This is a genomic window from Enterococcus xiangfangensis, assembly GCF_005405365.1.
Classification (GTDB): domain Bacteria; phylum Bacillota; class Bacilli; order Lactobacillales; family Enterococcaceae; genus Enterococcus_A; species Enterococcus_A xiangfangensis.
In genome coordinates this window covers 173,014-230,684 of record NZ_BJDX01000004.1, presented here as the reverse complement: position 1 = coordinate 230,684, position 57,671 = coordinate 173,014, and the positions used below count along the sequence as shown (strand labels likewise).

The window sequence follows — 57,671 nt, the reverse complement described above, 5'->3', positions numbered from 1 at the left end:
AACACCAAAAGCAAAAAGTGGATTAAGCATGTATTATTACCTCCTTAGAAATTATCTATAAAAAAATTAACGTCGTACCTATTTTACCACAAGACAGAAAAAGCTTTGCTGATTAGCGATCAATCAGCCCAAAATTCTAAAATGAGGGAGTTTTATGAGTAGTTACATTTTTCCAATCAAAGCTGCAGTCCTTACTTTTCCATTGTTAGCATTAGTGATTACTGCACCGTTTTTAATCTATTATTACCGTAAGTATGGTCAATTAGGGAAGTTGAGAAGTGTCATTTTATATTCATTTGTTTTCTATTTATTGTGCGCTTATTATTTAGTCATTTTGCCATTACCGAGCATTTCTGAAGTCGCTCAGTTAACCGGTCCGCGGTATGAACTCGAATTGTTTCGACCATGGCAGCAATTTCTGGACCAAACGGTACTCCAGCTGAATGACCCAAGCTCCTATTTGCCAGCAATAAAACAAAGTATTTTTTTAGAACCAGTTTTTAATATTTTTTTGCTTTTTCCATTCGGTGTGTATTGCCGCTACTATTTCAAATTTTCTTTTGGTAAGACGATTCTAGTAAGCCTTTGTTTGTCTTTATTTTTTGAATTGACTCAATTAAGTGGATTGTATTTTATCTATCCTCGTTCGTATCGGCTATTTGACGTAAATGATCTATTACACAATACAGTAGGGGGGATGATCGGATTTATTTGCGCACCGTTATTCACCTTCTTCTTGCCTACAAGAAACGAGCTAGACTCAGAATCCTTAGTAAAAGGCCAGCGAGTCTCGCTTTTGCGGCGTTTCGTCGCGACGGCGATTGATTGGGTCGTGCTTGGTTTTTTCAGTACATTTTTAAGCATGTTTGTCGGATTTTTACCCACAAGTTTGCGAACATTGGTAAGTTATCCAATTGTCAGTTTTACTTTAGAGGTCATTGTTTATTTCATGATCTGTATGTATTTCTGGAATGGTCAGACGATTGGAAAAAAAATCGTCCGAATCAAAGTTGTCGAAAAAGATCGTCAGCATCTGCGTTTTAGCAGTTTAGTGAAACGTTATAGCGCATTTTATTTATTGCTTTACGGTCTGCTTCAAATTTTCCAGTTCACGATGACCCACTTAACAACGACAAATCACACGATTTTTATTGCATATGTTACATTAGGTTTTATTAGTTTAGGAATTTTGCTTTTATTTCTATTCAACTTATTGTATGCTCTCATAAGAAGAAAAAGCCGCCTATTCCATGATAAAGCAAGTCACACATATACGATCAGCACGTTAAAGAAAGAGGTATAATATGCGAAATTTTGAGTCATTCAATTTTCAGCCATTCATTCTTGAAGCTATCAAGGATAAAGGGTTTACTGAGCCGACAGCGGTTCAAGAAAAATTGATTCCGTTGATCAAAAAAGGGAGAAATGTTGTCGGTCAATCACAAACAGGATCAGGCAAAACACATACATTTTTATTCCCATTGATGAATAAGATCGATCCAACAAAAGATGAAGTACAAATAGTTATCACAGCGCCAAGTCGCGAATTATCAAGTCAAATCTATCAAGCAGCAATCCAAATCGCTAAATTTTCATCAGTCGAGATTCGAGTGACTAATTTTGTCGGCGGGACGGATAAACAACGTCAAGTAGATAAATTGAGCACGCATCAACCTCATGTTGTCATTGGAACACCAGGACGTATTTTAGATTTGATGAACGAACAAGCTTTAAAAGTTCATACGTCACAATATTTTGTTGTTGATGAGGCTGACATGACATTAGACATGGGCTTTTTGACGGAAGTCGATCAAATCGCAAGTCGTTTGCCGAAGCATTTGCAGATGCTGGTCTTTTCTGCAACGATTCCAGAAAAATTACGTCCTTTCTTATTGAAATATATGGAAAATCCCGTGATTGAAGAGATCAAATCGAAAGCAGTCATTTCTGACACGATTGAAAATTGGTTAATCTCAACAAAAGGACAAGATAAAAACCGTTTGATTTATCAATTGCTAACACTGGGGCAACCTTATTTAGCCATCGTGTTTGCTAATACAAAACAACACGTAGATGAGATCAGCGACTATCTAAAAGCACAAGGATTGAAAGTAGCTAAGATCCATGGCGACATTTCTCCGCGGGAACGCAAGCGCGTGATGCGTCAAGTTCAAAATTTAGAATTTCAATATGTAGTTGCGACTGATTTGGCTGCGCGAGGAATCGATATCGAAGGTGTTTCTCATGTAATTAATGCAGAGGTTCCACAAGATCTGGATTTCTTTATCCATCGGGTCGGCAGAACTGGACGGAACGGCTTGTCAGGAACAGCGATTACGCTTTACAGTCCAAGTGATGAAAATGATATTAGCTTAATTGAAAATGTAGGTATTCATTTCCAACCAAAAGAAATCAAGAATGATGAAATCATCGATACGTACGATCGGAATCGTCGTAAAAAACGAGAAAAATCAAAAGATGAACTGGACCCAACATTGATTGGTCTTGTAAAAAAATCGAAGAAAAAAATCAAACCAGGCTATAAAAAGAAAATCGATCGAGCAATCTCAGAATCGAATAAACAAAAACGCCGTCAAACGCGTCGACAAGCAGAACGCAGTGTGCGTAAAAATAAAAAACGTTCAAATTCATAAAATAATTTTTCAAAGTTCAGTCATTATTTTTGATCTCTGTACTTTCCAGATTATTGATTATTGTTAACTTTGGATTGAGAAATTTAGTGCAAAAAAGCCCTTATAGCTCTGTTACTCAGCTATAAGGGCTTTTTGCATTTGGACACAAAGGATCCCGTCTTCTTCAAAGGGAGCGGAGCTCACATGATAGCCTAATTTTTCATAAAATCTCTGCGCCTGGATCTCAGCCGAAAGAATTGAGGTATGGCAGCCTTCTTTTCGAGCGCGCTCTTCGATTTGAGTTAACAGTTTTTTTCCGAATCCTTGTGTGCGAAAATCAGGATGGACACATAGTCGATCTGGATTGAGAGTTTGTTCAGCGATTTTTTGATAACGAACTGTCGCAATGGGGAGGTTGCCTTCAAAAAAAACTAAATACTGGCGATCGGTTGTGTCCAGCTTATCAAATTCCAATTCGGGTAAGATAGTTTGTTCTAAAACAAAGATTTTATAACGCAAGTAAAAGGCTGCCGCCTGCAATTTAGGCGAAGCGCCAAAATATTCCTTCATCTTTTTCCTCATTTCCATAGGGTAATGGTATAATTTTAGCATATGAGTGTCGAAGGAGGCAGAAAGATTTATGAACTTATTAGATCAATTAGACTGGTCCTATTGGAAACGGTTGAATCCAAAAGAGAAGCGCACCTTGTTAAGCCAGCTATTGCTTCATTTTGTCAATCCATTAATGAAGATTTCAGATATTGAATTGAAAGATTTTCATTTATACGGCATCAAATGCCAAACTTTTCAATTAATGATCGATGATGAAGAATTTATTTTTATCCCTGGCAACAAAGATGCGATTTTAGGTTGGAATTTGGGAACGAAAGGACTGTCATTGTTAGAGACAGCACCAAATGCTCAAGAAATTACTATTCCGCAAGAGTTGCGCGGACAATATAATTTTTTCGATGTGGAATCATTAGGGGAATTGATCAATGATCAAACGACTAGTTTACGCAAAGTTCAAATTCCGCCGATGTTTGTTCAACGTCATGCATTGCCGGCAGGAACGAACTACTTAGGTATTTATAATGCGGTAACCGGCAGTTTTTCTGGTGAGGCGGATCAATTCTCTACTTATGAAGAAGAGATCAAAGCGGTTTTATCACCAAATTTAACACCAGAAGAAAGCATGACGTGGTCATTTCCGAAAAATATATTGAAAGAAGGCCGCTGGTATATTGAAATGGCCCCGCATTCAGATAATTACCATGTCTTTAGTCATGAAAAACATACTTACAGTAGTTTGCGAAAAAAAATCCGGAAGAAAAACTTTGATTTGTTGACCGAAGATCAGTGGGAATATGTTAATGGCGCTGGCAGCCGTCGGTTATTCCGCTGGGGCAATGATCTGAACATTACTGATCCTTACCGCGGCAAGAGCGTGAAAAAGTTGATGGAACAAGCAAATATGTTTGGATTGTTTTTTGATACATCGATGGAACGCTTTGAGATCACTGAAGATCCGGGAGTCTTGAAATTGACCAATAAAAAATACGATGTTGGAATTCCAATCGTTGATTTTCTTCCATTATCAAGTTATTACAGCAATAACATTACGATGCAGCACGAAACGGTTCTAGCACCAAGTGAATTTTTATACCGCAAAGCGATCTTGATCAAAATCTAGTTTGACTTTTGAGCGACTTTTTTCTATACTCTTAAAAGGATATGGTTTATTGTTTACGTTTCTACAGAAAGTGCACGTTTTGCTGAAAGTTGCATGTTGCGGAAAATAAATTGCTCCCACTATTTTTTGATTGAAAAATCAACGCTGCTCAGCGTTAACGAGCTGAAGAGGTAATGATCAAACTATCATTGCAATCAAGGTGGTACCGCGAGTTTTCGTCCTTGACTGCAGTGGTAGTTTTTATTTTTTGAGAAAAGAGGAAAATACATGAAAAAATTATCAAGCGCGGAAGTGCGCCAAATGTTTTTAGACTTTTTTAAAACGAAAGAACATATGATTGAGCCGAGTGCCTCATTAGTTCCTGTCAATGATCCAACATTACTTTGGATCAATTCAGGAGTTGCGACAATGAAAAAATATTTTGATGGCAGTGTCGTGCCAGAAAATCCACGAATCGCCAATGCTCAAAAGTCTATTCGAACAAACGACATCGAGAATGTCGGAAAAACTGCTCGTCATCACACGATGTTTGAAATGTTAGGCAATTTTTCAATTGGAGATTATTTTAAAGTTGAAGCAATCACATGGGCTTGGGAGTTTTTGACTTCGCCTGATTGGATCGGTTTTGATCCGGATAAATTGTATGTAACAGTTTATCCAGAAGATAAAGAAGCAAAACGTATTTGGTTAGAAGAAGTGGGAATTCCTGCAGATCACGTAGTTGAGATCGAAGATAATTTTTGGGATCTTGGCGCAGGTCCAAGTGGTCCGGATTCAGAAATCTTTTATGATCGCGGCGAGTCGTTCAATGATTTAGCAGAAGATGATCCTGAAAATTATCCTGGCGGAGAAAATGAACGTTATTTAGAAATTTGGAACCTTGTATTCTCTGAATTTAATCATACACCTCAAGATACGTACGAACCATTACCCCACCAAAACATTGATACTGGGATGGGACTTGAACGGATGGTGTCGATCATTCAAGACGCACCGACCAACTTCGAAACGGATCTATTTTTACCAATCATTGGAAAAGTAGAAGAATTAAGCGGGAAAAAATACGGGACAGATAAGCAATTAGATATCTCTTTCAAAGTCATTGCTGACCATATTCGTTCATTAGCTTTTGCAATCGGTGATGGGGCGTTGCCGTCAAACGAAGGACGCGGCTATGTATTACGTCGCCTATTACGACGTGCCGTGATGCATGGGAAGAAACTAGGGATTGATCAAGCTTTCTTATATAAATTGATTCCAGTCGTTGGCGAGATCATGGTAAGTTACTATCCTGAAGTGAACCAACAAGAAGCATTCATCGAAAAAGTTGTGCGGACGGAAGAAGAACGTTTCCATGAAACAATCAATGACGGTTTAAGTATGTTAAACAATGTGCTAGTCGAATTGAAAGCAAAAAATGAAACGACTTTAGATGGCAAAACGATCTTTAAGCTTTATGATACATTTGGTTTCCCAGTAGAGCTGACCGAAGAAGTTGCAGAAGATGAAGGCTTAAAAGTCGATCATGAAGGTTTTGAAGTAGAGATGCAGGCGCAAAAAGAACGTGCTCGTGCTGCTCGGACAACTGAGAAATCAATGGGTGTTCAAACAGCACTCTTAGGTGATATCAAGGTTAACAGCAAATTTGTCGGGTATGACCATCTCGAAAGCGAGAGCGAGCTTTTAGTTATTTTGCAAGAGAATGCAATCGTAGACACTGTAACAAAGGGTCAAGCTCAATTGATCTTTGCCGAAACACCGTTCTATGCTGAAATGGGCGGACAAATCGCTGATAAGGGTGACATCGTCGATCAAGACGGCAAAATCGTCGCGCATGTCACAGATGTCCAAAAAGCACCGAACGGTCAAGCTCTGCATACTGTGGAGGTACAATCTGCATTAACAGAAGGATCGACGTACTTTTTACAAGTTTATCAAGCTTTCCATAATAAAGTAATCAAAAATCATACTGCGACCCATGTATTGCACAAGGCATTAAAAGAAGTTTTAGGCGACCATGCGAACCAAGCCGGTTCATTAGTCACAGATGCACATTTGCGTTTTGATTTCACTCATTTTGGCCAAGTTACAGCTGCTGAATTGAAAGAAATGGAAAAGATTGTAAATCAAAAAATCTGGGAAGCAATCCCAGTCGTAACGATTGAAACAGACATCGATACAGCAAAGAATATGGGTGCGATGGCGTTGTTTGGCGAAAAATATGGTCACGATGTACGTGTAGTAAATATCGGTGACTGGTCAATCGAATTATGCGGAGGGACCCACGTCGCTAATACAGAAGATATCGGCTTATTCAAAATTGTTTCCGAATCAGGGATTGGTGCAGGCGTTCGCCGAATCGAAGCATTGACTGGAAAAGAAGCCTATGAAGCTTTCCGCGAAGAAGAAGAACAATTATTGCAAATCGCACAAATCGTAAAATCGCCACAAATCAAAGAAGTTGTTACAAAGACAGAACAATTGCAACAACAAGTTCGCGAACTGCAAAAAGAAACCGAACAACTAGCAACCAAATTAGCGAATCAACAAGCCGGTGATGTCTTTAAAGATGTAAAAGAGATCAACGGTACAACGGTGATCACGGCTCAAGTCAACGTTAAAGACATGAATCAGCTGCGTCAGTTGGCTGATCAATGGAAACAAAAAGAATTGTCAGATGTTTTAGTTCTTGGAACAGTTCAAGGTGAGAAAGTGAATCTTTTAGCCGCGATGAGTCCTACAGCGAATGCAAAAGGTCTGAAAGCTGGCGATTTGATTAAAGCAATCGCACCAAAAGTTGGCGGCGGCGGTGGCGGTCGTCCAGACATGGCACAAGCTGGCGGAAAAAATCCAGCGGGACTGTCTGAAGCATTAGCTGAAGCAGTTAACTGGTTGGCGTAATTTAATCAAGATTTTGTGACCCAAGAGGATCGTTTTATTTTTTTACGAAGTGTCCACAAGAACACGATTATTAACAGAGAGAGGATGGGACAAGAGGTTTGTCGCATCCTTTTTTTAAAGATTGAGAAAAATAGTTTTTAAGTAAGACAAGTTTAATTTTTTTGTGGGTTCTTTGAAAGGCTCATTACGAGTTCAAATAATTGAAATGAGAAAACACTGTTTTACTATCATGTTTTCTTTTAATACCTCGATGCTTTAGGTATAATCTTAACAAGGAGATATTTTGAGAAAAGAGGGGATCATTTGGGAATTATTGAGCAAATTATTTTTTTGATCTTTGTTATTAATGCTGTAGGTGCGATGGTCACCGTCTTTCGCAAACCGCGGAATATCACGACGATTTGGGCCTGGCTGTTAACGTTGATTTTTTTGCCAGTGATCGGATTTTTGATTTATGCTTTTTGCGGTCGCGGAATTGATGGAGAAACGATGTATCGCTTTGAGCAAGGCGATGCTGAGCGAGTAAAAGAAATCAACGAAATCATTCAAAAAGACAATCATCATGTGGAGCATAATGAACCGGATCAATTGTATCCAGCGGTTCAATCGTTAGTGAAGTATTTCAAAAATTTGGATGAGTCGCCATTAGCAATTCGAAATGAATTGGAATTTTTTTTGGATGGGACGGAAAAATTTGAGCGTTTGTTTGTTGATTTACGTCAAGCGCAAAAGACAATTCACGTAGAGTACTACGCTTTTTTCAATGATCGCATCGGCAATCGATTCATGCGTATCCTCGAAGAAAAAGCCGCACAAGGGGTCGAAGTTCGGATGATCTATGATCCATGGGGGGCACCCAAAACGAATAAAAAGTTTTTTGAAACGTTAATCAAAAATGGCGGACAAGTGACGCCATTTATTACTTCCAGAAATATTTTAGCTAAAACACGGTTGAATTATCATCTACATCGAAAAATCGTTGTAGTTGATGGTGCGATCAGTTGGACCGGTGGCTTCAATGTTGGTGATCAGTATCTTGGAGAATCTGAGCGTTTCGGCAGATGGCGGGATACCCATGGAAGAATCGAAGGAACGGCAAGTTTTACACTGCAAGAAATTTTTATTCGTGATTGGAACGCGTCAGTTACGAACAAGTCTGACAAAATGAGTTATTTGCCAGAATATTTTGTTTTGCCACAAAAACAAATCAAAAAAGGTGTGGCGATGCAAATTGTTGCTGATGGTCCAGATTCCAGTGAACAGATCATCAAAGACGGCTTTGTTCGGCTGATTTTAGCGGCTGAGAAAAGCGTCTGGATCCAAAGTCCTTATCTTGTTCCAGATGAGACGATGATTTCAGCTATCCTAATCGCGGTTCGCTCTGGGATCGACGTACGGATCATGATCCCTAATATGCCGGATCATCCGTTCATCTATCGGGCAACACAATATTATGCGAACTATTTGCATCAGCGCGGAGTCAAAATCTATCATTACGCCGATGGTTTTCTTCATGCTAAAACGATTGTGGTAGATGATGAGTTGGCAACATTTGGGTCAACCAATCAAGATATCCGCAGTTATGAATTAAACTTTGAAGTCAGCAGTTTCATTTATGATCCAGAAGTTGCGCAATTATTCCGTAAAATTTTCGAGGAAGACATGAAAGAGTGTATTCTGCTAACGGATGAAATAATCGCAGGTCAATCCCACTGGCTGACATTTAAACAGCACTTTTCACGGCTGCTGTCACCGGTCTTGTAATTTTTTACGCAATCCTTGGCGGGCTAAATTGTCCGCCCCTTTATTTTTTGCCTCAGGAATCCATTGGAGGACTAATAAAGGAAATTTAGGTGCCAATTCATTAAACTCTGATAAATATGGCAAGAAGAGCTTGTTTTTTGTTTGTCCTTGGTCTAAAATTTTTATTGCAGTTTTACTATCGGAATAAAGTAAAATAGACTGGTCATTCAAGTTATGGTCAATCAAATAATTCAACGCATACAAGATCACAGCTAGTTCTGCTTGGTGGTTATTTTTTTCGGGTAATGGAATTGCTAGTTGTTTTTGCTCATTAGAAATAAGCAGAATACCGCCGCCACTTTTTTCTAAATTTGTTGCGGCATCAGTGAAAACTTTTAACATAATAATCATCCTTTAGAATAGAGGTTTAGGAAATGAAAAGAAAACGCTATTTTTGGCAACCGGAGTTATCTATCAGTATTATTTATTGGTCTGCGACCTTTATTATTCTTTTTTATGGTCTAATTCTAACTTTAGAAAAAACACACCCTTATTTAAAAGGAAATATTTTCATTGGAGTATTTATCATATTTGCGTTAGTCGGCCTGCATCGCTATTTATTTTTAGAAAAATCTGGGATAAAAATCCGTTATTCTAGACTTTGGCGACGAGAGACCGTCTTGCGAGAGCATATCGATTATCTGGCGCTTTGCAAAGATGGAATCATCATTCAGCGTAAAGGGCTTAGCGGGACGTCCTTTCACTTTGCGATGACGAAAAAAAGAAAAGCGGCATTTGTCAAAGATTTTGCAACATTCTATCCTGAAATTCAAGTGAAAGAAATAAACGAAAAGATCAGCCGTAACTGATCTTTTCGTTTATTTCTTTTTAACATGAGCCGCTTGCATACCGCGAGCACCCTCTACAATTACAAATTCAACTTCGTCACCAGGGTCCAAAGTTTTAAATCCTTCTTCTTCAATAGCGGTGAAATGAACAAATACTTCTTGATTTTCTTCATAGGTAATAAAGCCGTATCCCTTTTTCTCATCGAACCATTTAACTATGCCACTATTCATAACGCAACACCCCTTTGCAATTGCTGGTTTTATTATACGTGATGGGGACAAAAAATGCGAATCAATAAGATTACCGATTTTAAGTGCTGTTTTTATTGAGAAAATTCGTTATAATAAAAATGAACGAATAAAAAACGTAGTTCTCTGAATAACGTTCGGGAAAGGGAGTTTTTATGAAAACAGATATCGAAATATCACAAGCAGCAACTTTAGCACCGATCACAGAGGTGGCTGAAAAAATCAATCTATCTTTTGATGATTTAGAACTGCATGGAAAATATAAAGCAAAAATTGAATTTGATGCTTTAGAACGGATGAAAAAGAATCCAGAAGGAAAATTGATCTTGATGACTTCAATCAATCCAACTCCAGCAGGCGAAGGCAAATCAACGGTGACAGTCGGATTAGGTGATGCACTGAATAAAATAGGTAAAAAGACCGTTATCGCTTTACGTGAACCTTCCTTAGGACCTGTTATGGGAATGAAAGGCGGAGCGACTGGCGGCGGTTATGCGCAAGTCTTGCCGATGGAAGATATTAATCTGCATTTTACAGGGGATATGCATGCCATCACGACAGCAAATAATGCTTTGGCTGCATTGCTAGATAATCATATCCATCAAGGAAACGAGTTGAATATCGATGCTCGCCGTATAATCTGGAAACGGGTTGTCGATTTAAATGATCGTGAACTTCGGCATATTGCAGTTGGGTTAGGCGGTCCAACGAATGGTGTTCCGCGTGAAGATGGGTTTGATATTACCGTTGCAAGTGAGATTATGGCGATTTTGTGCTTGGCAACAGGGATCGAAGATTTAAAGAATCGTTTAGCTAATATCGTTGTAGCCTATACATTCGAACGTGAACCAGTCACAGTCGGTGATTTAAAAATCGAGGGTGCCTTGACACTTATTTTGAAAGATGCGATCAAACCCAATTTAGTTCAAACAATTTATCAAACACCTGCATTCGTCCATGGTGGCCCCTTTGCCAATATTGCCCATGGTTGCAATAGTATTTTAGCGACCCGCGCTGCATTGCATTGCGGCGACTATGTTGTAACAGAAGCCGGCTTTGGTGCAGACCTTGGCGGAGAGAAATTTTTGGATATCAAAGTCCCTAATTTGGGTAAAGCTCCGGATGCCGTCGTGATTGTCGCAACGATTCGTGCATTAAAAATGCACGGTGGCGTAGCTAAAACAGAATTGAGTGCAGAAAATTTGGATGCTTTAAAAGAAGGATTTAGTAATTTAGCTAAACACATTCGGAATATGCGTAAATATGGTTTACCAGTGATCGTGGCGATCAATGAATTTATCAGTGACACAGAAAAAGAAATCCTATTGTTAAAAGAACTTTGTCAACAAGAAGAAGTGAGAGTCGAGTTAGCCAGCGTTTGGGAAAAAGGACCTGATGGTGGGATTGACTTAGCGAAAGCAGTTGTTGATCTAATCGCAACTGAAGACAGTAATTTCCGTTCAATCTTCAGCAGAGAACAAGATGATCTAACTGAAAAAATTGAAACAATCGTTAGTGAAATCTATGGCGGTAATGAAGTGATCTACAGTAAAAAAGCACAGCAACAATTAGCGACATTTAAAAAATATGGTTGGGATCGTTTACCGGTCTGCATGGCAAAAACACAATATTCATTATCAGATGATCCAAACAAATTAGGTGCACCCATCGATTTTGATGTGACAATCCGTGAATTTGTTCCAAAAATCGGTGCCGGATTTGTTGTGGCATTGACAGGTGATGTGATGACTATGCCTGGACTGCCGAAAAAACCTGCCGCATTGAACATGAATGTGGATGAACAAGGAAACGCGATCGGTTTATTCTAAATAATAAGCAAAAAGGATGTGACGAGATATTCGTCACATCCTTTTTTTGTACAGACTGAGCATATTTTTGCATATTTTATCATAATTACCTGTATTTATTTATAAAAAACCATTGACTTGTATGAAAGAAATCCGTATAATCTTCAAAAATGATAGAATTTTAATTGTTTTGTAATAATAATACAAGGAGATGTTAACATGAAGGTCGCGATTATCGGAGTAACTGGATACAGCGGTATTGAACTGGTCCGTATTCTTTTAAGGCATCCGAATGTGGAAATCAGTTCCATTCATAGTCATGCGCAAAAAGAGAAGGGAATCACTGATTATTTGCCGCACTTAAGCCGATTACTGGACCTTCCGCTAGAACCAGTCGACCCGAAACGCATCATGGAACAAGCTGATTTGGTTTTCTTAGCGACACCGTCTGGTATTTCAAAAGAAATTGCCCAAGTATTTATCAAAGCCGATTTTCCTGTTATTGATCTTTCAGGCGATTTCCGTTTGAAGGCAAAAGGACAATATGAGAAATGGTATAAAAATTCAAGTGCTCCATTTGAATATCTGCAAAAAGCTCATTATGGTCTAGCTGATTTTTATTCGAAACCAAGCTCAAAATTGATTGCTAATCCTGGATGCTACGCAACAGGAACCCTCTTGTCGCTAGCTCCCTTGGTTCAACAAGACATGATCGAAATGGATTCGATAATCGTAGATGCGAAATCTGGCTTATCAGGAGCAGGAAAAAAATTATCAGGCAGCACTCATTTTGTATCTAATAATGAAAACATGATGCTTTATAAGATGAACAGCCATCAACATATCCCAGAAATCATGCAACAGTTGCAAACCTGGAATAAGACTATTTCAGCGATTCAATTTTCAACTTCTTTGATTCCTGTGACACGCGGAATTTTTATTACGACTTATGCCAAAAGTAAAGAGCGGCTGACGCAGTCTCGATTATGGGAGATTTATCAGGCCTTCTATCAAGAGAAACCTTTTGTTCGTGTTCAAGCCCAAGCAGTTTATCCTGAATTGCGCCAAATTATCGGATCAAATTTTTGCGACATCGGCGTCGCCTACAATGAAATAACTAAGATTATCACTGTAGTCACGGTCTTGGATAATTTGGTTAAAGGAGCAGCTGGGCAAGCCGTTCAAAATCTAAATCATTTTGCAGGTTGGCCAGAAGAAACGGGTTTGGACCTAGTCCCAATTTATCCATAAAAAATCGGAGTGTGAAGAATATGCAAATTATAGATGGAACAATCGCCAGTCCAAAGGGGTTTTATGCAACTGGTTTACATGCAGGATTGAAAAAGGTAAAAAAAGATTTAGGTGTTATCTATTCAGAAATTCCCGCCAATGCAGCGGCAGTCTATACAACAAATCAAGTTAAAGCAGCACCGATTGCTGTTACGAAAGAAACATTGAAAAATCAAAAATTACAAGCCGTAGTAGTCAATTCAGGTGTCGCAAATGCTTGTACCGGAAAACTTGGACTGGAAAACGCAAAAAAGATGCAAGAGTTGGCGGCAGCTCATTTATCAGTAAAAAAAGAAACCGTTGCAATTGCTTCAACTGGAGTGATCGGAAAGCAATTACCAATGGCAGTCATTGAAGAGGGGATTAATAGAATCGATCTGCAAAAGCCAGTACCAATGGCATTTCATGAAGCAATTTTGACGACTGATACCAGTACGAAGGAAATCGTTGTGACAGAAAAAATCAACGGTCAGCTAGTGACAATGGCTGGTGTGGCAAAAGGTTCTGGGATGATCCACCCCAATATGGCGACGATGCTAGCCTTTATTACGACAGATGCTCATATCTCAAAACAACTTCTGCAAATGATTCTAACTGAAAAGACAGAGACGACATTCAACCAGATCACCGTGGATGGAGACACATCTACAAACGACATGGTGCTGGTTCTCGCAAATGGTTTAGCTGAAAATCCGATAATTGAAATAAACACCGAAGCATATGAAAAGTTTGTTGCGATGTTTCAATTAGTCAGTGAGACTTTGGCGAAGATGATCGCAAAAGATGGTGAGGGCGCCACAAAATTAATCGAAGCTCAAGTGATTGGGGCACACAGCGATCTAGAAGCCCGTTTAGTAGCAAAAAAAGTAGTGGGCTCTAGTTTAGTAAAAACGGCGATGTTTGGAGAAGATCCTAATTGGGGACGGATCATTTGTGCTGTAGGTTACGCCGGGTCACAAACGGATCCAGAAAAGATCGATATGTGGATCGGGGATCAGCAGTTATTAAAACAAAGTCAGCCGCAAGTTTTTGACGAAGAACTAATGAAAAAGACGCTGGAAAAAGCTACAGTCAGCATCACGGTCGATCTGAACATCGGAACGCAGAGTGGAAAAGCATGGGGGTGCGATCTAACCTACAAATATATCGAAGTGAATGCGTTGTATCATACGTAATAGGAGCGATAGTTATGGGAAAAATTGTTGTAAAGATCGGCGGTATTGCCAGTGATAATTTAACGAAAAGTTTTTTTGAGCAAATCAAACAATGGCATTTAGATGGAGATGAGGTCGTTATCGTCCATGGAGGCGGTCATTATATTACTGAAATGATGGAACGCTTGAATATCCCAGTTATGATAGAAGAGGGGCTGCGAGTCACTACTGAACAGACGCTGAAAATTGCTCAAATGGTTTTGATCGGTCAAGTCCAGCCTGCAATCACCACAGTATTTCAACAGCAAGGCTTTGCGGCAATCGGACTCAACGCTTCTTGCGACAAATTGATTCAAGGAGAAGTCCTTGATAAAAAGCGAGGCTATGTCGGTAAGATTACAAAAATCAATTCTGCTCCCATAGAAAATATTTTATATAAGCATTACATTCCGATTATTGCACCCTTAGGAATGACAGCTGAAGGGCAATGGTTAAATATTAACGCAGATGCTGCCGCTTGTAAAATTGCTGAAGCGCTCGGCGCCAAAGCATTGTACTTATTAACCGATGTACCCGGAGTCAAAAAAGCTGGAAAATGGCTTAAAGAACTTTCTAGCGCTGAAGTTGAGCAGTTAAAAATAGAGAATGTAATTACAGGCGGTATGCTTCCGAAACTAGCCAATGCTGTCAGTGCATTAGAAAACGGAGTTTCAGAAATCCACATTACTAATAAGATCGAGTATTCTGGAACGGTACTAAAAAAGGAGGAAACCTTTGTATGAGTTATTTATTTCCAAATTATGCACGAGATACTATCGATTTGATCGATGGCGCAGGTAGTTATGTCTATGATCAAAATCAGACCCGTTATTTAGATTTTACGAGCGGAATCGGCGTAAGTAATTTAGGACATAAAAATCCTAAAGTTTTGCAGGCTTTAGCTGAGCAAACAAATAAGATTTGGCACAGTTCCAATTTATATGCGAATAAATTGCAAGAACAAGTTGCTCAAAAACTAACGATGGGAAAAGATTATGCAACTTTTTTCTGCAATAGCGGGACTGAGGCCAATGAAGCAGCAATCAAATTAGCAAGAAAAGCAACAGGACGTCAAAAAATTTTAACTTTCAAGCAATCCTTTCACGGTCGTACTTACGGAGCTTTAAGTGCAACGGGGCAACCAGCATTGCAAGCAGGTTTTTATCCGATTGTCGCGGGTTTTGACTACTTGCCATATAATCAATTAGCACCTTTGAAGGGAAAATTAACTGATGATGTCGCTGCAGTGATGTTGGAGGTGATCCAAGGTGAAGGCGGGATTATTCCTGCAGAAAAAAACTGGCTGCAAGCCGTGGAGAAATTGTGCAAAGAAAATAATAGTTTATTGATCATCGATGAGATTCAAACGGGAGTAGGAAGAACAGGAACGTTTTTTGCCTTTGAAGCGTATCAGGTTGAGCCAGATATCATTACGACCGCTAAAGCATTGGCAAATGGTATTCCGGTCGGAGCAATGCTGGGGAAAGTTGAATTAGCTAAAGCCTTTGGACCGGGTTCTCATGGTACGACTTTTGGTGGGAATAATTTAGCGATGAGAGTCGCTGAAACGGTTATCACTGAAATCAATCAGCCAACCTTTCTCTCAGCGGTGGCAGCTAAAGGTAATTTTTTGAAACAAGAGTTGTCACAATTGATCGATCAGTCAGATAAAGTATGCGCGGTTCGCGGTGCAGGATTGATGATTGGTGTTGAACTTGATTCACCTGAGACACTGTACACAGTGATCCAAGGCTTAAAAAATCAGCAATTATTGGCACTCAAAGCAGGCAAAAAAGTTTTAAGATTACTGCCGCCTTTGACGATCAGCCAGCAAGAGCTGGAGCAAGGATTAAAAATCATCCGTCAAGTGATCCAGTAGGGGTTGCACCAAGTTTGGTGCAGCTTTTTTGCGATTAGCTGATCTTAGCCGCTTTTTTAAAGTCTCGGGCTTTCCATCGCGCTTTTTTTCACTTATACTGAAGTTATCACCTGAAGTGACCGTAAGAATGAATAGCGCTCAGCAATCTTTGGTGGATAGCGAAAGGATCATAGTAAAAATGTAAGGAGCCGGCTAATGGGAGAACGAGCAGATATCTTTTTAAGTACATTTAATCGAATCGAAAAAGAAATGAAGCGGCAATTAGGCAATCCGGTAAATATGAGTTTTAGTGAAGCAGTCAGACGATTATCAAAGCGGCGGGATAATTCGATCGGTGGAAATGAAAATGATCTGCTTCAATTAGCACAACTGCGCAATGCAATCGTCCACGATCAAGTAGCGGATGATTTTGTGATCGCCGAACCTAATGAATGGGCAGTTGAGCGAATCAAAAAGATCGAAGAAAATTTGTTGCGGCCAGAAAGAGTGCTACCGCGTTTTGGTAAAAAAGTGACGGGATTCGAGCGAACGTTGCCATTAGTGGACATAATGAAAATCATTACGGAAAAGCACTTCTCGCAGTTTCCTGTTTACGATGCAGGAAAATTTATGGGATTGATCACGCTGCGCACAATCGGATTTTATTTTGCCCAAGTCAGCTTAACAGGAACAATCAATCTTAAAGGTTTAGTAGCAGAAGACTTGCTATCAACAAATAGCAAGCGAGTGAATTTCAAATTTGTTTCAGCTGCGACAAAAGTTTCTGAAGCAAAGAAAATGTTTCAGATCGAAGGAACGTTAGAAGCAATCTTGATCACTAAAGATGGAAAATCTGACGGCAATTTATTGGGGATTATTCGACCGCGGGATATTTATGGTCAAGAAAAGGAGCAGTAAGGATTGTTAATTATTTATTTATTATTAAGTGCAGGAATCATCGGTTTAGACCAGTGGTTCAAATGGTGGATCGTCAATGAATACAATTTTGGTGACAGCCAGGAGATAATACCGAATGTGTTATCATTGACACACATTCGCAACACAGGCGGAGCGTTCAGTTTATTTGAAGGTCAGCGGACTTTTTTTATTCTGATTACGATTGCGGCAGTCATTGCGGTGGTTTTTTATTTAGTCAAACATTTACACGATAGTAAATGGCTAACGATCGGTTTGAGTTTTTTTCTAGCTGGGGCGTTGGGCAATTTCATTGATCGTTTTCGCTTGGGTTATGTGGTAGATATGTTTCAGTTAGACTTTATCAATTTTCCAATTTTCAATATTGCAGATATGGCTTTAGTCGCTGGCGTGATCATGCTATTTATTTATATTTTATTAGATGAGAGAGATAAAAAAAATGGATAATCAAATTGAAGTAATCATAAAAGACGAAACAGGCAGAATCGATAAAGTGTTGAATGACCGTTTAGCCGATCATTCGCGCTCACAACTCCAACAATGGATTAAAGAACAGCACGTTTCAATCGATGGCAAAGTCATCAAAGCAAATTATAAAGTACACGCTGGAGATAAAATTTTAATTGAAATTCCGGAACCGGAAGAATTAGATCTTGTCCCAGAAAATCTTGATTTGACGATCGTCTACGAAGATGACGATGTAGTCGTAGTCAATAAACCTCAAGGAATGGTGGTTCATCCATCTGCAGGACATCCGAAAGGAACGTTGGTCAATGGTTTATTGTACCAAATCAAAAACTTATCAACGATCAACGACGTTGTTCGTCCAGGGATCGTACATCGAATCGACAAAGACACTTCTGGTTTATTGATGGTAGCTAAAAATGATCAGGCGCATGAAGCATTAGCTAAACAATTAAAAGACAAAACTTCTTTACGAAAATATGTAGCACTAGTTCACGGAGAAATCCCTCATGAAAAAGGTCGAATCGAAGCTCCGATAGGTCGTTCAAAAACTAATCGCAAGATGCAGGCAGTAATAGAAGATGGAAAATCTGCCGTGACTCATTTTGAAGTTTTAAAACGGTTTGAAGGCTATACGTTGATTGAATTACAATTAGAGACTGGCCGAACGCATCAAATCAGAGTCCATATGCAATACATCGGTTACCCAGTAGCCGGCGATCCATTATATGGTCCAAAAAAGACATTAAAGGGAAATGGTCAATTTCTTCATGCCAAACTACTAGGCTTTGAACATCCGACGACTGGTGAAATGATGGTCTTTGAGGCACCGTTACCAGAAATTTTCAAAAAAACTTTGAAACAGTTAACAGAAAAAGATTGATTTCTTAATTAAGGAATAGTATAGTGACTGTAGCAAGAAATAATTGAATATGATCCTTTAAGAGTAGTCCCGTGAGGCTAAGAAGGAATTCGATAGTAGTTTGGACTAGGTGCGCCTAGGTGAACACTATCATTTTGACGAAGTTGCTAACATTCCTCCTACCTAATTACGGGTAGGAGTTTTTTTATTGCAAAAATAAGGAGGAGACAGGATGTATAAAAAAGAAGTAGTAGATGAGGTAACAATGAAGCGAGCGTTGACTCGGATAACGTATGAGATTATTGAACGAAACAAAGGTGTGCAAGATATCGTCTTGATTGGGATCAAAACTCGCGGGATCTTTATCGCACAGCGAATCGCAGAACGCTTAAAACAATTGGAACATAAAGAAGTGCCCGTTGGAGAATTAGACATCACCTTGTATCGCGATGACGTAAAAATCCAAGAAGCAGAACCAGAGATCCACTCTTCAGATATCCCCTTCTCGATTGAAGGAAAAGAAGTAATTTTAGTCGACGATGTCTTGTTCACCGGCAGAACGATTCGTGCAGCATTAGACGCTGTGATCGACTTAGGTCGTCCAAATCGCATTTCATTAGCGGTTCTAGTCGATCGCGGCCATCGCGAATTACCGATCCGCGCAGATTATGTCGGAAAGAATATTCCAACTGCACTGACTGAAGAAATCGTTGTTGAAATGGAAGAAAGCGACGGACAAGATCGAATCTTGATCCAAAAAGAAGACTAAAAAAATTGATAAATAGAAGCTGGAAAGAGGGAATTTCATGCAAGAGTTTCACAATGATGATGTTGTTTTAGATATTCACGATCGCCCAAGTGCTGGTCATTGGGTTGGATTAAGTATCCAACACTTGTTCACGATGTTTGGCGCAACGGTTTTGGTTCCAATCTTAGTCGGCATCAATCCGAGTATTGCGCTTGTAAGTTCTGGCTTAGGCACCTTGGTTTACTTAACGGTAACAAAAGGCAAGATTCCCGCTTATCTAGGTAGCAGTTTCGCTTTTATCGCGGCTATGAAATTATTGATGAAGAGTGACGGATACCCTGCAATTGCACAAGGCGCACTAACTTGCGGCTTAGTTTACTTGATCGTCTCCTTTGTTATTCGAAAAATTGGTTCTGGCTGGCTAGACAAAATCTTACCGCCAATCGTTGTAGGACCGGTCGTGATGGTCATCGGCTTAGGGTTAGCCAGTAACGCCGCGCAAAACGCAATGTATAACAATGGTGTATACAGCTTCAAATACGTGATAGTTGCTCTGATCACATTGGCTTTAACAATCTTTTTCAATATGTTTTTCACTGGCTTCTTAGGACTGATTCCAATCTTACTGGGCATCATCGGAGGCTATATCACAGCGATGATTTTCGGTATCATCGATTATCAGCCGATCATCGAAGCGAAGTGGCTAGCAATGCCCGCTTTCAACGTTCCTTTTATCAGCTATCAACCTAAGTTGTACATCAATGCGATTACCACAATGGCACCAATCGCTTTTGTCACAATGACTGAACATATCGGACACTTGATGGTATTAAATAAACTGACAAAACGAAATTTCTTTGAAGATCCCGGCTTAGATCGCACACTGATGGGTGACGGCCTGGCGCAAATCGTTGCCGGCTTCGTCGGGGGGCCTCCAGTAACAAGTTATGGTGAAAATATCGGTGTGCTTGCAATCACGCGCGTTCACAGTGTCTTTGTGATCGGTGGAGCGGCGATCTTCGCAGTATTGTTAGGTTTTGTCGGAAAACTCAGCGCGTTGATCTTAAGTATTCCTGGACCGGTGATCTCAGGCATCAGCTTCATTTTGTTCGGTGTTATTGCAGCCAGCGGTTTAAAAATCTTGATTGAAAATAAGATCGATTTTGACCGCAAGAAAAATTTACTGATTGCTTCGACTATTTTAGTCATCGGCATCGGTGGTTTAGTTTTTGAAGCCGGAACGTTTACGTTATCTGCGATGGCTCTAGCTACAGTTCTAGGAATTGTTTTGAATCTCATTTTGCCGGAACAAGCACGCAGCGAAAAGAAATAAGCATACACTTATTATAAAAAAATAAGCTAGTACAAATAAGGAGGAAATTTCATGATCATCCAGTCAGAGGAGATTAGTCTAAAACACTTATTGACAGTCGAAGCCTTGACCGATCAAGAGGTGATGGGACTGATTTTCCGAGCGCAGCAGTTCAAACAAGGCGCGCGTTGGGCACCTTATAAGGATCAATACTTTGTCACTAATCTTTTCTTTGAAAATAGTACCCGGACGCATAAAAGTTTTGAAGTTGCTGAAAAAAAACTTGGACTAGATGTGATTGATTTTGATGCTAAAACCAGTTCTGTCCAAAAAGGTGAGACGCTGTATGACACAGTCTTAACGATGTCCGCCTTAGGAGTTGATGTCGCAGTTATTCGACACAGTGATGAAAATTATTACGACGAGCTGATCCAAAGTAAAACGATTCAATGTTCGATTGTGAACGGCGGTGATGGCAGTGGTCAACACCCGACACAGTGCTTGTTAGACCTTATGACGATTCATCAGGAATTCAATCACTTCAACAATTTAAAAATTGCGATCGTCGGGGACATCACTCACTCGCGAGTTGCCAAATCAAATATGCAAATGTTAAAACGACTGGGGGCGGAAGTTTATTTTTCAGGACCGGAGGAATGGTACGATGAGAGTTTTGATGTTTATGGGACCTATCGACCGTTGGATGAACTAGTCCCACAAGTCGATGTCATGATGCTTTTAAGAGTCCAGCATGAACGCCATGATGGTCAAGAGAGTTTTTCAAAGGAAGACTATCATCAAAAATACGGCTTGACACTCGAACGGGGAAAGCAGTTGAAAGATAATGCAATCATTATGCACCCGGCACCAGTTAATCGCGATGTGGAAATTGCTGATAGTTTAGTCGAAAGCTTGCAATCACGCATCGTTTCACAAATGACAAATGGCGTTTATATTCGGATGGCCATTTTAGAAGCAATACTCAGAGGGAAATCGTAAAGGGGCAGATAAAATGAAAACATTGATTAAAAATGGAAAAATCGTGACAAAAGAAAATCAAACAACGACATGTGACCTTTGGTTGGAAGATGGTATCATCGCCGGCATTGGAAAAAATTTCTCAACCATAACGTTTGATCAAGAATATGATGCCAAAAATCAATTGATTACACCAGGTTTAGTTGATGTCCACGTTCACTTGCGAGAACCAGGATTCACTTATAAAGAGACGATCAAAGACGGATCAAAAGCTGCAGCACGCGGCGGCTACACGACTGTTTGCGCAATGCCTAATTTAGATCCAGTTCCGGATACGGTAGAAAAATTCAACGAGGTACAAGCACTTATTGAAAAAGAAGCTGTGGTGAAAGTTCATCAATACGCGCCAATCACTGAAACACTACGCAGCGAGAATCTGACCAATCAAAAAGGGCTGAAGGCTGCTGGAGCATTTGCTTTTACTAATGACGGAGTAGGAGTACAAACTGCCGGAACGATGTACTTAGCGATGAAAGAAGCTGCTGAAAATAAGATGGCACTGGTCGCTCATACCGAAGATGAGTCCTTATTATTTGGCGGCGTGATGCATAAAGGAAAAATCAGCGAGCAACTAGAACTTCCTGGGATTTTAAGCGCTACAGAATCGTCACAAATTGCAAGAGATTTGATTTTAGCTGAAGAAACAGGCGTTCACTATCATGTCTGTCACGTATCTACCAAAGAAAGTGTTCGAATCATTCGTGAGGCAAAAAAAGCTGGAGTTCATGTGACCGCTGAAGTATCACCGCATCATTTGATTTTGATCGATGAAAATATTACAGCAGATCATGGCTATTGGAAGATGAATCCGCCGTTACGAGGAACAGCGGATCGTGAAGCATTGATCGGAGGGTTGCTTGATGGGACGATCGATTGTATCGCGACTGATCATGCTCCACACGGGTTCGAAGAAAAAAATCAAAGTTTTTTGAAAGCACCTTTCGGGATCGTCGGCAGTGAGACAGCTTTCCAATTGATTTACACACACTTTGTTGAAACAGGACGCTTTACATTAGAACAAGTGATTGATTGGATGGCGGTCAAACCAGCAGAGATTTTCGGACTGACTGTGGGTACTTTGACTATCGGTCAACCGGCCGACATCGCAGTGTTTGATCTAAGTCACGAAGAAACGATTGATGATAAGAAATTTGCATCATTAGGAGTGAACACACCTTTTACTGGCTGGCCGGTCAAAGGTGCAACACTGATGACCTTTGTAGATGGTCAGTTGGTATACAACAAGGAGGACTAAAACGTTGAAAAGACTTTTAATTTTAGAAGATGGCACAGTATTTGAAGGCGAAGGATTTGGCGGCGAAGCGACTGTCGCCGGTGAAGTCGTCTTTACTACTAGTATGACAGGATATCAAGAAACGATCACCGATCAAAGTTTCAACGGGCAGATCATTACATTCACCTATCCAATGGTAGGAAACTATGGTGTGAACCGCGATGACTATGAATCCATCGCGCCGACTTGTAAAGGAGTAATCGTCAAGGAACACGCGCGGTTGGCCAGTAATTGGCGCAACCAAATGACGTTAGATGAATTTTTGAAACGAAAAGGGATTCCAGGAATTTCCGGGATCGATACACGCGCACTAACGAAAAAATTACGCAGTGCAGGAACGATGAAAGGCAGTATCGTTGATCCAGCCGATCAATTAGAGCACTCATTTGATCAACTAAAAGCAACGGTTTTACCAACCAATCAAGTCGCACAAGTATCTACCGTGACACCTTACCCAAGCCCTGGTGTGGGCCGCAATGTTGTTGTGATTGATTTTGGGTTGAAACACAGTATCTTACGAGAATTATCACGGCGGGAATGTAACTTGACTGTGATGCCTTACAACACGGATGCACAATCAATTTTAGATCTTTGTCCAGATGGCGTGATGTTGACGAATGGACCGGGAGATCCTAAAGATGTGCCGGAAGCGATTGAAATGATTCAACAAATCCAAGGAAAGGTTCCTATTTTTGGAATCTGTTTAGGACATCAACTTTTCGCCTTAGCTAACGGTGCCAATACGTATAAAATGAAATTCGGTCATCGAGGATTAAATCATCCAGTCCGTGAAATCGCAACTGGACGGATCGATTTCACTTCTCAAAATCACGGTTTTGCAGTCGATGAAAAAACGATTGATCCTGAAAAATTAATGATCACCCATATAGAAGTCAATGATGGGACAGTCGAAGGGGTCCGTCACCGCAATTATCCGGCATTTAGCGTACAATATCATCCTGATGCTGCGCCGGGACCACACGATGGGGTACACTTATTCGATGAGTTTATGGAAATGATGGATGCATGGAAGGAGCAAGCATAAATGCCAAAACGTACAGATATTAAAAAGATCATGGTTATCGGATCAGGTCCAATCGTGATCGGCCAAGCCGCAGAATTTGACTATGCCGGCACGCAAGCTTGCTTAGCGTTAAGAGAAGAAGGATACGAAGTTGTTTTAGTCAATTCAAATCCAGCGACGATCATGACCGACCAAGAAATCGCAGATACCGTTTATATTGAACCAATCACCTTAGAATTTGTTTCTCGTATTTTACGTAAAGAATTACCAGATGCGATCTTGCCGACACTTGGCGGACAAACAGGTTTGAATATGGCGATTGAATTAGCTGAATCTGGGATTCTGGATGAATTGAACATCGAATTGCTTGGAACAAAATTATCAGCGATCGATCAAGCAGAAGACCGGGATCTGTTCAAGCAATTGATGGAAGAATTGGAGCAACCAATCCCACAATCAGAGATCGTTAATACAGTTGAAGAAGCGGTGGCATTTGCGAATATCATCGGCTATCCAATCATCGTTCGACCAGCTTTCACTTTAGGCGGAACTGGCGGCGGAATGTGCGATAACGAAGAAGAATTGCGGACGATTGCGGAAAATGGCTTGAAACTTTCACCAGCGACACAATGTTTGATTGAAAAATCGATTGCCGGCTTTAAAGAGATCGAATATGAAGTGATGCGAGACTCAGCGGACAATGCCATTGTTGTATGTAATATGGAGAACTTCGATCCAGTCGGCATTCATACTGGGGATTCAATCGTTTTTGCGCCAAGCCAGACATTGTCTGATTATGAATATCAAATGTTGCGGGATGCGTCCTTATCGATCATCCGCGCATTGAAAATCGAGGGCGGCTGTAATGTTCAGTTAGCGCTGGATCCACATAGCTTCAATTATTATGTCATCGAAGTAAATCCGCGGGTCTCACGTTCCTCTGCCTTAGCAAGTAAAGCTACTGGGTATCCCATCGCAAAACTTGCTGCGAAAATTGCGGTAGGACTTACCTTAGACGAAATGAAAAATCCGGTAACAGAGACAACTTATGCAGAATTTGAACCAGCATTAGATTATGTGGTCGCAAAAATTCCGCGTTGGCCGTTTGACAAATTTGAAAGCGGCGAACGTGTTTTGGGAACTCAGATGAAAGCTACCGGTGAAGTGATGGCGATTGGGCGAAATATTGAAGAATCCTTGCTCAAAGCAGTTCGCTCATTAGAAATTGGGACTTACCACGCTGAATTACCGGAGTTAAGCGAAGTCACCGACGATGAATTGACCGAAAAAATGGTCAAAGCCCAAGACGATCGGTTATTCTACCTGACTGAAGCGATTCGACGAGGATATTCAATCCAAGAAATCAATAAATTGACTAAAGTCGATTTGTTTTTCTTAGATAAATTACTCCATATCGTGGAATTAGAAGCAGCATTGACACAAAATAAGAAGAACACAGCTATTTTGAAATTAGCCAAACAAAACGGTTTTTCTGATATAAAAATCGCACAACTTTGGGAGATGAACGCTAGCGAAGTTCGCGAGTTCCGAATCGCAGAAAAAATCGTACCGGTGTATAAAATGGTTGATACTTGTGCGGCAGAATTCGAATCACAAACACCTTATTTTTACAGCACGTATGAATTTGAAAATGAAAGCATTCGTTCTAAGAAAGAATCTGTCTTAGTCTTAGGTTCAGGACCGATTCGAATCGGCCAAGGGGTCGAATTTGACTATGCGACTGTCCACTCTGTTAAAGCAATCCAAGCCGCTGGTTATGAAGCAATCATCATGAATAGTAATCCAGAGACCGTTTCAACCGACTTCTCAGTCTCAGACAAGCTGTATTTTGAACCGCTGACGCTAGAAGATGTACTGAATGTGATCGAATTGGAACAACCGATGGGTGTCATCGTTCAATTTGGTGGCCAGACTGCAATTAACTTAGCCGAACCGCTAGTAAATAATGGTGTCAAAATTTTAGGAACTGCTATCGAAGATTTGGATCGAGCAGAAGATCGCGACCAATTCGAACAAGTTTTGCAAAGCCTATCAATTCCACAACCGCCTGGCGATACAGCAACAAGCGCAAAAGAAGCGGTAAAGATCGCCGAAAGAATTGGCTATCCCGTCTTAGTTCGCCCAAGTTATGTATTAGGCGGACGCGCAATGGAAATCGTTGAAAATCAGTCTGATTTAGAAGATTACATGGCCAATGCAGTCAAGGCCTCACCAGAACATCCGGTTTTAGTCGATCGCTACTTGGTCGGTAAAGAATGTGAAGTAGATGCGATCTGTGATGGCGAAACTGTTTTGATTCCAGGTATTATGGAACACATTGAACGAGCTGGGGTCCATTCTGGAGATTCGATGGCAGTCTATCCGCCGCAGACTTTCTCGGCTGAGTTAAAAGCGACAATTGAAGAATATACGCGCCGCTTGGCGTTGGGGATGAACTGCATCGGTATGATGAATATTCAATTTGTTATTCATGATAATGAAGTCTTCGTAATCGAAGTTAACCCGCGGGCAAGCCGTACAGTTCCATTCTTGAGTAAAATCACGAATATCCCGATGGCACAAATCGCGACAAAGGCAATTTTAGGACAAAGTTTGAAAGAAATAGGTTATCAAGATGGCCTGTATCCCGAAAGTGAAATGGTCCATGTTAAAGCACCTGTTTTCAGTTTCACTAAGCTGCAAAAAGTGGACACTTACTTAGGACCTGAAATGAAATCTACCGGCGAAGTCATGGGAACGGATCGCAATTTAGCGAAAGCACTGTACAAAGCATTCGCTGCAGCAGGACTTCATCTGCCAGAATTCGGGGCTGTCTTGTTCACGGTCGCAGACGAAACAAAAGAAGAGGCCTTAAACTTAGCTAAACGATTCAAAGAGGTCGGTTACAGTCTGATCGCTACAGCAGGAACCGCTGAATTTTTCGAAAAAAATGGTCTAAACTCGAAAAAAATTGCTAAAATTTCTGAAGCGGATGATCACAATGTCATCGATTTGATCCGCAACGGAGAAGCACAAGTTGTCATCAATACGATGGATAAAAACCGGCAAAATGTTTCAGAAGATGGGTTTATCATTCGACGCGAAGCAGTGGAACACGGCGTCCCATTATTTACATCGTTAGATACAGCAGATGCTATTTTGAGAGTAATGGAGTCACGGGCATTTTCAATCCAAAAAATTTAACTTTCACAGAGCAAAGGACACTTTGCTCTGTCGATTTATAGGGAGGCCGTTATGAAGCAGGAAATGATGACGATTGTTCGTCAACAAGAATTAGCACCGAAAATCTATGAATTGGTTTTATCAGGAGAGTTAGTCAAAGAAATACAGATGCCTGGACAGTTTTTGCATATTCGTGTGCCGAGAAGTGATCTATTATTGCGTCGCCCAATCAGTATTAATCAATACGATCAAGACACAGGAACTTGCACGATTATTTATCGAGTCGAAGGCGCTGGAACAAAATGTTTTTCTGAACTTTCACCAGGAAATCAGTTAGATGTTATGGGGCCATTAGGGCACGGCTTTGAAATTGATAAGCTGAATGCTGGTGACACTGCCTTTATTGTCGGTGGCGGAATCGGAGTACCGCCGCTTTATCAGCTTTCTAAAGACTTGAAAGCAAAAGGGGTAGAAGTCGTCCACTTTCTTGGTTTTGGAACACAAGAGGCGGTCTATTATGCCAATGAATTTCAAGCATTGGGAGAGACACATTTTTCAACTGATGATGGAACCTTTGGTGTTCAAGGAAATGTTGGAAATCTCTTGATGGCAAAAACTTCTCAACCTGACGCAGTTTTTGCTTGTGGAAATAACGGTCTGCTAAAAACAGTCGAACAGCTCTATTCTAAAGTAGAAAATGTTCAACTTTCAATCGAATCTCGAATGGCTTGTGGCATGGGAGCTTGTTATGCTTGTGTCTGTCATGTGCCGGGGGATGAAACAAAGAGTGTCAAAGTATGTGAAGACGGTCCCGTTTTCCAAGCAGGGGAGGTCATCTTTTAATGAGTATTGCAGTCAAATTACCAGGGCTCGACTTGAAAAATCCGATCATGCCGGCGAGCGGCTGTTTCGGGTTTGGCAAAGAGTATGCAGATTATTATGATTTGAATCAATTAGGCGCCATCATGATCAAAGCGACAACACCTAAAGTCCGTTTCGGAAATGAGACACCGCGAGTTGCAGAGACCCCAAGCGGGATGCTAAATGCGATCGGGTTACAAAATCCCGGGATGGAAGTCGTTTTGCGGGATATTTTGCCAAGTTTAGAGCAGTATCAAGAATTGCCAATCATTGCGAATGTTGCTGGGGCTTGTGAGGAAGATTATGTCGAAGTTTGTGCCAAAATCGGCGATGCGTCCAATGTCAAAGCAATTGAGTTGAACATTTCTTGTCCAAATGTAAAACACGGCGGGATCGCTTTTGGAACCGATCCAGAGGTAGCCTATCGGTTGACTAAGTCAGTCAAAGAAGTCGCTAGTGTTCCGGTCTATGTCAAATTAAGCCCGAATGTGACGGATATTGTCCCGATTGCAAAAGCAATCGAAAAAGGCGGAGCAGATGGGTTTACAATGATCAATACATTATTAGGGATGCGAATCGATTTAAAAACACGCCAACCGATTCTTGCTAATCGTACTGGCGGCTTATCTGGTCCAGCTATCAAACCAGTAGCGATCCGCTTAATCAACCAAGTAGCCGCAGTTAGTGAACTGCCGATTATTGGTATGGGCGGAGTCCAAACGGTCGATGATGTCTTAGAAATGTTTATGGCAGGAGCAAGTGCTGTTGCTGTTGGAACGGCAAATTTTACCGATCCGTATGTTTGTCCAAAATTGATTGAGGAACTGCCAGTTCGAATGGCTGAACTAGGAATTGAATCTTTGGAGCAATTACGCCGAGAAGTTAAGGAGGCCCGTTAATGGAACAACGTCCGATAATCGCGTTTGACTTTGCCTCAAAAAAAGAAATCGAAAAATTTTTGACTTATTTTCCAATCGATGAGAAATTGTTTATTAAAATTGGAATGGAACTTTTTTATCAAGAAGGTCCCGCAATTGTAAATTTCTTACGCAGACAAGGCCACGATATCTTTCTTGATCTAAAACTGCATGATATTCCCAATACTGTTCAAAAAGCGATGCGCGGAATCGCCAAAATGGGTGTTAAAATCACCAATGTCCATGCAGCCGGCGGTGTGGAAATGATGCAAGCAGCAAAAAAAGGCTTGCTTGAAGGGACTTTGGAAGGTCAACCAGTTCCGGAACTGATTGCTGTAACTCAATTAACTTCCACTAGTGAAGAGCAGATGCACGAAGATCAGCTTATCTCAGTCAGTTTACAAGAAAGCGTCTTACATTATGCGAAAACAGCAGAAAAAGCTGGATTAGCTGGGGTCGTTTGTTCAGCTCAGGAAGTGGAGAATATCCATCAAGCAACAAATGATTCATTTATTTGTTTGACGCCGGGAATTCGTCCGCAAGGTGCCGGTGTCGGCGATCAAAAACGCGTGATGACTCCTGCGAAAGCACGTGAGATCGGTTCAAATTACATTGTTGTTGGTCGACCAATCACACAAGCACAGGCTCCTTATCAAAGTTATTTGCAAATCAAAAAAGAATGGAACGGTGAAGTATAAAATGATCGCAGAACAAATTGCTAAAGAGTTATTATCAATCGAAGCAGTCTCTTTGAGTCCTGATGAACCTTTTACTTGGGCAAGTGGATTAAAATCACCAATTTACTGTGACAATCGTGTGACAATGAGTTATCCTGAAGTGCGCCGGGCGATCGCACAAGGCTTAGCAGCAAAAATCAAAGAGACATTTCCTGATGTTGAAGTGATCGCTGGAACAGCTACAGCGGGGATTCCTCATGCTGCTTGGGTAGCAGAGATTTTGGATTTGCCGATGGTCTATATCCGCAGCAAAGCAAAAGATCATGGTCGCGGCAATCAAATTGAAGGTCGGATCACAGAAGGACAGAAAATGGTCGTGATTGAAGACTTGATCTCAACTGGCGGCAGTGTTTTAGAAGCTGCGGCAGCGGCTAAAAAAGAGGGAGCAACTGTATTAGGCGTTGCAGCAATCTTCACTTATGAACTAGCTAAAGGAAAAGAAAATTTTGCAGCAGTTAAAATGCCGTTGATTACATTGACAAATTATTCTACTTTGATTGAAAGTGCTCTGCAAGAAAATTATATTAATCACGATCAACTTGCATTGTTAAAAAAATGGCGCAAAGATCCAGAAGGCTGGTTGAATTAAGATAAAAAAACGGAGCAGCTTAAGCTGTTCCGTTTTTGCGTAATTGTTCGACCACTGCTTCTTCGGGCGTTACAAAGAGGGTCTTTTGATTTTCATAAATAACAAAACCGGGTCGAGCACCGTTTGGTTTATGGACATGTTTGACGGCGACATAATCTACAGGGACTTGTGCAGATTGACGGAATTTAGAAAAATACGCGGCCAATTCAGCAGCTTCCAACAACGTTTCTTCACTCGGATTCTCATTTTTTATAATCACATGAGAGCCTGGAATGTTTTTTGCATGTAGCCAGATATCAGTCTTTCTAGCTTGTTTTAAGGTCAATTGGTCATTTTGAAGATTATTTTTACCAACTAAAATCGAAGTACCATCACTAGCAGTAAAATGTTCCGGCTTAGAAGGAGCCTGCTTGCGATTTTTCTTGTTACGCTTTTGTTTTAAATAACCGCTAGCAACAAGTTCTTCCTTAATGACTTCAATATCCATTGGGCCTGCGATTTCCAACTGAGCCAGGACGGATTCAAGATAATTGATCTCATCTTTGGCTTCAGCAATTTGATCATAAATCAATTTGACAGCATTTTTTAGTTTTTGATATTTTTGGAAGTACTTCTGTGCGTTCTGATTCGGAGTCAATGCCGGATTTAATTTGATCGTAATTGGAGCATTGTCCTCATAGTAATTTTGTAATTCGATCGTTTCAACACCTCGTGGGACTTGTGCCATGAAAGTTGTCAATAATTCACCATCACGTCGAAATTCTTCGGCGTTCTCAGAATCTAGCAAAGTTTTTTCTCGTTTTGCAAGTTTGGTTTGATTACGTTTGATCTCATTTTCAACTTTTCGAATCAATTCATTGCCGAGTTGTTTGACCCGATCTTTTTCAGCCTTTTCACCATAGAAGGCATCCAACAAAGTACTTAAATCAGCGTAAGTTGCGGGGGCTTCAAAGGTTTTAAAAACAAGCGGTGCAAAGAATTCTTTTTTGTTTTTTAAGCCGAGTGTCGGTGCAAGCTTGTTTTGGATACTTTGCCAGAAATCGGTCCAAACGGCCATTTTTTCATTTGGTTTTTCTAAAAGACGAAAGGCTAATTCATCGGCTGTATCGCGCCCCAATCCTTGGAAATTTTGTTGCAAATAGCGATCATCTAACGTCTCAGCAGTGGAGAGTGTCGCAAAAACTTGTTCTTTTGAAGCGTGGAAAGGATTCGTTTGTTCTTGTTTGGGCGGTTCGATATAGTCACTACCAGGCAAAATAGAACGGTACGTATTTTGCGAGTGACCAATATGTTTGATCGCATCGAGGATCTTGCCAGTCTGTTTGTTCAATAAGACGATCGTTGAGTGACGACCCATCAATTCCACGATCAACACGATATTTTGCAAATCACCTAATTCATCGCGTTTGCTAAAAGTAAAGTGGACGACTCGATCATTTTCGATTTGATGAATGTCTTCTAAAATCGCACCGTCCAAATATTTCCGCAGCATCATAACAAAATTAGGCGGATTGTCAGGATTGGTATAAGCGATCTTAGTCAGTTGGATCCGCGCATAACTCGGATGAGCAGAAAGGAGCAGACGCTGATTTTTTCCTTGTGCGCGAATGACCAGTACGATTTCATTTTCATAAGGCTGGTGGATTTTGGATATTCTTCCGGTAACAAGCTGATCTTTCAATTCTTGTACCATTGCATGGGTAAAAACTCCATCAAAGGACATTTTTTATCCCTCATTTCTATTCAGAATACGTTCATTATAAACAAAAAAGTACGAATAACCAAATAACTCACCGAGAAGTTTAAGCGTCTAAGGCCTCAGAATAACTGCGGAGTCTATCCAGCAGTTGCAAAAGCAGCTGTTCCGCTTCATCAGGCAGACGATCATAGCCGTTTTGTTCGATTTTGCAAGTTTGAACAAATGTCAATCTTGTTTCCAACCGTGTCAATAACTGCTGTAAGTAATGGCGATCGTTGAAATTTGGTTCATGACCGTCAATCGGTAAATAACTCATTTTTTCAAGCGGACCAAAAGCTGAAAATTTTGCGGAGCCGTCAATGATTTTTTCGATGCTATCCAAGGTCTCTTCAGGAGTGATATTGCGTCCTTGAAAATCACCGGTATTTAAAAGATAGCATGCTGTTTTTTGCTTTTGAAACAGTTCTTTGAAATCTTGATAATCTTCTTTCAGCGGATAACAGCGAAAAGGGTTCGCAAAAGGTTCAATGACTAATTGATTTGCGGTATCAGTCCTAATATTTTCAGCGGTAGAACGCTTTGTCGCAAGTGTTGCACCAAAAATTGCAGCTAGTGAAGGGTCGTCGATTTTGACCAACGGCGGCAGGCTATCATCTTTCATGATCCAAAAAAGCCCATCGACTTTTTCTGCAATATGATCTACCCGATTGGGAGTTGCGAAACGACTTTTGATGCTGCGACCGTTTCCGTTGCGAATATCTTCTGTGACCAGGACTTTTTTATTTTGCTCATCCAATGTGACACCGACATTTTGAGCCGTGACAATGTAATGTATTTGGTTACTTGTCATCGGATAGTCTTGGGTTTTATCGAAATAAGCTGGTTCTAGTGCAGTTGTCGATCCTTTTTCTTTTGAGATGACAAATGCATCGTCGTGAAGAACATGGACGTCTCCATTGTTTTTTGGTTTTGCTAAGGTAATCGTTGATTTTCCTGAACCAGAAAGGCCAAAAGCAGCTAACGTGTAGCTTTTCTTTTCTAATAAATATTGTTTCATTCCACCGTGACAAGCGATAAAACCATTGCGATGAGCCGTCGCCCAAGCGAGTGTCAAAGTTGCTTTTTTTAATTCACCAAAATAACGCAAGCCTAAAATTCCGGCACAATTGTTCAGCGAATCAATCACAACAACGCCGTCTGGAAAATCAGGATGCTTCCAGTCAGGATCGGCAAAAATAAAAAGATCACCTGTATCGATCTTAGCAGACTGTTGATAAAACAGTTGTTTTGCATCACTGATTTGAAAATTCAATAAATAGGAGTAGAGGTTAGGGCTGTAATCTGCCGGCAGCATCAAATGTGACTTCACAGTAAATTCTTCATCCAGTCCTACGATCACTTCACCAGAATAAAATTGTTTGGTTCGAGCCTCAAAAACTGCCTCGCGTAAGAGTTTGCTGTAAAATATCGGATCGACACCTTGCTGTCCGATGATCCGACGAGCAGCAGCCGTACGTCCAACGATCGCGCCATCGTTTGTCACTAGTATTTTTGCATCGGTGGGCAGCTGCAATTTGTTTGTGTGTGCTACATCCAGATCAGTTGTGATTGTTCCTGGGCTGGCTTTAGCCAAGGCATATGCATCGGTCAAATGTCGAATTTTTGCGACATTATTTCCGTAAAAGGCTGTTTCAATTACACTACGAATACTGGAAAAAAGTGGATTGCTTTTTGTAATCTCCTTGCGGGAAAAATGTTCAATACTGCTCATCGTACTACCTCCTTAAGTTCTTCAGTGTCATAGTATCATTTAAATAAAGCGCTAACAAACGAAATATCGAACTTGTTTTTTATATCTTGATTTTATAGTGAAATACGTTGTGGTGGTAGCGCTTTTAAACTAAAACTAATATAATCATAAATAAGGAGGCGTTATTATGAAAAGATCTGCAGCGATCATTAAAGAAAAATGCCTGATTCTTTGGCGTGAATTTGTCCGTGCGGCATCAGAAAATGAACGACGCACCTTAACGATTGCAGTCAGTCTAGTAGTTGTAGTGCTCATCTTTTCTGTTTCAGCCGCATTTGCTCAGACGGCTATTCGTCGTTCTCAATTAGAGGAGCTGGTCTTCAGATCGTTGAAATCAGATCACTTGATTCCGCTTGATTATCAAACTGTCGATCAGAGAATAAAAGACACTAAAGCTATCTCGATCATGTTCAGCCAACCAAGCGGGACGTCTTATGAAAATGTCATGACAATCTTAGACGATCCCGATCAAGAAAAAATGCTCAATCGCAAATTTTATTATTATCCAATCGTCTATGATAGTGAGACAATCGCAAAAAAATATCAGCTCGATCCACGGCAAGTCACATTTATTTTTTTCCAGAACGGCAAAGAAAAAAATCGATTTGTTGTTGAAAGCTTAACGGATTTAAATGATACGTTCATTCCGGAATTGAATCGCTTGCCGATGTGGACGTTAAAAAAGTAAAATGAGATTTCAAATGAAACAAATGAGTTTTTTTTAATAAAAAGTGTTGACAGTTGTTTTCTTTTTCGCTAAACTAACGTCAACATCAAAAACCAAGAAGGAGTGGCATTCATGAAACATGTAAACTTATCTAATCAATTGAATAGCTGGCAAAACTGGCGTAGATAAGTTGTATTTATGGATTCACTCATAGATACAACGTTTAGGCAACTTCTAAATTTTGTATCTATGCTGGATATTTTTTCATGCTTATTCCCGCATAGAGACTATCTATGCGGTTTTTGTTTTTTAGACAACTACCGTAGAGTTTTTTGGTAGTTGTCTTTTTATATGCACAAAACAAAAATACTAGGGGGAATTAATTATGAAAAATAAAGGAATTATTGGATCAATCATCGCGTTAGCAGTTGTTTTAATCGGAGTATTTGCTTATCAAATGGGGTCGCGTCAAACAGATGCTGCAGCGGATAAACCAGCAGTAAAAACCGTCGGGATCTTACAATTCATTAGTCATCCATCGTTAGATCAGATCAAAGACGGAGTAATTGCCGGTCTGAAAAAAGAAGGCTATGTAGATGGAAAAAATATCAAGGTCGAATTTTTAAATGGTCAAGGTGATCAAAGCAAATTAAACAGTATGAGCCAGCAATTACTAGAAAAGAAATCAGATGTCTTAGTTGGGATCGCTACACCAGCAGCTAAAGCTTTGGCAAATGCAACCAGTGATAAACCAATCATCATGGGGGCGATCAGCGACCCTGTCAGTGCTGGATTAGTCAAGAATTTGAAAAAACCAGGCGGAAATGTTACTGGGGTCAATAACTTAACACCGGTGGATCAACAGATCGACATGGCAAAAGAATTATTCCCAAATGCAAAAACAGTCGGCATGATCTATTCTTCTTCAGAAGAAAATTCAAAATCACAAATTGAACGAGCAGAAAAGAAAGCCGCTGAAGTAGGATACACTGTGAAAAAATACGCGATCTCTTCAAGTAATGATATCGCAACAATCACTCAACAAGCTTGCAAAGAAACAGATTTCTTATACATCCCGCAAGACAATACGATCGCCAGCGCGTTCCAAACATTAATTAACGAATCAGATAAAGCCAAAAAACCAGTCTTTGTATCGGTCGATAATATGGTAAAAGAAGGCGGAATCGCCACAGTAGGTCAAAACCAATTTGAACTGGGTGTTGAAACAGGAAAAATGGCAGCAGCCGTTTTAAGCGGTAAATCAGATCCAGCGGACACACCAGTTAATGTCATCGACTATGGCGATATGATCATCAATGAAGAAAAAGCGGAAGAATTGAATATCACAATTCCAGCAAAAATAAAAGAAGAAGCAGAAGTCGTTAAAGGAGAGTAATCAAATGGTAATTTCAGCGATAGGACAAGGTTTTTTATGGGGGATTTTAGGATTAGGGATCTTTATGACGTATCGCATTCTAAATTTTCCTGATATGACAACAGAGGGATCCTTTCCATTAGGCGGTGCAGTCTGTGTCACAGCTATTACCAACGGTGTGTCGCCGATTCTTGCGACCCTTCTAGGGATCTTTGCAGGAATGTGTGCAGGCTTTATTACAGGAATACTTTATACTAAAGGGAAGATCCCGGTCATTTTAGCTGGAATTCTCGTGATGTCAGGGTTGAATTCAGTGATGTTGTTCATTATGAAAACACCCAACCTTTCTTTATTGAAACAACCAAAGATACAAGATTTCTTTACTAACTTAAACTTACCGGACCATTTTGATATTGTTTTGTTAGGTTTAATCGCGATTTTGATTATTATCGCTTTGTTGCTGTTCTTCTTTTTCACTGATTTTGGGCAAGCATATATTGCAACAGGGGATAATGAAAATATGGCTCGTTCGATTGGTATCAATACTGATCGGATGAAAGTCATCGGCTTGACACTATCTAATGGAGTCATCGCATTGTCAGGGGCTTTGATTGCTCAAAATGACGGTTACGCTGATATCGGCAAAGGTGTTGGTGTGATCGTGATTGGACTTGCTTCGATCATTATCGGCGAAGTCCTTTATGGGGAAGTTACTTTTGTTGAGCGATTAGTCGCGATTGTTTTAGGCAGTATCATCTATCAATTACTGATCTTGATCATTATCAAAGTCGGTTTGGATACGACCTATTTGAAGATCTTCTCATCGATCATCTTAGCCTTGTGTTTGATGATCCCACGCTTAAAAGAAGCGCTGAATTTGAAAACAGGACTAGAAAAAAATGCAGGCAGCAAGTCACATTAGCATAGCCAGCTGATTAATCAGTGAATCTTTTAAACGAAATGATGTCATTATATAGAAGGAGTGCGCTCATGAATGCCTTAGAAGTAAAACAGGCTAGTAAAACGATCAACAATGGTATAAATGATAAACGTAAAATTTTGAATCAGGTAGATTTAACGATTGCACCTGGTGAATTTGTCACTGTTTTAGGGGGGAATGGGGCAGGGAAAAGCACGCTCTTCAATAGTATCTCCGGCAGCTTGCAATTAGATAGCGGAACGATCTCGGTAATGGGCAAAGATTTGACCAAACTTTCTGAAGAACAACGAGCTTCTTCGATCGCACGCGTATTTCAAGATCCTAAAATGGGGACTGCGCCACGGCTGACAGTCGCTGAAAATTTAGGATTGGCTGAAAAACGCGGACAAAAGCGTCGTTTGCGTCAACGCCAACTCAATCAAAAAAAGGAATTGTATCGCGAATTGTGCCGCTTGACTGGCAATGGCTTAGAAAAGCAGCTTGATACGCCGACTGGCTCTCTTTCCGGTGGCCAAAGACAAGCGCTGAGTCTGCTGATGGCAACGATCACTCAACCAGATTTATTATTATTGGATGAACATACAGCCGCACTTGATCCCAAAACTGCTAAGCAATTGATGAAATTAACGGATCAGCGGATCAAAGAAGAAAAGCTGACGTGTTTGATGGTCACGCATAAAATGGAAGATGCCTTGCATTATGGCGATCGAGTGGTCGTGATGGAAAAAGGGGAAATCATCAAAGATATCCGCGGCGAAGCGAAAAAACAACTGACACTGACTGATCTGTTTTTGCTTTTTGAAGAAAGTGATCCAGCAGTCGAAGTGATGTAAATAAAAAAAATTTACAGAAAACTAAAAAAATAGGTTGACTTATTTTATAAACAATCCTATACTAAGTTCAATCTTAAATCACAGTTTGGAGCGATCTTTATGAATAAGAATAAGAGTACGCACACACAACTGAATAATTATTACTTTAGCTATTTTAGATAGGTTTGTATTCATGATTCATGGATGCAGACGACACCAGTTTGTATCTATGATGGCTAGAGATATTAAGTATGACTTAATGCCACATAGATGAAAATCTATAGTGGCTTTTTCTTTGGAATCTTTTTTGGAGAGATTAGGCTCATTGTAGATTTTCTACAATGAGCCTTTTTCATATTTAAAATACGGATTGAAGGTTGATTATTATAAGAAGGAGTGAGGAAAGATGGAAAACGAAATTTCAGGAAAGACGCGGTTAGCCGGCTTGTATGCTTTACCAGCAAGACACAGCTTTTCGCCAATGATGCATACGACATCATTTAAAGCGACGGGGGTCGATGCAGTCTATCTAAGTTTTGACGTTCAGCCGGAAAGATTAGCTGAAAGTATTCAAGCGATTCGTGATCTTGAAATGTTGGGAATCAATTTATCGATGCCTCACAAGATGGAAGCTGTCAAATATGTTGATGAGCTGAGTCAAGCAGCCCGGCTAATCGGAGCAATCAATACGATTGTGAATCAAGATGGTAAGTTGATCGGACATATTACAGACGGTATTGGCTGTATGGAGAGTCTAAAACAAAACGGGATTGAGATCATTGGCAAAAGAATGACGATTCTTGGAGCTGGTGGTGCCGCGACAGCAATTATTACACAAGCGGCGATCGACGGAGTACAAGCCATCGATGTTTTCAATATCAAAGATGACTTTTATCAAAAAATCGAACCAAAACTTGCGCTGATCGCTGAAGAAACCAACTGTCAAATCCAACTACACGATTTGGCTGACGAACAGCAATTATCCGAATCTTTAGCAGCAAGTAGTTTATTAATCAATGCAACTAGGATTGGGATGGCGCCAAATATAGATCAAATGCCATTACCGAATGAATCATTGTTAAGAAAAGATTTACCCGTATTTGATGTAATTTATCACCCTGGCGAGACCAAACTTCTAAAAGCAGCTAAAGCAGCTGGAGCAACCGCAGTTAATGGCTTAGGAATGCTGCTTTATCAAGGAGCCGCCGCTTTTAGATTATGGACAGGCAAGGAAATGCCAGTAGAGATGATCCAACCGTTATTGGAAGATGCAATTAAAAAATAAAAAATGAAGGAAGTTATTCGCATGATTTTAATTATAAAAAAAGGAATTAAAGAATCAGAATTGTCACCTATTTTATCACGGATTGAAGAAGAAGGATTGGGCGTTCAAATCAATCGCGGGAAAGATCGGTTAGTATTAGGATTACTCGGAGATCCAAAAATTATTCAAAATGTTCCGTTTCAAGCATACAGTGTTGTTGAGCGGGCAGTTGCTATCTCAAATACGTACAAACTCACTTCAAGAGAGTTCCATCCTCAAGATACAGTTGTTGATGTTGATGGCGTAAAAATCGGCGACGGTAGTTTTGTAACAATGGCAGGCCCTTGTTCTGTCGAAGGCGAAGAACAAATTATGGAAACTGCACGCATGGCTAAAGCCGGCGGAGCAAAAATTTTACGTGGCGGGGCTTACAAACCACGGACTTCACCATACGCTTTCCAAGGATTAGGCGAAGAAGGATTGAAAATTATGCGTAAAGCCGCGGATGCTCACGGTTTGAAAGTAATTACTGAAGTGATGGATGAAGCGCATATCGACGTTGTTTGTGAATACGCAGATATTATCCAAATCGGTGCACGCAACATGCAAAACTTCCGCTTGTTGGAAGCAGTTGGTAAAACAGGAAAACCAATCGGCTTGAAACGCGGAATCTCAGGCACAATCCAAGAATGGTTGAATGCGGCTGAATACATTGCAGTACAAGGCAACTCAAAAATCATTTTCATCGAACGTGGGATTCGCACTTACGAAACAGCGACTCGTAATACTTTCGATTTAAGTGCAGTTCCATTAATCAAGAAATTGAGCCACTTCCCAATAATCGTTGACCCAAGTCACGGTACTGGTGTTTGGGACCTTGTCGGACCGATGGCACGATCAGGGGTTGCCAGCGGCGCTGACGGAATGATCGTTGAGATCCATCCCGATCCATTACACGCTTGGTCTGATGGTGAACAGTCATTAAATGAGAAAAACTACCTAAAAATGATGAGCGAAGTTGAAATCATGGTTGAAGCGATGAAAAAAATTAATGAATTAACGAGTGAACCTTCATTTATTTAAATAAAATAATTGTTCTGCTTTTTGCTAGACTTAGGTTATTGTGGAAATCGAAATCTACTAAGCTAAGTCTGGCGATTATCAGAAAAAAATTTCTTCATATTTTTTGAAGAACAAGGGATAGATACGAAACAGGAGGAACAGGTCATGGAAATTGTTTTATCAGAAAAAAGCTACGAAATCATTGTAAAACGCCACGCGTTGGATTCTGTCGATGAGTGGATCGCGACGCTTTGGCAAAATAAAAAAATCGCGATCATCAGCGATGACCACGTATTTCCGATTTACGGCGACAAAATCCAGCAACAATTAGCTGATTATGAGGTTTGTCACTATGTTGTTCCAGCAGGTGAAAGTAGTAAATCATTGACGATGGCAAACAATCTTTATGATTTCTTGGCAGATCAACAATTTACCCGCAGCGACGCGATCATTGCTTTAGGCGGTGGTGTCGTTGGCGACTTGGCTAGTTTTGTTGCCTCAACCTATATGCGAGGGATCGCCTTTGTTCAAATACCGACATCACTATTGGCGCAAGTTGATTCGAGTATCGGTGGGAAAACTGCAGTAAATTCAAGCAAGGCAAAAAATATGATCGGTACGTTTGCCCAACCCGATGGTGTATTGATCGATCCAGAAACACTAAATACATTGCCTGAACTTCGTGTTCGCGAAGGAATCGCAGAAATCATCAAATGCGGGGCGATCAGCGATATTTCATTGTGGCAAGACCTTGAGAAGCTAACAGGAGTCCAAGATCTTTTGGCTCACAGTGAAAGGATTATTTCAAAAGCTTTGCACGTTAAAAAAATGGCAGTAGAAGCAGATGAATTTGATAACGGTGCTCGGTTATTGTTGAATTTTGGCCATACGATCGGACACGCAATCGAAAATACTGCTGGATACGGAAAAGTCAGTCATGGCGAAGCTGTAGCAATCGGAATGATAAAAATATCGCAAACAGCTGAAAAAAAACAGCTTTCTCCAAAAGGAATCACAGCAGCAATCACACAGATGAATCAAAAGTATCAATTGCCCACAGATTACCAACCTTGGGAAGCTGAGAAATTTTATACGGCAATCACACATGATAAAAAAGCACGCGGAAATAGTTTAAATATCGTCGTGCTGAAGGAAATCGGCAAAGCGTACATTCAAAAAATTAAGTTGACCGAAATCCAAGACTTTTTAATAGAAGGGAAGTAGCTTATGCGTTACTTAACAGCTGGAGAATCACACGGACCAGAACTTACGACGATTATTGAAGGGGTCCCAGCAGGTTTGACACTTTCGATCGACGCGATCAATCATGAATTAGCGAGAAGACAAGGCGGTTATGGCCGCGGTGGACGGATGAAAATCGAAAAGGATCAAGTACGAATCACCTCTGGGGTACGTCACGACAAAACATTGGGCTCGCCAATTACTCTAATCGTTGAAAACCGCGATTGGAAAAACTGGCAGAAAGTCATGTCGGTTGAAGCAGTATCAGAAAAAGATCAGAAATTACGTCGGGTTGCAAAACCACGTCCAGGTCATGCCGATCTTGTCGGCGGAATGAAATATCAGCACAACGACTTGAGAAATGTCTTGGAACGTTCTTCTGCTCGTGAAACAACGATGCGGGTGGCTGTTGGCGCGATTGCTAAACAAATTTTAGCTGCTGTCGATATTGAAATCGCGAGTCACGTTGTGATATTAGGCGGGATCGAAGCATCTGTTCCAGAGAAATTAAGTGTTAAAGAAATTCAAGAAAAAACGGCAGTTTCAGAAGTTAACATGGTAGATGAAACGGTCGAAGCGTCAGTCAAAGAATTGATCGATCAAACAAAAAAAGCCGGGGATACGATCGGTGGTGTTGTTGAAGTGAGGACAGATAATGTACCGGCCGGACTAGGTAGTTATGTTCAATGGGATCGCAAATTAGATGGAAAAATCGCTCAAATTATGTTGAGTATCAATGCCTTCAAAGGGGTTGAATTCGGTATCGGTTTTGAAGCGGCGCGCCAACCTGGCTCAAAAGTTATGGATGAAATTGTTTGGGATAACGGATACAGCCGTACAAGCAATCATCTAGGCGGTTTTGAAGGTGGTATGACAAACGGTGAACAAATCATCGTACGTGGTGTTATGAAACCAATCCCAACGTTATACAAACCGCTGATGAGCGTCGACATCGATACAAAAGAACCGTATAAAGCTAGTGTGGAACGGTCTGACAGCACCGCTGTTCCAGCAGCTTCAATCGTTGCAGAAAATGTCGTTGCTACAGTATTAGCCGAAGAGCTTCTAGAACAATTTTCAGCTGATACGATGGATGATTTGCAGCAAGCGGTAGCGCGATACCGTGAAACAATCAAAAATTTTTAAGGAAGAGGGTACGTCTATGAAACAGCAAGTAATGGTCTTGGGACTTGGCTTGATCGGCGCTTCGCTTTGCAGAGCAATCAACAATCCAACAATCGAATTGTTTGGCTGGGATTATTCATCAGAAACTTGTGAGATTGCTCGTGAAGTCGGATTAGTTGATCAAATCGCTTCTATTGAAAGAGCACCTGAGATGGATATCATTATTTTAGCCGTACCCGTTCGTTCGACATTGCAATATTTGCATAAACTAGCAAAACTTTCCTTGAAAGAATCTGTGATTGTCACTGATACCGGCAGTACAAAAAACGAAGTGATGGAATTAGCGAAAACACTGCCTTTTACTTTTATCGGCGGACATCCGATGGCAGGATCTCACAAATCAGGGGTTAAAGCAGAAAATCCTAATCTTTTTGAAGAAGCGTACTATATTTTGACGCCGCCTAAAGGGATCAAAACAAACTCTTTAATTAAACTATTAGAGCCGACACGAGCAAAATTCGTAGAGCTTGAGCCTGAATCACATGATGAGATTGTTGGAGTTTTAAGTCATTTACCACATATTGTCGCAGCAGGTTTAGTCAAGATGAGTGATCAGTTGGTCCTTGACTATCCGCGAGCAACACAACTTGCAGCAGGTGGGTTTCGAGATATTACTCGGATTGCTTCATCCGACCCGCAAATGTGGACAGATATCTTATTAACGAATCGTTCAATCTTATTGGACTTATTACACGACTGGCAAAAAGAAATAACAACGATTCAAGAAAGCTTGATACAAGAAGATCAGTCCGCGATTTATGATTTTTTTAGCGAAGCAAAACATTCTCGTGATCACTTACCTGCAAAAGATCGCGGAGTCATTCCAGCATTTTATGATCTTTACGTTGATATTCCAGATACTGCGGGGGCAATTGCAGAAGTCATGACGCTTTTAAGTAAGGCAGATATTTCGATCGTTAACTTAAAAATTCAAGAAACCCGTGAAGATATTTACGGCGTTTTAGAACTCTCATTTAAAAATCAAACAGATTTAGAAAAAGGGCAATCGGTAATCGAAGAAGCAGATTTTCATTGTTGCAGAAGGAGTTAGACAAATGAAATTATTGGGAACTAAAACTGGGATAAACGGTATGTTGACAGTGCCGGCAGATAAATCAATTTCACATCGCAGTATCATGTTTGGAGCAATCAGTCAGGGAAAGACAACGATTCATAACTTCTTAAGAGCAGAGGATTGTTTGAGTACTGTCGCGGTTTTTAAAGCGCTAGGAGTCACGATCCAAGATGACGGAAAAGATATTATTGTTGAAGGGGCAGGGTTTCAAAATTTACAAGCACCTGAAGAAGTATTGGATGCTGGAAATTCTGGAACAACGATGCGTTTAGTATTGGGAATTTTGGCGGGACAGTCATTTACATCAAAAATAGCTGGGGATGCTTCATTGAACCGCCGGCCGATGGAAAGAGTCATGGGTCCGTTACGAACGATGGGGGGGAATTTGCAAGGAAATGCCGGCAGTGAATTTCCGCCAATCGAGATTCGAGGCAGCCAGTTATCAGCTATTACTTATGAAATGCCCATCGCAAGCGCTCAAGTAAAATCCGCGATTCTCTTTGCGGCTTTGCAAGCAAAAGGAACAACGACGATTATCGAAAAAGAAAAGTCTCGCAATCATACAGAAGAAATGATCAAACAATTTGGTGGAGAAATTTTAGTAGAAGATAAAAAAATCTCCGTTTCTGGTGGTCAACAGCTGGTTGGACAAGAAGTAACCGTCCCAGGAGATATCTCTTCAGCGGCTTTTTATTTAGTGGCGGCTAGTCTATTACCAAAAAGCAAGTTGCGGTTAAATCACGTCGGAGTCAATCCGACTCGTACGGGAATCTTGGATGTATTGAATGAGATGGGAGGAGAGATCCAGCAGTTGGCTTACGATCCGCAAAATCAAGCCGCAGATCTGTTGATCGAATCCGCAGCATTGAAAGCAGTAGAGATTTCTGGAGAAATCATTCCGCGTTTGATTGATGAATTGCCTATTGTTGCTCTAGCGGCAACGCAAGCAACTGGTACGACGATCATTTCTGATGCGCAAGAATTAAAAGTTAAAGAAACCAATCGAATCGATGCGACTGCTCAAGAATTGAATAAATTGGGAGCTAAGATCGAGACGACGGAAGATGGCCTGATCATTCACGGGCCAACACCTTTGCATGGTGGAATTGTCGATAGTCATGGTGATCATCGGATTGGAATGATGCTGCAAATTGCCGCATTATTGACTGAAGAGACTGTTGAATTGAATAATCCTGAAGCAATCAATATTTCTTATCCGAACTTTTTTACTGACTTGAGTTTATTAATAAAGGAGAATGTCTAATGGAATCAATCGTCTTAATCGGTTTTATGGGAGCCGGAAAAACAACTATTAGTAAAGAACTTGCTGCTGCGCTGGAGGCTCGCGTAGTTGACATGGATGATGTCTTAGTTGAACGGATTGGTCAGCCCATCAGTGAGTATTTTGAAGAACACGGTGAAGCAGCATTTCGAGAACATGAGACAAGCCTTTTAAAAGAAGCACTAAATGAAGAGTCTGTTATCGCAACTGGCGGCGGTGTGATCTTGCAACAAGAAAATCAAAAAGTTTTATCAGATAAATTAGTTGTCTATTTAAAAGCCGATGCAAATGTCTTAGTGCAACGAATTCGTGAGGACAAAATAAATGTTCGCCCGTTAGCAATCAAAAATGATGACGGGGACTTGAAGCGGTTATTTTTCTCAAGAGAAAAACTTTATGAAAAATTAGCAAAAATCACGGTGGATACTTCTGAAAAATTACCGCAAGAAATCGTCAATGAAATCATACAACAGGTTGCATCCTAATGAAAGTTGGCTATTTAGGACCAAAAGGATCATTTACCTATAGTGCGGCAATAAACTTTTTTAAAGAGAGTGACTTATTTCCGTATAATTCGTTGACTGCATTGCTTGAAGAACAAAGAAAAAAGACATTAGATTATTGTGTCGTACCCATTGAAAATACGATCGAAGGTTCAGTGTTGCCGACGCTAGATTTGATTTTTCAAACGTTGCCGACGATCCAAGCTGAAATCGTGCTGCCAATCCATCAACAGTTGATGGTTCATCCGAATCATGCGAAGACTTGGGAAGAGATAGAACTGATCTGCAGTCATCCACAAGCCTTAGCTCAATCGCAAATTTTTCTACTGGACCACTTTCCCACAGTCGATATCGAACAAACCGGTTCAACCGCGCAAGGCGCGAAAAAAGTAGCCGATAATCCCGCAAAAAAATATGCGGCGATTGGTTCAAGAGCGGCGGCCGAACAATTTGGTTTGACGGTCGTTAAAGAGAACATTCAGTCGATCAGTGAAAATGAAACACGTTTTTGGGTATTGGGTTCGCAGCCGTTAGCTGGAAAGTTGCCTCAGAAAAAGCAAAAAGCGACTGTGCTGTGTGATTTAGCTTCTAATCAGCCAGGAGCACTTTATCAATGTCTTGCAATTTTTTCGGCAGAGAAAATCAATTTGACCAAGATCGAATCTCGCACGCAAAAAACGAAGCTGGGCGAATACTTCTTTATTATTGATCTCGAAACACCGGAAGAGCATAGACTACAAAAAGTACTAGATCAATTAAAAGCGCAGAACATCACTGTAACATTGATTGGGGATTACCCCACCTATCTTCCAAAATTAGGAAATCTTAGTTAAGGTTTTCTAATTTTTTTTTGGAAAAATAGGACAAAGCCCGAATGATTTGCTATTTTAATAATGATAGCAATGAGATGAAGAGGTGCACTATGAGCCGAATGGACAAATACAAAAAGATCCACGAGGAAAGTCAAAAAGAAGAGAAAAAACCGTTTAACTTTCGTCGTGAGTTAAAAAAAGATCCGCAGACTACTAACAGACCTGAGTATGAAAAAAGCAGATACGAAGAGCAAGCAAGATTTCAAGAACCACAAAATAATTATTACGAGGACCATTACCAGGAACAAAGTCCGGAACCGAAAAAGAAGCATTTCACGTTTAAACGACCAAAAATCAAGAATCCGTTTAAACGAGCGCCTAAAAATCCTTACGGACAAAAGCTGAAAAAAAAGCGAAGCTGGCGTAAAATCCTACTGTTTGTTTTAATCGCACTACTCGGTTATTCCGTAGTTGCCTTTGGCGTGGGAAATTTCGCGGCAAAACATGATTCTTCGATGGCTAAAATCGAAACACAAGAATTTAATGGCGTCGCATCAGAAAATGGAACAAAAAATATCCTGCTCTTAGGTAGCGATACTCGTGATAATATTAGCGGGCGATCGGATTCGATGATGGTGCTGCAAGTTGATGGGCATGGAAAACCGAAACTAGTTTCTTTCATGCGAGATATGTATGTTGATATTCCCGGTGTTGGACAGAATAAATTAAATGCAGCTTACGCGTACGGCGGTGCCGATCTTGTTCGCCAAACCTTAAAAAATAATTTTGGAATAGACTGCCGCTATTATGCGATGGTTGATTTCCAAACATTTGAAAAAGGTATCGACACGCTTTTTCCTAGCGGGGTCCAGCTTGATGCAGAAAAAGACATGAGTGCGTATATCGATGAACCGATCACGAAATGACCACAACGAATGAACGGGCACACATTGTTGAACTATGCGCGTTTTCGAATGGATGAAGAAGGCGACTTCGGTCGTGTTCGACGCCAACAGCAAGTCATGCAAACCGTTTTCGGCCAGTTGAAAAATCCACTTGTATTATTGCGTGGCCCATATGCTGCTGGAAAGATCTGGGGTTACTTATCGACAGATATGCCAAATACTTTCTTAGTCGGTAATTTATTCAACTTTGCAAAAGCAATAGGTGGAATCGAACGTTTGACTTTACCCGTCGACGGTTCATGGACTTATATCGATACGGCAAATGCCGGGAGTGCACTAGCTGTTGACACCAATCAAAATGCACAAGCCGCGCAAGAATTTTTAGGCGAGTAGTCGATTTTAGATTCCCATGAATCTATGATTGTGCTATATTATATCTATTGTAAATTTTGATTGAAACGAGGAAGCGAGTATGAAATTAGCGATCGTGACAGATAGTACCGCCTATCTGAATGAACGCACACGCAATCATAAAGATCTATTTGTTATTCCGATTCCGGTTATTATTGATGATCAGCCTTTTGAAGAAGGTGTAGATATTGGTTATGAAGAATTTTATCAGAAATTGAAAAGCAACAAAGATTTCCCGAAAACATCTCAACCTGTTCTTGGCGAAGTCTATGAATTGTATCGCTCGATTAAAGACCAGGGCTATGATACTGTCATCAGCATTCATTTATCCGAAGGGATTTCTGGATTTGTTCGAACTTTAACAGCGATCAAAGATGATGTTACTGGTTTACAAGTAATTCCATATGATTCAAAAATCACTAGTGTTCCGATGGGATATATGGTAGAAAAAGCATTGGAAATGGGCGATGAAGGAAAATCATTGGAGGAAATACTAGCTGCGATTGATCGGATCCGTGATACAACAAAGGCGTATATCATTGTTGATGATTTGGACAATCTTGTTCGTGGTGGACGTTTGACAAATGGCGCAGCGATTATTGGCGGGTTATTGAAAATCAAACCGATTTTAACATTTAGAGAAGGCAAAATCGTTCTAGCTGAAAAAATTCGTTCACTGAAAAAAGCATTGCAGCGGACAGAAGAAATTATTGAAGAACAACGTCAAGAAAAAGGTGAAGACCTGCGGATATTTGTTATCCACGGCAACAATCCAGAGTTGGCACAGCAAGAATACGAAAAGCTGAGTCAAAAATATCCAGACGCAATTATTGAGATTGGAACATTTGGTCCGGTCATTGGGACTCATTTAGGAGATAAAGCGATTGCTTTAGGCGTTGCTTAAATTAAAAAGGTGTATGACAAACTTTTGTCATACACCTTTTTTTGAAGTAAGATAGTTGCAAAAAATAGTGGAATTGCGTATCCTTTTTTCATTAGTAGTTTAGTAAGTTACTAAATGAGTAATTTACTAAAAGGAGGAAATTTTGATGAAAATACCAACGAATTTAAAACATAAACCGGTCTTCTTAGTAGAAGACTATGATAAGATTGATGGTCATAACGCTTGGGATAGCGATGCCAAAGGATTGACGCTTGGCTTAGCGCAGTGGAACGACCGCGGTCGAGTCGATATCTCAGGGAAAGTTTGGCGCCATACAGGTGAGAAATGGTCACGCCAATCAGAAGAGTTGCCGATCACACGGATTTTAGATTTAGCTATTTTAGTGGCCCAATCAAGTATTTATTTACAAGACGCCTATCGCTATGAAAAATTTTATAATCCAGAAGATCCTAAAGTCGATATTATTGGATTGCAAGGCGGTCGAATGGAAGTCAAGGTTGATACTGAGAATCCCAAGATTGATGAAGATATCATTTTATTCAATGATACGATGAATAAAGACGGTGATATCATTGCACAGCGTTATCGGACCCTTAAACGTTTATTAGATGAATTAGGTTATTAAACCGAAAATACGAGGTGAGTGAGGATGAATAACCCTTTTGTCGTAACAGAAGGTCGACGTTTTACTAAAGTAGAAGAACAAATGATTTGGCACAAACCTGCAAGTCATAAAACGAGTCAAGAAGAACTTCGGATTGCTTCAGAAATCAAAAACAACTGGCATGATCCTGAGATGAAGATCATGAATGTATTATTAGAAGGCGACGCAGGTTCAGGAAAAACCCAATTAGCCCGGGCGCTCTCAGCCGATCTGCAGCTTCCCTATACTAAAGTAACTTGTTTTGCTGACATGGATAAGACGGATGTCTTCGGAGCACTTTTGCCGGTGGTTGCAGCAGATAATGATGAAGACCGTGAACTGCTAGAAACAATCTATCAAACCGATTCATTGCAAGAAGTTTTAACAGTGATCGCAACACACTTCCAACTTGATGCCAATCAAGCAAAGGAACGTTTGAGCAAATTGATCGAACGTATCGACCAAACGGAGACAGCAACCAGTGTGGACTATAAATTTTATCCTTCAGAGATTGTACGAGCAATGCAAAAAGGTTATTTGCTAGAGATTCAAGAGCCGACCGTCATTCGTGATGCCTCTGTCTTAGTTGCGTTAAATTCTGCATTAGAGCCAAACGGCTTGTTGAATATTCCGACAGGGATTATCCGCCGTCATGCAGACTGTGTCGTAGTGATCACTACCAATCGCAATTATCAAGGCAATCGCCCACTAAATGAGTCGTTGCGTGATCGTGTACAACATGCCGAAAAAATGGACCTGCCTTCGATTGAAGTAATGATCGAACGAGCAATTGCAAAAATGAATTTTACTGATCACGATTATTTGGAAATCATGGCTAAGATCATTCGATTGCTTGATGAAACGGCTAAAGCCAATGCAATCAAAGGTGTCGCAGGTATGCGTTCTTATTTTTTCTGGGTAAATAGTTTGAAACAAGGGCAAGACCCATTGGAAAGTATTTTTCCTAAAGTCTTATACAAATTGACTACAGATGAAACAGAGTTGAATATTTTACAAACAGCATTAGAGCAAAGTGGTCTCTTAAGTGCACTTCAACAAGTCAAAAATCAGCAAAAAATGCGACAAGGTCGAAAGATCAGCCAAGCAGAAGCAGAGCAGCGTAATATCGTGGAAGAGGCTGAATCTGCGACATTGAAAAATGAATCTGCTGAGGAAGAAAAAGCGGACATCACTCAAGAAGATGCGGTATCTGATGAGGCAATTGTTTCAGAAAAACAAGCGGTGATGGACGTTCCGGAAGATGGAACACCTTCAGAGGCTGAGTCTAAAAGCGAGACAGCTTCTATTGATGAAGAAGATAAGATTGGTTCAGCGATGTCGCTGGATGAATTAGCAGAAATCGATAAAAACAAACGAAAAGAATTGAATCGTGAAGTTCGAAAAATTTTGCAAGAGACGATCCATGCAAAAGAAGGGACGATCGTACATCGACCAAAAATTACGGAAGCTGCCTTGGCACAAGGAAAACAGTTAACACAAAACGTTTTACCTGAAGTCGAGAGTCTCAGTCGTGTGATCAATGATTTATTGGATAAAGAAGTCAGCAGTGATTTTTCTAGTGGAAAATATTATGGGGCTCGATTTAATCCAGGTCACGTCGCTTACGGAGATTTGCGAAACTTTGATAAAAAAAATCCGCCAAATGAACAGCCTTCTTTGGCACTAGCGGTCAGAGTTGATGAATCTGGTTCTATGTTGCGGGATGATCGAATCGAAACTGCAAAATTAGCGGCGATTGCCTTGAGTTTATTTGCCGAAAAAATCCAAATTCCTCTAATGTTATACGGCGATTCAGCCGACCTTAGTCAGCGTGAGAAAACGTCGATCTATTCTTATAAGGAATTTGACGATACTTATGATTATCTGGCGGCAAAAATTGCTACAATGAAACCGCGTCAAAACAATCGTGATGGTGTACCGCTGCGCTTATTAGCAGAAAAACTCAACCAGCAAACTGCTGATACAAAACTGCTACTATCGATCAGCGACGGGCAGCCCAAAGCTTTGCCTGATTATACAGGTGAAAAGGCAAAACAAGATATCCAAACAGTCTTAAAAGATTATGAACGGCAAGGTATCTTATTTATTGCTTGTGCGATCGGGGAAGACAAAGAACAACTAAGAACGCTATATGGTGAAAATAATTTCGTCGATATTTCGGATATTGCGACATTGCCGCAACAATTATTACAATTGATTGCCCGATTTATCTAAGCAAAAAAGGTGAGATCAGGAATTCTGATCTCACCTTTTTTGCTTAATAAGTTGCACGTGGTCCGCCGATATATTTTGGCCGACTGCGTAATGCTGTCACATGAGCGCCACCAAGTTCTTTAACCGATGGACGGACAGGTACTTGAACATATTTTACATGCATACCGATTGAAGTATCACCGATATCGATTCCAGCTTGAGCGACGATGTGCTCGACCTCGACTGGGTCAGAAAACTGTTCAAAAGCAGCCACAGAACAAGAACCGCCAGCGTGCATTGCGGGTTTAACAGAAACAATTTCCCAATCTTTTTTTTCGGCAAGCGCACGTTCAACGACAACTGCGCGATTGATGTGTTCGCAACCTTGAACGGCTAAGTAAATATTTTTAGGCTCAAGAATCGTTCTTAACGTCTCAATTACCCATTGACCAGTCTCTTGACTAGAGTTTTTCCCAATAGTTCCACCGACGATCTCGCTAGTAGTACAGCCTAAGACAAAAACATCTCCAGCCTTTAAATTTGCTGCATCTAGTACATCATTAACGATAGTAGTTAAATCTTGTTGTAATTTTTCTTTTTCCATTTTTTAAACTTCCTTCTATTTATATTGAGGATGACGCAAAACTTTTTGCAATGCCTGAAAAAGCGGCAAAGTCACAGCAATCCCAAAAATATTTTGAACAGCATTGCCTGGCAGTGAAGCAAGTCCAGCAGCCCAACCGTATAGCAGTGCTGTAGCTAAAGCATAACCGATTATCATAAAAAGACTGGCGAATGAAAAGCCAAGAAATAAGCCTTTTTTATTAGAAAACTTATTATACAAATATCCTAAAAGAAACCCTTGGAATCCGTGAATCACAATAGAGAAAATTGCCCATTCAGGATAACCGGAAATCAAATCGATCAATCCGCCACTCAACGCACCGACTAATAATCCGCCAGTTGGTCCAAAAAGCAGGGCTGAGGCATAGATTCCGACTTCGCAAAGCGTCACAAATCCCTTCGTCGCGGGGATTGGAATAATAAACATAATCGAAAGGGTAACCGTTAATGCAACCATCATAGCTAATTTTGTCATTTCTTTTGTTTTCATGCTTTTTCCTCCATCTCTACACATTCTCCGTGCCACACATTTCCTTCGCCATTGTTTAATAAGATCCCATTTTGAATACTTTGATAGACAAAATCTTTACTAGCTATGACAGCTGTTTGTAATTCTTTGCCTAAAACTAGATTCGCCGTGATTGCTGAAGCAAACGTACAGCCGGCACCATTGATCGTTGCTTTGTTCAGTTTTGGCTTTGAAAAAATCCGGTACGTTTTACCGTCATAAAACAAATCAGAGGCTGAGTCGCCAGCTAATCGTTCGCCGCCTTTAATCACCACAGCCATTGCACCTAAATCAATCATTTTTTGCGCAGCTTGTTTCATCTGATCAAGATTTGTGATTTCTTGTTGACTTAACAATTCGGCTTCTTTTAAATTAGGTGTAATGATCGTAGCTAAAGGAAATAATTCAATTAGTCCGCTTCGATAGGCTTGACTGTAGACTTGATCGGTTTCTTTAAAAGCCATTACCGGATCGAGTACGATCGGACCTTTGAAATCATGCAAAAATTCTTTTACGATTGAAAGAGCTGCAACGTCATGGATCAATCCTAGCTTGATTCCAGATAAATTCAGCGCTTGTTTGATCGTTGCGAGTTGATCTTGTAGTAATGCTGGTGGAAGATCATTGATTTCAAATTGCTTGTTTTTTACCACAGCGATACAAGTAATTGCAGTCAAACCAAATAAGTGGTAATTCTCAAATGTTTTTAGATCCGATTGCAGGCCACCACCAGCTAATGTGTCAGATCCAGCGATTGTGAGTACGTTTTTTGTCATAGTTAAACTCCTTACTCTTTTTATTATAAAATGATCGCTAAAAAATAAAACAGCCAATTGGTTGTTTTATTACTCATCCAATTATAAGTGAAAATAGTTGTTCCATCTCATAAAATGAGTTAGCATACGGTGTGAGAGAAGGGGGATAAGAGTTATGAAAATATTTATTGCCGGAGCAACCGGTCGTGTAGGCGAAGAATTGACGAGTAAACTAGTTGAGCAAGGGCATGTTGTCTATGCGGGAGCACGGCACGAAGAGAACCTAACAGCAAGCGATTCAGTCAAACCCGTACACTTGGATCTGCATGGAACAGTTTCAGAAATTGCTGAAACATTAGCAGATGCTGAGGCGGTCTATTTCGTCGCCGGTTCACGGGGGAAAGATTTGTTGCAGACTGATTTATTCGGAGCTGTGAAATTAATGCAAGCAACAGAACAAAAGAAGATCAAACGGTATATTCACTTAAGTTCATTATTCGCTTTACAACCTAAAAAATGGGGCGAAGCATTAACAGATTACAATATCTCAAAATTCTTTTCAGATAATTGGCTGATCGATAAGACACAGTTAGATTATACGATACTTCAGCCTGGCGCCTTACTGGAAACGACTGGAGATGGTAAGATTACTACAGCTATCACTGGAAGATCTGAAAATTCGATTGAAAATGTTGCTAGCGTTTTAGCTGCACTTTTAAATCACGACAATACGATTCATAAAGTCATTTTGATGGGTGACGGCGAAACAGCAATCGAAGAAGCGTTGAAACAGATCTAAAAGCAAAGCCATTCAGTGAGCGATCCTTACTGAATGGCTTTTTTCAGATTCATTCATTCGCTGAAAAAAAGATTCCATTATTTTTTAGTTTTTCACGTCACTTAATGATAAAATAGGTGAGACTTAAGGAGTTAACCTAATGAATCTTCAGACTATCAAGTTTGGAAGCGAAGAGGGGTTCAAATGATCCGAAAAAGAAAAATTGTACACTATTATATGAAAAAGCAGGGATTCACAAAACAGGAAGCAGATAAAACAGCTGATAAGACTCAACCGGAATTCACTGAAGCGCGCAATGTCTACCTATCCATATTTAAGGAGACGAAACCGACCTTTGCAGATCGGACAGAACGAGAAAAAATCTTGCGAGTTTATCAAGTATTCAGCCTGATTGCGCTGTTTTGCTATATCATTTGGCTATTTTTAAATGGGTATCTAAATCACGCCCGAGTGTCTGATAATTTTTTATTGATTATTTTGTTGATCAATTTAGCAATAGTCAGTATTCTAAATGAAAAAATATCTGGAAGGATCCACGATCGGAAATTAAAAAATTTTTTCAATGATGATCCCGAAGCTCTAAAAAAATTGATCCGCGTAGAAACGATCAAACGAGACATTTTTCGCGCAGAGCAACGTGAGATAAAGCTGGTAGAAGCATCCAAAGAGGCTCAAGCCAATGAATCTGAAGAAAAGCAGAATAAAATCATTGAAACAATCAAAAAGATCATAAGTAAAAAGAAATAGTTGCTGACTCTTTCATAAGATGGCGGCTATTTTTTATGGGAACAGTGGCGGATAAGATTGAGTATAGACATAACGGACTAAAAATATCGCATACAAAATATAAACAAAATCTACTTCAAAAAAAAACTCTAAGCCAATATTAACGACTTTAATCATTTTACCCTGACTTATCATTCTCTATTTAAACTCGTCCGTCAAACAATACAACCCTAAATAGACGTAATTTAAAGTTTCTTTTAGTAGAAAAAGCAGGAGGATACGTATCAATGACTAAATTTTTCGATTTATTAAATTTGACCAGAGAACAAGAGAAAAATTTCTGGTATAAAAAGACAGTTTCAGCAAATACTACATTACTTTATGAAGGAGATGTAGCGGATAAGATATATTTTATTGAAAAGGGTGCACTTAGACTCTGGAATAATGATGATGGAAAAGATATCACCTTTCAATTTTTCTTTGAAGGGCAAATTGTTGCCTCTTATGAAAGTTTCCATCTAGAAAAACCTAGTATATTTTCCATTGAGGCTATTGAGGATACCGAATTGTTAATCTTAGACAAGAAAAAACTAAAACTATTGATAAAAGATTCAACTGATTTAATTTATTTCATGATGGATCAATTATCAGAACGGTTTATTGCTTATACAGATTATTTTTTATCAAGAATTAAAGAATCACCTGAAAAGAGATACGTTTCATTACTAGAAAAAAATCCGGAATTAGTAAAACGGGTTGCAGACCAATACATTGCGTCCTTTCTGGGCATTACTCCCGTTTCTTTAAGCAGAATTAAAAAAAGAATTATGTAATTGAATTATCTTTTGTTAATTACAGTCACTTGATTTCCTTATATTCTTTAATCAGAAAAAGATAAAGGAGAATCAGACATGAAAACATTAATTATATATAACCATCCTTACAAGGAAAGTTACAATCACGCAATTTTAGAGTCAGTAATAAAGGGAATAAAAAAAGCTCATGGGGACTATGAGGTCATTGATTTAGACAAAGAGAATTTTAACCCTGTAATGACTTCGGCCGACTTATTAGGTTTTGTAAAGCACCAAGCAGTCGATCCCATGGCAATAAGCTATGCAGAGAAGATCAGAAAAGCAGATCATTTAGTCTTTATTTTTCCGATTTGGTGGGAGCTGATGCCAGCAATGTTGAAAGGTTTTATTGATAAAGTAATCTATCCAGGTTTAACTTATGATTATAAAGAAAATGGATTAAGTATGAGTAGCCGGTTGGAAAAATTGAAGTTTACAACAGTGATTACGACAATGAATACCCCAAAAATTATGTATAAATTCACCTATGGAAATGCGGTTAAAAAAGCGCTTATAAAAGGTACCTTTAAAAAGACCGGTATGAAAAATATAAAATGGATAAGTTTAAATATGGTCAAAATGTCCACAACGCAAAAAAGAAAAAAATGGTTGAAAAATATTGAATATAAATTCGCAAAAATATGAACATTAGCTTTGAGATAAAGTAAGGAGAGCTTGGTCATACTGTCTCTATGAAGTAACCCAGGCGTTCAGTGGAGGAGGGGGGGGAAAGATATTAGTCAAGGAACATGACAAAATTGGTTATACTAAGAGAAGTGCTTTTCCAATTATACTAGTTGCTTACCGCATCAAAATTTTAAACGGTTGTATGCTAGAAAATGTTTCTTTAAGAACTAAATGCGGTCTTTCAACTGAACATCAAGATGTATCACAAACTAAACACGAAGCATTCAACGCAAATTTAGCATTTGTGCGAAAAATCACATGTCTGCCTAAAAAAAACGCGTTGCTTAGTTTGGCTGCAAATTTATGTACATTATTATAAATGCTGATTTTTAGAAAAATCATAATGGATTACTCCAGAAATATTTGCTTAGATCAAACGAATTCAAAAAATATTTTTCAAACTAAAATGAATCAATCTGCACAGTATGAATGTACGACAAAAATAACTATTCACTTGAAATCACTATAATACAAATATAATACAAGTTATTATTAGGACGTTCAAAAGCTTTTTAGAACTACTTGAAATTAAACTGACCGCCATATAGTTGGTTGTAAAAAAAATAAAACGCTCCAAAATCATATTTTATAAAAATAAACGATGAATGAGATAAATAAAATTGTGAGATAGCCATACATAATAATTTGTCGTTACAGTTAAATTCAGTCGCTGATCTTTCTATTTAACTTTTGTTAATGTATATTATGTAAACTAAAATAAAATTAATTATTATTTATAAGATTTTCCTATCTATTCACTTTCACTTCTGTCTACAGTATCTTTTGACCAATCGCTATCCGAGACCTTTGGTGAAGCCGTATAAAATTCAGTTGTAGAACAGTATTTATACAGATAAATTCCGAAAATCGGCTTTATAAATTACTCTGAAGACCATTTTTTATAAATTTCACTGATTGCTAGCTTTATTTTATCAGTCGTTTCTATACCTAGTATTATTCTATGCAATTGATAGAATTAATTAAAAGTAAAGTCTATATCACACAGGTTTGCCTTTCTATGACATAATTTATTAAAGTAATACCTTGACGGTCAACGATTTGCTCCTTAATAACCTTGTAGCCTCTTTTTTCAAAGAAAGTTTTTGCAGTAATTGAGGCATGGGTTGAAATTGCTGCGTCTGTTGAAGATTCTAAAATAGTAATGGCAATGCCTTTTATCCTGATAATCTTGATGAACAAATAAACGATCAAGACACCCCGTGAGGTCAATATCTCCAAAACCAACTACAACGTTGTCTTTTTTAGCTATGAACGTTGTATTATCTAGTAAAGACTTGTTCCAGCTTGAAAGATCATTTAATTTAGGTGCCCATGCCTCTGCTCCTTAGAGTAGTCACGAGCATTGATGCTGTGACAGTATTGTAAAATAACTTGACGACTGCTTTACGGTCAGAGAATTTCCTTAATTCCATGAATAAAATTCTCCTCACTTTTTCACATAATCTACTTTTACGTTTGTGATTCAATATAATTTTTAATTTTCTCAACTTCGCCTTCATAGAATAATAAAAATGGGATTTCTATCCCTTTTCTCTTTGTATCTTCATCAAGATACTTTGAATCCCTCTCATTGTAAACAATAAAATCACCAATTGGTGTTTTTGGAGTTACTAAGTTATAACTGACAAATTCTAAATCATATTCTGGTTCAAATGATGCTTTAAGCTTCTTTTGGAATCGTTTTGGGTGCAAAGCTACTTTGGGGCTTAC

At 39.8% G+C, this 57,671-nt stretch carries 54 protein-coding genes and 1 pseudogene (2 of these 55 only partly in view); 44 read left to right on the top strand and 11 right to left on the bottom strand.

All coding sequences use genetic code 11. The features are described from left to right. Positions 1 to 30, bottom strand: partial view of a hypothetical protein gene (locus FFM68_RS06885; RefSeq protein WP_137618671.1) — the 5' end (the start) only. It extends 285 nt beyond the left edge of the window; only the first 30 of its 315 coding nucleotides appear in the window; it begins with the start codon at positions 28 to 30; the stop codon falls past the left edge of the window. A gap of 124 nt (positions 31 to 154) precedes the next feature. Here FFM68_RS06885 and FFM68_RS06880 point away from each other — a divergent pair, with 124 nt between their 5' ends. After that, complete coding sequence (locus FFM68_RS06880; protein ID WP_137618670.1) at positions 155 to 1,303, top strand: VanZ family protein; 1,149 nt, start codon at positions 155 to 157, stop codon at positions 1,301 to 1,303. Position 1,304: 1 nt separating this feature from the next. Further along, positions 1,305 to 2,654, top strand: coding sequence for a DEAD/DEAH box helicase (locus tag FFM68_RS06875; protein WP_137618669.1), 1,350 nt, complete (start codon positions 1,305 to 1,307; stop codon positions 2,652 to 2,654). Positions 2,655 to 2,765: 111 nt separating this feature from the next. Here the strand turns inward: FFM68_RS06875 and FFM68_RS06870 are convergent, their stop codons facing one another. Continuing rightward, on the bottom strand, positions 2,766 to 3,203 hold the full coding sequence (locus FFM68_RS06870) for a GNAT family N-acetyltransferase (RefSeq protein ID WP_137618668.1): 438 nt from the start codon (positions 3,201 to 3,203) through the stop codon (positions 2,766 to 2,768). 70 nt (positions 3,204 to 3,273) lie between these two features. Between FFM68_RS06870 and FFM68_RS06865 the strand changes: the two genes are divergently transcribed. The 3 genes from FFM68_RS06865 to cls all read left to right on the top strand — a co-directional run bounded on the left by FFM68_RS06865 (position 3,274) and on the right by cls (position 8,991). Then, complete coding sequence (locus tag FFM68_RS06865; protein WP_137618667.1) at positions 3,274 to 4,326, top strand: DUF7278 family profilin-like fold-containing protein; 1,053 nt, start codon at positions 3,274 to 3,276, stop codon at positions 4,324 to 4,326. A 267-nt stretch (positions 4,327 to 4,593) separates the two neighbouring features. Then, positions 4,594 to 7,227: an alanine--tRNA ligase gene (gene alaS, locus FFM68_RS06860; protein WP_137618666.1), complete on the top strand. Its 2,634-nt coding sequence runs from the start codon at positions 4,594 to 4,596 to the stop codon at positions 7,225 to 7,227. Positions 7,228 to 7,530: 303 nt separating this feature from the next. After that, entirely contained in the window at positions 7,531 to 8,991 is a 1,461-nt protein-coding gene (cls, locus tag FFM68_RS06855) for a cardiolipin synthase (protein WP_137618665.1), read from the top strand. Here the strand turns inward: cls and FFM68_RS06850 are convergent. Beyond that, positions 8,977 to 9,372 carry a ribonuclease HI family protein gene (locus tag FFM68_RS06850; protein ID WP_137618664.1) on the bottom strand — a complete coding sequence of 132 codons (396 nt, stop codon included), beginning with the start codon at positions 9,370 to 9,372 and terminating at the stop codon, positions 8,977 to 8,979. The genes cls and FFM68_RS06850 overlap by 15 nt on opposite strands. A 32-nt stretch (positions 9,373 to 9,404) precedes the next feature. Here FFM68_RS06850 and FFM68_RS06845 point away from each other — a divergent pair, with 32 nt between their 5' ends. Continuing rightward, entirely contained in the window at positions 9,405 to 9,839 is a 435-nt protein-coding gene (locus tag FFM68_RS06845; protein ID WP_137618663.1) for an EbsA family protein, read from the top strand. 9 nt (positions 9,840 to 9,848) lie between these two features. Here the strand turns inward: FFM68_RS06845 and FFM68_RS06840 are convergent, their stop codons facing one another. Then, positions 9,849 to 10,049, bottom strand: coding sequence for a cold shock domain-containing protein (locus FFM68_RS06840; protein WP_137603134.1), 201 nt, complete (start codon positions 10,047 to 10,049; stop codon positions 9,849 to 9,851). Positions 10,050 to 10,222: 173 nt separating this feature from the next. On the opposite strand from FFM68_RS06840, the gene FFM68_RS06835 reads away from it, so the two are divergent. From FFM68_RS06835 to pyrE, 18 genes are all read left to right on the top strand, one after another. Next, on the top strand, positions 10,223 to 11,896 hold the full coding sequence (locus tag FFM68_RS06835) for a formate--tetrahydrofolate ligase (protein ID WP_137618662.1): 1,674 nt from the start codon (positions 10,223 to 10,225) through the stop codon (positions 11,894 to 11,896). 198 nt (positions 11,897 to 12,094) lie between these two features. After that, positions 12,095 to 13,126: an N-acetyl-gamma-glutamyl-phosphate reductase gene (gene argC, locus FFM68_RS06830; RefSeq protein WP_137618661.1), complete on the top strand. Its 1,032-nt coding sequence runs from the start codon at positions 12,095 to 12,097 to the stop codon at positions 13,124 to 13,126. Positions 13,127 to 13,146: 20 nt separating this feature from the next. Continuing rightward, complete coding sequence (gene argJ, locus FFM68_RS06825) at positions 13,147 to 14,340, top strand: bifunctional ornithine acetyltransferase/N-acetylglutamate synthase (protein WP_137618660.1); 1,194 nt, start codon at positions 13,147 to 13,149, stop codon at positions 14,338 to 14,340. Positions 14,341 to 14,354: 14 nt separating this feature from the next. Beyond that, positions 14,355 to 15,101 (top strand): acetylglutamate kinase, encoded by a 747-nt coding sequence (gene argB / locus FFM68_RS06820; protein WP_137618659.1) that lies wholly within the window; start codon positions 14,355 to 14,357, stop codon positions 15,099 to 15,101. Continuing rightward, positions 15,098 to 16,237: an acetylornithine transaminase gene (argD, locus tag FFM68_RS06815; protein WP_137618658.1), complete on the top strand. Its 1,140-nt coding sequence runs from the start codon at positions 15,098 to 15,100 to the stop codon at positions 16,235 to 16,237. The genes argB and argD overlap by 4 nt, the downstream gene beginning before the upstream one ends. Positions 16,238 to 16,432: 195 nt before the next feature. Further along, positions 16,433 to 17,134: a CBS domain-containing protein gene (locus FFM68_RS06810; protein WP_137618657.1), complete on the top strand. Its 702-nt coding sequence runs from the start codon at positions 16,433 to 16,435 to the stop codon at positions 17,132 to 17,134. A gap of 3 nt (positions 17,135 to 17,137) precedes the next feature. Next, the gene (lspA, locus tag FFM68_RS06805) at positions 17,138 to 17,599 is read left to right on the top strand and encodes a signal peptidase II (protein ID WP_137618656.1); all 462 of its coding nucleotides are present in this window, start codon (positions 17,138 to 17,140) and stop codon (positions 17,597 to 17,599) included. Then, positions 17,592 to 18,500, top strand: a complete 909-nt coding sequence (locus tag FFM68_RS06800) for an RluA family pseudouridine synthase (protein WP_137618655.1) — start codon at positions 17,592 to 17,594, stop codon at positions 18,498 to 18,500. The genes lspA and FFM68_RS06800 overlap by 8 nt, the downstream gene beginning before the upstream one ends. A 211-nt stretch (positions 18,501 to 18,711) precedes the next feature. Next, positions 18,712 to 19,248 (top strand): bifunctional pyr operon transcriptional regulator/uracil phosphoribosyltransferase PyrR, encoded by a 537-nt coding sequence (pyrR, locus tag FFM68_RS06795; RefSeq protein ID WP_137618654.1) that lies wholly within the window; start codon positions 18,712 to 18,714, stop codon positions 19,246 to 19,248. 37 nt (positions 19,249 to 19,285) lie between these two features. Further along, positions 19,286 to 20,560 (top strand): solute carrier family 23 protein, encoded by a 1,275-nt coding sequence (locus FFM68_RS06790; RefSeq protein ID WP_137618653.1) that lies wholly within the window; start codon positions 19,286 to 19,288, stop codon positions 20,558 to 20,560. 51 nt (positions 20,561 to 20,611) lie between these two features. Then, positions 20,612 to 21,538, top strand: a complete 927-nt coding sequence (locus FFM68_RS06785; protein ID WP_137618652.1) for an aspartate carbamoyltransferase catalytic subunit — start codon at positions 20,612 to 20,614, stop codon at positions 21,536 to 21,538. Positions 21,539 to 21,551: 13 nt separating this feature from the next. Then, complete coding sequence (pyrC, locus tag FFM68_RS06780) at positions 21,552 to 22,832, top strand: dihydroorotase (protein ID WP_137618651.1); 1,281 nt, start codon at positions 21,552 to 21,554, stop codon at positions 22,830 to 22,832. A gap of 4 nt (positions 22,833 to 22,836) precedes the next feature. Next, a complete protein-coding gene (locus FFM68_RS06775) occupies positions 22,837 to 23,916 on the top strand; it encodes a carbamoyl phosphate synthase small subunit (RefSeq protein ID WP_137618650.1) in 1,080 nt (359 codons plus the stop codon). Next, on the top strand, positions 23,917 to 27,099 hold the full coding sequence (gene carB, locus FFM68_RS06770; protein WP_137618649.1) for a carbamoyl-phosphate synthase large subunit: 3,183 nt from the start codon (positions 23,917 to 23,919) through the stop codon (positions 27,097 to 27,099). 33 nt (positions 27,100 to 27,132) lie between these two features. After that, positions 27,133 to 27,921, top strand: a complete 789-nt coding sequence (locus FFM68_RS06765; RefSeq protein WP_371852011.1) for a dihydroorotate dehydrogenase electron transfer subunit — start codon at positions 27,133 to 27,135, stop codon at positions 27,919 to 27,921. Continuing rightward, positions 27,921 to 28,838: a dihydroorotate dehydrogenase gene (locus FFM68_RS06760; protein ID WP_137618647.1), complete on the top strand. Its 918-nt coding sequence runs from the start codon at positions 27,921 to 27,923 to the stop codon at positions 28,836 to 28,838. The genes FFM68_RS06765 and FFM68_RS06760 overlap by 1 nt, the downstream gene beginning before the upstream one ends. Beyond that, positions 28,838 to 29,554, top strand: coding sequence for an orotidine-5'-phosphate decarboxylase (pyrF, locus tag FFM68_RS06755; RefSeq protein ID WP_137618646.1), 717 nt, complete (start codon positions 28,838 to 28,840; stop codon positions 29,552 to 29,554). Before FFM68_RS06760 ends, pyrF begins: the two co-directional genes overlap by 1 nt. A gap of 1 nt (position 29,555) precedes the next feature. Then, the gene (gene pyrE / locus FFM68_RS06750; RefSeq protein WP_137618645.1) at positions 29,556 to 30,182 is read left to right on the top strand and encodes an orotate phosphoribosyltransferase; all 627 of its coding nucleotides are present in this window, start codon (positions 29,556 to 29,558) and stop codon (positions 30,180 to 30,182) included. Positions 30,183 to 30,201: 19 nt separating this feature from the next. Here pyrE and efbA read toward each other — a convergent pair whose 3' ends face one another. Then, positions 30,202 to 31,905, bottom strand: coding sequence for a fibronectin-binding protein EfbA (gene efbA / locus FFM68_RS06745; RefSeq protein WP_137618644.1), 1,704 nt, complete (start codon positions 31,903 to 31,905; stop codon positions 30,202 to 30,204). 79 nt (positions 31,906 to 31,984) lie between these two features. After that, positions 31,985 to 33,652 carry a phosphoenolpyruvate carboxykinase (ATP) gene (locus tag FFM68_RS06740; protein WP_137618643.1) on the bottom strand — a complete coding sequence of 556 codons (1,668 nt, stop codon included), beginning with the start codon at positions 33,650 to 33,652 and terminating at the stop codon, positions 31,985 to 31,987. Positions 33,653 to 33,818: 166 nt separating this feature from the next. Between FFM68_RS06740 and FFM68_RS06735 the strand changes: the two genes are divergently transcribed. The 16 genes and pseudogenes from FFM68_RS06735 to FFM68_RS06660 all read left to right on the top strand — a co-directional run bounded on the left by FFM68_RS06735 (position 33,819) and on the right by FFM68_RS06660 (position 51,008). Continuing rightward, on the top strand, positions 33,819 to 34,379 hold the full coding sequence (locus FFM68_RS06735; protein WP_137618642.1) for a hypothetical protein: 561 nt from the start codon (positions 33,819 to 33,821) through the stop codon (positions 34,377 to 34,379). Positions 34,380 to 34,743: 364 nt separating this feature from the next. Further along, complete coding sequence (gene trpX / locus FFM68_RS06730) at positions 34,744 to 35,754, top strand: tryptophan ABC transporter substrate-binding protein (RefSeq protein WP_137618641.1); 1,011 nt, start codon at positions 34,744 to 34,746, stop codon at positions 35,752 to 35,754. 4 nt (positions 35,755 to 35,758) lie between these two features. After that, positions 35,759 to 36,655, top strand: a complete 897-nt coding sequence (locus tag FFM68_RS06725) for an ABC transporter permease (protein WP_137618640.1) — start codon at positions 35,759 to 35,761, stop codon at positions 36,653 to 36,655. Positions 36,656 to 36,723: 68 nt separating this feature from the next. After that, entirely contained in the window at positions 36,724 to 37,506 is a 783-nt protein-coding gene (locus tag FFM68_RS06720; RefSeq protein ID WP_137618639.1) for an ABC transporter ATP-binding protein, read from the top strand. A gap of 385 nt (positions 37,507 to 37,891) precedes the next feature. Further along, positions 37,892 to 38,770, top strand: coding sequence for a shikimate dehydrogenase (gene aroE / locus FFM68_RS06715; protein ID WP_137618638.1), 879 nt, complete (start codon positions 37,892 to 37,894; stop codon positions 38,768 to 38,770). A 21-nt stretch (positions 38,771 to 38,791) separates the two neighbouring features. Further along, a complete protein-coding gene (aroF, locus tag FFM68_RS06710) occupies positions 38,792 to 39,832 on the top strand; it encodes a 3-deoxy-7-phosphoheptulonate synthase (RefSeq protein ID WP_137618637.1) in 1,041 nt (346 codons plus the stop codon). 144 nt (positions 39,833 to 39,976) lie between these two features. Next, a complete protein-coding gene (gene aroB, locus FFM68_RS06705) occupies positions 39,977 to 41,035 on the top strand; it encodes a 3-dehydroquinate synthase (RefSeq protein WP_137618636.1) in 1,059 nt (352 codons plus the stop codon). A gap of 3 nt (positions 41,036 to 41,038) precedes the next feature. After that, positions 41,039 to 42,199, top strand: coding sequence for a chorismate synthase (gene aroC / locus FFM68_RS06700; protein ID WP_137618635.1), 1,161 nt, complete (start codon positions 41,039 to 41,041; stop codon positions 42,197 to 42,199). Between the two features lie 16 nt (positions 42,200 to 42,215). Next, positions 42,216 to 43,289, top strand: coding sequence for a prephenate dehydrogenase (locus FFM68_RS06695; protein WP_137618634.1), 1,074 nt, complete (start codon positions 42,216 to 42,218; stop codon positions 43,287 to 43,289). Positions 43,290 to 43,293: 4 nt separating this feature from the next. Continuing rightward, the gene (gene aroA, locus FFM68_RS06690) at positions 43,294 to 44,577 is read left to right on the top strand and encodes a 3-phosphoshikimate 1-carboxyvinyltransferase (RefSeq protein ID WP_137618633.1); all 1,284 of its coding nucleotides are present in this window, start codon (positions 43,294 to 43,296) and stop codon (positions 44,575 to 44,577) included. Then, positions 44,577 to 45,080 (top strand): shikimate kinase, encoded by a 504-nt coding sequence (locus tag FFM68_RS06685; RefSeq protein WP_137618632.1) that lies wholly within the window; start codon positions 44,577 to 44,579, stop codon positions 45,078 to 45,080. Before aroA ends, FFM68_RS06685 begins: the two co-directional genes overlap by 1 nt. Continuing rightward, positions 45,080 to 45,931, top strand: coding sequence for a prephenate dehydratase (gene pheA, locus FFM68_RS06680; RefSeq protein ID WP_137618631.1), 852 nt, complete (start codon positions 45,080 to 45,082; stop codon positions 45,929 to 45,931). Before FFM68_RS06685 ends, pheA begins: the two co-directional genes overlap by 1 nt. Positions 45,932 to 46,020: 89 nt before the next feature. After that, positions 46,021 to 47,208, top strand: a pseudogene (locus tag FFM68_RS06675) (LCP family protein). A gap of 79 nt (positions 47,209 to 47,287) precedes the next feature. Further along, on the top strand, positions 47,288 to 48,130 hold the full coding sequence (locus FFM68_RS06670) for a DegV family protein (RefSeq protein ID WP_137618630.1): 843 nt from the start codon (positions 47,288 to 47,290) through the stop codon (positions 48,128 to 48,130). 145 nt (positions 48,131 to 48,275) lie between these two features. Then, entirely contained in the window at positions 48,276 to 48,755 is a 480-nt protein-coding gene (locus FFM68_RS06665) for a DUF6530 family protein (RefSeq protein WP_137618629.1), read from the top strand. A gap of 24 nt (positions 48,756 to 48,779) precedes the next feature. Further along, complete coding sequence (locus tag FFM68_RS06660) at positions 48,780 to 51,008, top strand: AAA family ATPase (protein ID WP_137618628.1); 2,229 nt, start codon at positions 48,780 to 48,782, stop codon at positions 51,006 to 51,008. A 43-nt stretch (positions 51,009 to 51,051) separates the two neighbouring features. Here FFM68_RS06660 and FFM68_RS06655 read toward each other — a convergent pair whose 3' ends face one another. From FFM68_RS06655 to FFM68_RS06645, 3 genes are read right to left on the bottom strand one after another with little or no spacing between them, the layout of a single operon-like run. Then, positions 51,052 to 51,591 (bottom strand): TIGR01440 family protein, encoded by a 540-nt coding sequence (locus tag FFM68_RS06655; protein ID WP_137618627.1) that lies wholly within the window; start codon positions 51,589 to 51,591, stop codon positions 51,052 to 51,054. A 15-nt stretch (positions 51,592 to 51,606) separates the two neighbouring features. Continuing rightward, entirely contained in the window at positions 51,607 to 52,101 is a 495-nt protein-coding gene (locus FFM68_RS06650; RefSeq protein ID WP_137618626.1) for an ECF transporter S component, read from the bottom strand. Further along, on the bottom strand, positions 52,098 to 52,895 hold the full coding sequence (locus FFM68_RS06645) for a bifunctional hydroxymethylpyrimidine kinase/phosphomethylpyrimidine kinase (protein ID WP_137618625.1): 798 nt from the start codon (positions 52,893 to 52,895) through the stop codon (positions 52,098 to 52,100). The genes FFM68_RS06650 and FFM68_RS06645 overlap by 4 nt, the downstream gene beginning before the upstream one ends. Positions 52,896 to 53,049: 154 nt before the next feature. Here FFM68_RS06645 and FFM68_RS06640 point away from each other — a divergent pair, with 154 nt between their 5' ends. The 4 genes from FFM68_RS06640 to FFM68_RS06625 all read left to right on the top strand — a co-directional run bounded on the left by FFM68_RS06640 (position 53,050) and on the right by FFM68_RS06625 (position 55,898). Beyond that, on the top strand, positions 53,050 to 53,673 hold the full coding sequence (locus tag FFM68_RS06640) for an NAD(P)H-binding protein (protein ID WP_137618624.1): 624 nt from the start codon (positions 53,050 to 53,052) through the stop codon (positions 53,671 to 53,673). Positions 53,674 to 53,856: 183 nt separating this feature from the next. Next, positions 53,857 to 54,420 (top strand): hypothetical protein, encoded by a 564-nt coding sequence (locus FFM68_RS06635; RefSeq protein WP_137618623.1) that lies wholly within the window; start codon positions 53,857 to 53,859, stop codon positions 54,418 to 54,420. A 266-nt stretch (positions 54,421 to 54,686) separates the two neighbouring features. Further along, on the top strand, positions 54,687 to 55,232 hold the full coding sequence (locus tag FFM68_RS06630; RefSeq protein ID WP_137618622.1) for a Crp/Fnr family transcriptional regulator: 546 nt from the start codon (positions 54,687 to 54,689) through the stop codon (positions 55,230 to 55,232). A gap of 78 nt (positions 55,233 to 55,310) precedes the next feature. Continuing rightward, entirely contained in the window at positions 55,311 to 55,898 is a 588-nt protein-coding gene (locus FFM68_RS06625) for an NAD(P)H-dependent oxidoreductase (protein WP_137618621.1), read from the top strand. A gap of 1,035 nt (positions 55,899 to 56,933) precedes the next feature. Here FFM68_RS06625 and FFM68_RS13255 read toward each other — a convergent pair. Then, positions 56,934 to 57,152, bottom strand: a complete 219-nt coding sequence (locus FFM68_RS13255; protein ID WP_239585107.1) for a GNAT family N-acetyltransferase — start codon at positions 57,150 to 57,152, stop codon at positions 56,934 to 56,936. Between the two features lie 258 nt (positions 57,153 to 57,410). Then, positions 57,411 to 57,671 carry the 3' portion of a hypothetical protein gene (locus FFM68_RS06615; protein ID WP_137618620.1) on the bottom strand. The gene runs 72 nt beyond the window's last position, so the window shows 261 of its 333 coding nt (coding positions 73-333); its start codon lies off the right edge, out of view; its stop codon occupies positions 57,411 to 57,413.

Coding starts and splice junctions, on each gene's coding strand:
- FFM68_RS06880 (WP_137618670.1), top strand. CDS start 155: ATGAGTAGTTACATTTTTCCAATCAAAGCTGCAGTCCTTACTTTTCCA.
- FFM68_RS06875 (WP_137618669.1), top strand. CDS start 1,305: ATGCGAAATTTTGAGTCATTCAATTTTCAGCCATTCATTCTTGAAGCT.
- FFM68_RS06870 (WP_137618668.1), bottom strand. CDS start 3,203: ATGAAGGAATATTTTGGCGCTTCGCCTAAATTGCAGGCGGCAGCCTTT.
- FFM68_RS06865 (WP_137618667.1), top strand. CDS start 3,274: ATGAACTTATTAGATCAATTAGACTGGTCCTATTGGAAACGGTTGAAT.
- alaS (WP_137618666.1), top strand. CDS start 4,594: ATGAAAAAATTATCAAGCGCGGAAGTGCGCCAAATGTTTTTAGACTTT.
- FFM68_RS06850 (WP_137618664.1), bottom strand. CDS start 9,372: ATGTTAAAAGTTTTCACTGATGCCGCAACAAATTTAGAAAAAAGTGGC.
- FFM68_RS06845 (WP_137618663.1), top strand. CDS start 9,405: ATGAAAAGAAAACGCTATTTTTGGCAACCGGAGTTATCTATCAGTATT.
- FFM68_RS06840 (WP_137603134.1), bottom strand. CDS start 10,049: ATGAATAGTGGCATAGTTAAATGGTTCGATGAGAAAAAGGGATACGGC.
- FFM68_RS06835 (WP_137618662.1), top strand. CDS start 10,223: ATGAAAACAGATATCGAAATATCACAAGCAGCAACTTTAGCACCGATC.
- argC (WP_137618661.1), top strand. CDS start 12,095: ATGAAGGTCGCGATTATCGGAGTAACTGGATACAGCGGTATTGAACTG.
- argJ (WP_137618660.1), top strand. CDS start 13,147: ATGCAAATTATAGATGGAACAATCGCCAGTCCAAAGGGGTTTTATGCA.
- argB (WP_137618659.1), top strand. CDS start 14,355: ATGGGAAAAATTGTTGTAAAGATCGGCGGTATTGCCAGTGATAATTTA.
- argD (WP_137618658.1), top strand. CDS start 15,098: ATGAGTTATTTATTTCCAAATTATGCACGAGATACTATCGATTTGATC.
- FFM68_RS06810 (WP_137618657.1), top strand. CDS start 16,433: ATGGGAGAACGAGCAGATATCTTTTTAAGTACATTTAATCGAATCGAA.
- FFM68_RS06800 (WP_137618655.1), top strand. CDS start 17,592: ATGGATAATCAAATTGAAGTAATCATAAAAGACGAAACAGGCAGAATC.
- pyrR (WP_137618654.1), top strand. CDS start 18,712: ATGTATAAAAAAGAAGTAGTAGATGAGGTAACAATGAAGCGAGCGTTG.
- FFM68_RS06790 (WP_137618653.1), top strand. CDS start 19,286: ATGCAAGAGTTTCACAATGATGATGTTGTTTTAGATATTCACGATCGC.
- FFM68_RS06785 (WP_137618652.1), top strand. CDS start 20,612: ATGATCATCCAGTCAGAGGAGATTAGTCTAAAACACTTATTGACAGTC.
- pyrC (WP_137618651.1), top strand. CDS start 21,552: ATGAAAACATTGATTAAAAATGGAAAAATCGTGACAAAAGAAAATCAA.
- carB (WP_137618649.1), top strand. CDS start 23,917: ATGCCAAAACGTACAGATATTAAAAAGATCATGGTTATCGGATCAGGT.
- FFM68_RS06760 (WP_137618647.1), top strand. CDS start 27,921: ATGAGTATTGCAGTCAAATTACCAGGGCTCGACTTGAAAAATCCGATC.
- pyrF (WP_137618646.1), top strand. CDS start 28,838: ATGGAACAACGTCCGATAATCGCGTTTGACTTTGCCTCAAAAAAAGAA.
- pyrE (WP_137618645.1), top strand. CDS start 29,556: ATGATCGCAGAACAAATTGCTAAAGAGTTATTATCAATCGAAGCAGTC.
- efbA (WP_137618644.1), bottom strand. CDS start 31,905: ATGTCCTTTGATGGAGTTTTTACCCATGCAATGGTACAAGAATTGAAA.
- FFM68_RS06740 (WP_137618643.1), bottom strand. CDS start 33,652: ATGAGCAGTATTGAACATTTTTCCCGCAAGGAGATTACAAAAAGCAAT.
- FFM68_RS06735 (WP_137618642.1), top strand. CDS start 33,819: ATGAAAAGATCTGCAGCGATCATTAAAGAAAAATGCCTGATTCTTTGG.
- trpX (WP_137618641.1), top strand. CDS start 34,744: ATGAAAAATAAAGGAATTATTGGATCAATCATCGCGTTAGCAGTTGTT.
- FFM68_RS06725 (WP_137618640.1), top strand. CDS start 35,759: ATGGTAATTTCAGCGATAGGACAAGGTTTTTTATGGGGGATTTTAGGA.
- FFM68_RS06720 (WP_137618639.1), top strand. CDS start 36,724: ATGAATGCCTTAGAAGTAAAACAGGCTAGTAAAACGATCAACAATGGT.
- aroE (WP_137618638.1), top strand. CDS start 37,892: ATGGAAAACGAAATTTCAGGAAAGACGCGGTTAGCCGGCTTGTATGCT.
- aroF (WP_137618637.1), top strand. CDS start 38,792: ATGATTTTAATTATAAAAAAAGGAATTAAAGAATCAGAATTGTCACCT.
- aroB (WP_137618636.1), top strand. CDS start 39,977: ATGGAAATTGTTTTATCAGAAAAAAGCTACGAAATCATTGTAAAACGC.
- aroC (WP_137618635.1), top strand. CDS start 41,039: ATGCGTTACTTAACAGCTGGAGAATCACACGGACCAGAACTTACGACG.
- FFM68_RS06695 (WP_137618634.1), top strand. CDS start 42,216: ATGAAACAGCAAGTAATGGTCTTGGGACTTGGCTTGATCGGCGCTTCG.
- aroA (WP_137618633.1), top strand. CDS start 43,294: ATGAAATTATTGGGAACTAAAACTGGGATAAACGGTATGTTGACAGTG.
- FFM68_RS06685 (WP_137618632.1), top strand. CDS start 44,577: ATGGAATCAATCGTCTTAATCGGTTTTATGGGAGCCGGAAAAACAACT.
- pheA (WP_137618631.1), top strand. CDS start 45,080: ATGAAAGTTGGCTATTTAGGACCAAAAGGATCATTTACCTATAGTGCG.
- FFM68_RS06670 (WP_137618630.1), top strand. CDS start 47,288: ATGAAATTAGCGATCGTGACAGATAGTACCGCCTATCTGAATGAACGC.
- FFM68_RS06665 (WP_137618629.1), top strand. CDS start 48,276: ATGAAAATACCAACGAATTTAAAACATAAACCGGTCTTCTTAGTAGAA.
- FFM68_RS06660 (WP_137618628.1), top strand. CDS start 48,780: ATGAATAACCCTTTTGTCGTAACAGAAGGTCGACGTTTTACTAAAGTA.
- FFM68_RS06655 (WP_137618627.1), bottom strand. CDS start 51,591: ATGGAAAAAGAAAAATTACAACAAGATTTAACTACTATCGTTAATGAT.
- FFM68_RS06650 (WP_137618626.1), bottom strand. CDS start 52,101: ATGAAAACAAAAGAAATGACAAAATTAGCTATGATGGTTGCATTAACG.
- FFM68_RS06645 (WP_137618625.1), bottom strand. CDS start 52,895: ATGACAAAAAACGTACTCACAATCGCTGGATCTGACACATTAGCTGGT.
- FFM68_RS06640 (WP_137618624.1), top strand. CDS start 53,050: ATGAAAATATTTATTGCCGGAGCAACCGGTCGTGTAGGCGAAGAATTG.
- FFM68_RS06635 (WP_137618623.1), top strand. CDS start 53,857: ATGATCCGAAAAAGAAAAATTGTACACTATTATATGAAAAAGCAGGGA.
- FFM68_RS06630 (WP_137618622.1), top strand. CDS start 54,687: ATGACTAAATTTTTCGATTTATTAAATTTGACCAGAGAACAAGAGAAA.
- FFM68_RS06625 (WP_137618621.1), top strand. CDS start 55,311: ATGAAAACATTAATTATATATAACCATCCTTACAAGGAAAGTTACAAT.